Below are 57671 nucleotides of genomic sequence, written 5' to 3' on the forward strand. Positions count from 1 at the left end.
GAAATCCCGCGATCTCAATGTCTTCTTTCTGTGAAAATAAATGCGGTATTTGTACTGGATCACTATCGATGAAATCGAGGGTGTTGTATTGTGTAACCTTTTCGTCTAGAAAAGATTTAAGTTCAGAGGGATTCATTTATGTTTAGTGTTTAAAAGGTTTGCCGTTTTAAATGAACTGTAAGCCTAAAATTTCAAACATTTTTAATTACTAATCAAACCATCTACCATTACTAACTTTCGATCGGCCATATTTGCTAATTCCTCATTATGCGTCACAATTACAAAAGTCTGACCCAGTTCGTCTCGTAGTTTAAAGAATAATTTATGCAGGTTTTCAGCGGATGCCGTATCAAGATTACCCGAAGGCTCATCTGCAAAAATGATTGCTGGTTTGTTAATTAACGCTCTGGCAACTGCCACACGTTGTTGCTCTCCACCGGAAAGTTCATTTGGTTTGTGGTTTATTCGATGCGAAAGACCAAGGTAGGCCAACAATTTTTTGGCTTCAATCTCAGTTTCATTTTTGGATTTATTGGCAATAAAAGCTGGAATACAGACATTTTCTAATGCAGAAAACTCCGGTAATAATTGATGAAATTGAAAAATAAAACCTAAATTTAAATTTCTAAATTTAGAGAGATTTTTGTCGTTCATCGTTAGAATATCTTGATCATTGATTCGCAATTCAATTTCTATATTAACTTTTCCTTCTTGTTTCTTTGAACTGGGTTTGTCTAAAGTGCCAAGAATTTGCAAAAGCGTTGTTTTTCCAGCACCTGAAGCACCAACGATAGAGACAATTTCTCCTTTTTGAATATGTACATCAACTCCTTTTAGTACTTGTAGTTGATCGTAATATTTATATAAATTTTTAGCGTGAATCATTTTAAAACTATTTTTACAAAGAAACAAAGATTTTAAGGATTATGAATTGGATCGGGGTATATTTTCGTTTGACAAAGTATAAACTTTAGTTAAGATTAAAAATTCATGGCGTATTAATGAATAAATTTGATAAAAATTCATAAATATGAATAAAGTAATTGGAGTTTTTTTGGCATTATTGCCGTTTTCATTTTGTGCAAAAGAAAAGAATATTACTTTGCCTAAAAGCCTAGAAACAAAAAATATGGAAATACAAAACGGAATTGAGATAGCCACCTTTGCTGGAGGTTGTTTTTGGTGTACAGAAGCAGTTTTTTTAGAATTGGATGGCGTCACTAAAGTAGTATCGGGATACATAGGAGGAAATACTGTGAATCCTACTTACAGGGAAATCAGTAATGGGGATACCGGTCATGCTGAGGCGATCGAAATTACTTTTGATCCTAGTAGAATAAGTTTTGGTGAACTTCTTGAAATATTCTTTGCTACGCATGATCCTACTACATTAAACCGTCAGGGTAATGATATAGGGACACAATATCGAAGTGAAATTTTTTACCACAACCCATTCCAGAAACAACTAGCAGAAGATTATATTGCTTTGATGACTAGTGAGAATACTTTTGGACAACCAATTGTAACTAAAATTTCTCAAGCTACCCAATTCTACATAGCTGAGGACTACCATCAAAACTATTACAATCAAAATAAAACACAAGGATATTGCAGTTATGTTATTACTCCTAAAATTGATAAATTGAAAAAAATATACCAAGATAAACTTAAAAAATAATTGGCATTAGATTTGAGTATATTTTAGAAAACTCAAATGAGATGGAAAAACTAGTTCAGGAAAAGGGAATCAACAATAAATCCAGAGATTTTGTATTGGGAATTTTATTTGATGCTATAGGAATGCTATCCTTTTCTGTTCCTTTTATAGGTGAATTTTCGGATGTCATTTGGGCGCCTTTAGCAGGATTTTTGATGACGTGGATGTATAAAGGAACAATAGGGCGAGTGGGAGGAATAGTTACCTTTCTGGAAGAAATATTACCTTTTTCGGATTTTATTCCAACATTTACCTTAACATGGTTATATAATTATGTACTTAAAAACAAAAATGCTTCGTAATCGAGGCATTTTTATTTAATCTTTAAAAAGAAATCCAAGTCCCATTCGTTTTAGCATTTTTTTTTCAAAAGCCCAAAAGAATTTTAACTGCCCAAACAGAAATCCTATCAAGACTAAAAGCACTTGGTATATAGGAAAAATTAAAAGTAACCGAACAGGAGTAAACCAATAGCCTAAATCTTCTTTTGTAATCCCCAGCCAAAAACAAAAAGGTTTTGACAACCATGCTGAAGCCGAACCGGTTATTGCAAAAACAATTAATATAATGATAAGCTGGAAATTTGTTTCAATTCCCCATCGTTGTTTTAGTGTATTCATTTTTATTTATAATGAATACAAATATAGTGACATTATCTGATGGGGACAAAACCAAAAAGTTTTTGTTTGTACGTGTTCTGAAAATAAATCATGTAATTGTAAATCAGATAATTTACTTCGTACCCATAATCTATATTAGAGTTGTAATTGATCGTCATTTCATATAAATTGGGATCATAGCGCTGTGGTTGCAAAACCCGATTATTCCATTCACTAATATAAAGCTGATTCTTACCCTCCATAAAAGATTGTGAATGGTAGTTACGAGGTAAAGCTCTTGAATTAAGCCAAGTGCTAAAACCAGGGTCAATGATAATAACCTCATATTCCAGTTTGTCATTGGCAATTCGAACCGTATCTCCTTGAGCCGCAACTGATTTTTCAGTGCTGGGGAAGTTTGACTTTGCGGTAGTACATCCCCAAAGGGCGCAAAAAAGGAAAATTATAATGCAATAGCTATTTTTCATAATAAATAAATGAATTATAAAGTTACGAAAAACGGATGGTTGATGATAGTTGTTTTAACAAAAAAAAAGGTTGTCTTTTTAGGACAACCTCTTTTAAATAGTTATGATGAAAAATTTAATTTAAGATGCTTATAATTTGTTGTGCTAATTCAGTGCCAATTCTGTCCTGCGCTTCTCCTGTTGCAGCTCCAATATGTGGTGTTAATGATATTTTGTGATTCATTAAAATAGCCATCTCTGGAGTTGGTTCGTTTTCAAAAACATCTAACCCTGCAAACAATACTTTTCCGCTGTCTAAAGCTTTCACTAATGCCACTTCATCAATAACACCGCCACGAGCACAGTTCACAATACCTACGCCCTCTTTCATAATGGCAAGCTCTTTCTCTCCTATAATATATCCATCTTGCGCTGGAACGTGTAAGGTAATGAAATCAGATTCTTTGAACAAAGACTCTAAAGACTGAGAAACTATATTCGTTGTAATAGATTGTCCATCAAAAAATTCTACTTTAACGTCAACTTGTGGGATAAACATATCTGCAGCAATCACTTTCATACCTAAACCCAAAGCCATTTTAGCCGTAGCCTGACCAATGCGACCAATACCTACAATACCTAGAGTTTTTCCTCTTAATTCAACTCCGTTTGCATAGGCTTTTTTCAATCCTTCAAAGTTTGTGTCACCTTCAAGTGGCATATTTCTGTTCGAGTCATGTAAAAAACGTACGCCAGAAAATAAATGTGCAAAAACTAATTCTGCAACTGATTCAGAAGAAGAAGCCGGAGTATTAATGACGTGAATACCTTTACTTTTAGCATAATCGACATCAATATTATCCATTCCAACACCACCACGACCAATAATTTTTAATCCTGGGCAAGCATCAATAATGTCTTTACGAACCTTAGTAGCGCTACGCACCAAAACAACACTTACATTGTTTTCATTGACAAAATTAGCCACTTGTTCTTGTGCTACTTTTGCAGTTATAACTTCAAACCCACCTTTTTCTAAAGCTAGGATTCCACTTTCAGAAATCCCATCGTTGGCTAATACTTTCATTTGTGTTTATTTTTTAAGATTGAAAAATTAAATGACTTAAGGATTCAATCAGGATTTTTTAATTTTAAAGTGTAATTTTAATTAAAAGATTTATTAACTGAATCTTTCAATTTTTTCATCATTAAATATTTTTTTCCAATTCTTTCATTACATCAACTAACACCTGAACACTTTCTAATGGAAGTGCATTGTACATGGACGCCCTGTAACCGCCTACAGAACGGTGACCCGGTAAGCCTGAAATTCCAGCAGCTTTCCACATCACATCAAATATTGCTGCATGTGCTTCATTATTTAATAAGAAAGTAGCATTCATATTTGAACGGTCTTCAATGGCTGCAGCTCCTTTGAATAATGGGTTTCTGTCAATTTCTGCATAAAGTAATGCTGCTTTTTCATTATTTATTTTTTCAATAGCTGCAACACCACCAAGGTTTTTTAACCATTGTAAAGTTAATAAAGATGCATAAACAGGGAAAACAGGCGGTGTATTGTACATACTCTCTGCTTTGATATGTTTGCTATAATCCAGCATACTTGGTATAATTCGACCACTTTTACCTAAAATGGCTTCTTTTACAACAACTAAGGTAGTTCCTGCGGGGCCCATGTTTTTTTGTGCCCCTGCATAAATCAAATCAAATTTAGAAAAGTCTAATGCTCTTGAGAATATATCTGAACTCATATCGCATACAACAGGAATATTTACTGATGGAAATTCCTTCATTTGTGTTCCAAAAATCGTATTGTTACTGGTGCAATGAAAATAATCAGCATCTTCTGGTACACTATAGCCTTTTGGAATATGATTGTAATTTTGCTCTTTAGAAGAAGCAACAACTACGGTCTCTCCAAAAAGTACAGCTTCTTTGATAGCCGCTCCAGCCCATGTTCCCGTATCAAGATATGCTGCTTTTCCTCCTTCTTTCATCAAGTTGTACGGTGCCATAATAAATTCTAGACTCGCTCCTCCAGCAAGAAATAAGGCTTGGTATCCTTTACCTTCAAGACCCAAAAGCTCAAGAACTAGAGCCCTAGCTTCCTCCATAACCGCAACAAAATCTTTGCTTCTGTGCGAAATTTCTAAAAGAGATAGTCCTGAATCATTAAAATTTAATATTGCTTGTGCTGATTTTTCAAAAACTTCTTGCGGTAAAATACAAGGTCCTGCGCTGTAGTTGTGTTTTTTCATGGTGTAGTTTATGTCCAAAAAATTAAAGTGCAAATTTCGGCAATAGGAGTTTAAAAAGCGTTAATTAATTCGGAATAATTGAACTTTTTTTGCCTAGGTTGTTAGCAAAAATGAAATTGTATCGATGTTATCTGCATAATTCCATAATAGGGGGTTTTGCGTTTGTCCAAAAGCCACACTGTTTTCAATAGTACTGTCGGCTACAACACATTGTATTTGCTCACTTTCAGATTGTAATCTGATTTGTAATTCATTAATATCCTCGTAAAACTCATAGAACACACTTGAAATAGGAGAGGCATGACTTTGATCTTCCTTCAAGGTCAAAAAACCATTATCCAATAATTTGAAATTACTCATCAGGAAAACGGCTTTGTTATAATCATAATTGTTAGCATATTTTTCGTAATGTATAATGTCTTGGTATTCAAATATGGCTTCAAAAAAAGCAACAAAGGAATATCCTTTTGGTACAAAAAGTTTAGAAACATTACGGCAACCCAACCCAAAATAACGGAATATATCTTCGCCCAAAGCGGTTAGCTCCTCTTTGGTTTCTTTCCCAGTTAAAATAGCAACGGAGTTCCTACTTTTCCGGATTATGGATGGTTTGTCTTTGAAATAATATTCAAAGTAACGAGACGTGTTGTTGCTTCCTGTTGCAATTACAGCATCAAAATTTTCTAATTTTCCTTCGACAAAAGTGATGTTAGGACTTAATTCGGGTGTTATAGCAATTAAATACTTAGCTAAAAACGGCAATAAATGTTGGTCGTTTGAAGATGTTTTTATTAAAACAGAATTTCCAGTTATTAAAACCGACAGAAAATCATGGAACCCCACTAATGGAATATTTCCAGCAAGAATTAAGGCAATTTTTTTTGGGTCTTTTATTTCTAAATCATAGGCAGAAAGCCATTTATTTAGGTTATCTTCCGTTAATGCTTGTGCCCATGATTGGATTGAAAAATAAACGTTTTCAGGGGTATACCATCCATTGTGCGATTGCGATAATTTTATTAAATCGACAAAAGCATTAAAAAACGTTTCGTTTTGCAAAACAGCCGGATTTTTTAAAGTGTTATTCTCGGAAAACTGACTTAAAAATTTTCCTAATTCAACAAAAACACTTTTTTTTGTTTCTAATGTCATAATGTTTGCTTATGAATAGTTTTGATTGTAATTTTGCACAAAAATAAGGATAAAGTAATTAGGCATTGTTAAAAAACATAAGTTTTAAAACAAACTTTAAACCTAAAGCGGTATACTTTTAAACATATAACGATGGCAATTATTATAACAGACGAATGTATCAATTGTGGTGCTTGTGAACCCGAGTGCCCAAATACAGCAATATACGAAGGAGCAGACGATTGGAGGTATAAAGATGGTACTAAGCTGAAGGGTAAAGTTATTTTACCTGACGGTTCCGAAGTGGATTCAGAGGAGGCTCAAACGCCAATTTCTGATGAAGTGTATTATATCGTCCCCGGGAAATGTACGGAGTGTAAAGGGTTTCATGATGAGCCACAATGTGCTGCGGTATGCCCAGTAGATTGTTGTATTCCAGATGATAGCCATGTAGAAAGTGAAGAAACATTGTTAAACAGACAAGCTTTTTTACATAATGAATAGCATATAACCCTGTATTGGGTTGAAATGGGAATCCTGAGTCTAAGTCTAGTACTCGGGATTTTTTGTTTTATTTCTTTTTTGCTACAATGACATACGTATCGTAAGCATATGTTTTTCTGTCAATTGTTCGTATTATTTCAAAGTTATTTAAATACAAAAACAATTGTATTTCATTTAAGGTAAATACACGCACGGTCGAAAAATCATCTGCAAGTATTTCTCTTTGATTATTTTTCAAGGTGTAATATTGGGCTGCCCATTCTAGCATAAAATTTTCTAATGAGGTTGTTTTCCAAGTACTGCTTCTGAAATAGCTTATTCCCTTATATTCTGCTTCGTTTATTATTACTTCATTTTCTTTGATAAAAGGAATAAATCGATTGGCATCTATAAAATCAAAAATGAGAATCCCCCCTTTATTTAGGTTCTTATGAATACAACCAAAAGTACTATTTACATCGTCATTTGTAATCAAATAACTGGTGGAACGTCCGGTAATTAATGTATTATCTACAGCGGTTTTAAGTTGAAAATCACGCATGTCGCCAGGAATGAAAACACCTTTTTTGTTTCTGTTTTGGGCAATCGCAATCATACTTTGGCTGTAATCTAAACCAATATAATCGTGTTGTTTTTCTAGAAATCGTTGAGCAAGATTACCTGTTCCACAACCAATTTCCAGAATGGTTTTACAATGGTGCTCTTTAATTAAATTGTTGTAGAATTTATATTCTTCATCGTAATCAATAAAGGTTTGGTACATGGCGTCAAAAATAGAAGCCATTTTTCCGTCATAAAGAGTTGCCATAATATTTGTGTATTTAGCACTAAAGTATGGAGAATAAACGAAATAAAAAAAGGGCTATCTTTCGACAGCCCTTTTTGAGTTATTCAATAAATGAATTAGAATTTGTAGTTTAACGATAAATTAAACATCGTTCCTAATTGGCTAAAATGATATCCATCATACGTCATTTGAGAATAACGTTGGTTGAAAGTAATCAAGTTAGATTGGTTTTTTACTTGAACAGGATCGTTTAAAAGCTCAGTACCTTTAGCATTTTCAGCTACAAATTTCCACTCAGGTAACACATTCAATAAATTGTTTACATTTAATGCTAAAGTTAATTTTTCAGTAGCAGAGAAAGTAATGCCTAAATCGGTAACAACTTTAGGAATAAACTCCGTTTTTAAGTTAGCTTTTAAATAGTCGACAGAGCCAACGGGAGCATTAGGATTATTTGTAGCTAAACCATCTTGATTAAATGTGCTTTTTCCGAAATAAGTATTATTAAGAGAAAAGCCAAATTTTCCAATTTCATAATTCGCTCCTAAAATCCATTTTGTTTCTGGTCTTGAAGTAAACATTAAAGATTCAAGTATTGGTCCAAAATTACCACTTTTTACAGGTGAAATTCTTTCATTTTGAAAAGTAATGTTTCCAGATAAGTTGAATCCTAATTTCCCTGTTCCTAAATCAATATTATTATAATTAGCCACGACATCTAAACCAGTAGTTCTTGAGTCAAATGAATTCTCAAACCAAGCTACATTACCAAATTGAGTATCTTGTCTGTCTCCTAAAACAATTCTATCTTCTACTTTAATATTATAGTAATCGACTGTGAAATTAAAATTTTTCATAGGTTTTGCTCCAATTCCAATAGTGATGTTTGTTGATTTCTCAGCATCTAATGGATCAATTCCTAATTGGCGTGCTTGTGGTGATACGTTATTAATGATTCCACTAACTTGGATTCCTTGTCCAGGAACGAATGAATATTGTGATTTTTGAGTGTAAATTTGGTGTAATGTAGGTGCTCTAAAACCAGTAGAAATAGATCCTCTTAAAGTAATTTTGTCGTCCAAGAATTTATATCTAGAACTCAATTTCCATACTGTAGCATCACCAAAATCGCTATAATCTTCATAACGTACGGTTCCATTTATTAAGAAATCTTCAGTTACATCATAAGCAAGATCAAAATAAGCACCTAAATTGTAACGGTTCCATTTTGCTGAATTTTCCGGTCTGTTGCCCGCGAATGAATCGGCTCCAATACCCTCCCAAGATGCTTTGTCACCTTCCGTTACTTCAAAAGTCTCTGTTCTGATCTCAGAACCAAAACCTATACTGATTTTATCAGATAATACTTTAGATATGTCTAAATTTCCTACAATATGATTGAAAGCAGTTCCTCCTGGCTTAAAAGAGATTGGACTATTCTCTAAATAAACATTATTTCCATTACCATCCTTAATGTTAGATCTATTGAAGGAATTGTCAACGGAATAGGTTTGGGTATTTCCACCTACAGTAATACTAGCATCTGTATTCCATTCGTTTTTTGTTGATTTGTAACCTAATGTTGCGTTGTAATCATTTAAGTCTCCTGTAAATGTTGGTACGTAACCTTGATAAGAACCTGGAGTTCCATCACCAAAAAAGTCTTTAAGGAATGGGTAATCAGCTAAAGTTCTCCAGTATGGAGTTCTATAATTAGCAAAAGAATTTACTTTCTTGTATACATAAGCTGCATTATAATATAATAATGTTTCATCAGATAAACTAAATCCACCGTTTACTAGAAACTTAGCAGCAGCAGTTTCAGGTGAACCATTGATATTTCCAGCATCTGGTTTTTTAGCAAGAAAGGCTTGAACATCTGAAAGAGAAGCACCAAAATCTCCTGCTTCACCGGCAGCATCAACTGTTCCGGGTCTGTTAGCTAGGTTGACTTTAGAAAAATCAACAGTATAATTTACAAATCCTTTTTCGCCCACTGTAGAACCATTGTTCATACTTACGCCTAACATTTCACCATCACCTTCAGAAGTCATTCCACTTCTTACAGTTACTGATCCACCGTTTGTGTTCTTTTTTAAGATAATATTCATTACTCCTGCAATGGCATCTGAACCGTATTGAGCCGATGCTCCATCACGAAGTATCTCTACTCTTTCGATAGCATCAGTAGGAATTGCTGAAATGTCTGCACCAGTTTCACCACGTCCAGGAGACGTTTGAACATATAGTAAAGAACTTAAGTTTTTACGTTTCCCGTTGATAAGGATCAAGGTTCTACTTGGTCCCATATTTCTAATTTCATAAGGATCCAGTAATGATGTCGCATCATTCACTGGTGTTTGAACCGTATTAAAGGATGGAATTTTATATTGTAACGCTTTGTCAAAAGAAGCCTGACCAGTTGAAGCCAAGTCCTTTGCAGAAATTACATCTATAGGTAATGCTGATGTAGTGTTACTTCTTGGTGCCGTTCTGGTTCCTGTAACCACTACTTCATCTAAATTTTGTCCGCCCTCTTCGGATAAAACAACATCTAAAACAGATCCTGTAACTGCTTTTTCTAATTTAGAAAAACCTACATAACTAAAAACTAATGTAGCGCCTTCTTTAACTTTAATCTTATACATCCCGTCCATGTCAGTAGAGACTCCGTTTTGTGTTCCTTTCTCAATAATATTAACCCCAGGCAAAGCATTGCCGGTGTCATCTTTAACAACACCTGAAATTTCTTTTTGAGCAAAAAGAAATGAGACGTTTAATAGAAATAATAATAATGCAAATTTTTTCATAATTAAGTTGTGTTTGGTTTTTGTTTGATTTAAAATCGGTTGCAATATAATTTTTTTTTAACAAAATATTAGCAAATCGTTTAAATTTTTATAAAAAACATATGAGCTCTGTTTAAACTGCACTATTTACTTATTTAAAGATTTATAAAATCTTATATTTGCAAACTTTTAGAGCAAATGCTACATTTAATAATAGCGTATTATTTGTACAAGAAATAGCATAAATCGTATTGGAATCTATTTTAAACAGTAAGATTACAATATAGTATTCCATTAAAAATAAATATTATCTACATATGAAAGCAGGAATTGTAGGATTACCAAATGTTGGAAAATCAACGTTATTCAATTGTTTATCAAATGCAAAAGCGCAAAGTGCCAACTTTCCTTTTTGTACTATTGAACCTAATATTGGTGTTGTAAACGTACCCGATCTAAGAATTGAGAAATTAGAGGAACTAGTAAAACCAGAACGGGTTCAAATGGCTACTGTTGATATTGTTGATATAGCAGGTTTAGTTAAAGGAGCCAGTAAAGGGGAAGGCTTAGGAAATCAATTTCTTGGAAATATTAGAGAATGTAATGCCATTATTCATGTCGTACGTTGTTTTGATAACGATAACATTGTTCATGTTGATGGCAATGTGAATCCCATTCGTGATAAAGAAACGATTGATATTGAGTTGCAGTTAAAAGATTTGGAGACTGTAGATAAACGTCTTGAAAAAGTTAAGCGTGCTGCTAAAACGGGTAATAAAGAAGCCCAAGTAGAAGAAGGGTTGCTAAACAGAATCAGAGAAACATTGTTACAAGCTAAATCTGCCAGAACTGTAATTCCTCAAAATAATGACGAAGAAGTTCTGATGGAAGGATTTCAGTTGATTACTTCAAAGCCAGTATTGTATGTTTGTAATGTAGATGAGAATTCTGCAGTTACGGGAAATAAATATGTAGATCAGGTTCGTGAATTGGTAAAGGATGAAGACGCTGAAGTCATTGTACTTTCAGTAGGTGCTGAAGCAGATATTACAGAGTTAGAAAGCTATGAAGAACGTCAGGTTTTTCTTGAAGATATGGGGTTAACGGAGTCAGGTGCTTCAGTTCTTATTCGTGCAGCCTATAAATTATTAAAGCAACAAACGTATTTTACTGCAGGTGTAAAAGAAGTTCGTGCATGGACTATAAATGCAGGCTCAACTGCGCCACAAGCTGCTGGAGTTATTCACACTGATTTCGAAAAAGGATTCATTCGTGCCGAAGTCATTGCGTATGAAGATTTTGTTCATTACGGTTCTGAAGCTAAATGTAAAGAAGCAGGGAAATTTAAAGTAGAAGGTAAAGAATACATTGTAAAAGATGGAGATGTAATGCATTTTAGATTCAACGTTTAAAAAAAAGCATATTGTCAAAAATCATACAGTCGAAAGTTAGTACTAACTTTCGACTTTTTTTATAAACCTAATCCATCTTTTACTTCAAGATTTCTCCTTCAATCTTTTTTAAGACAAAAAAAGGAGCTTTTTTGGTCGCTCTTTAGTGTCAAGAAGAATAGGATTGAATTAAAAAATACTTTTCGTTTCAAACAAAGTTCACTGAACTTCAATTAAAATAAAAACCTTAGTGAAGTACTATGGGGTAAAATCGATTCAGAAAAAAATGAAGTTTGGGTTCTTATTGATTTTGCAATCTGTCAATCTGCGGTAAATTATATTGTTGCTATATTATTTTTAGTACTTTTAGTAAAAATAAATCATCATGAAAATAATCGCTTTTGGTGCAAGCCCCAGCAAAAATTCGATCAATAAAAAATTAGCAACGTATGCAGCAAGTCTTTTTGAAAATGCTGTAGTGGAGGTTTTGGATTTAAATGATTTTCAAATGCCCATCTTTACTGTTGATATCGAAAAAGAAATAGGGCAGCATGCGTTAGCAAAAGCATTTTTAGCTAAAATTGCTACCGCAGATATATTAGTAGTTTCCATGGCCGAAAATAATGGAAATTATTCTGCCGCTATCAAGAATATTTTTGATTGGTGTACCAGAATAAGTGCTAAGGTTTTTCAGGAAAAACCAATGTTACTGATGGCCACTTCACCAGGAGCAAAAGGCGGCGGGAATGTTTTGGGTATTGCAAAAAATGCTTTTCCTTTTTATGGCGGCAATATAAAAGAAACTTTTTCACTCCCAAGTTTTGAGGCTAATTTTGATGCTATTAACGGTGAAATTTCCAATCCCGAATTAGATAATCAGTTGAAAGAGATTATCAAGAATTTTTAAATTGGAATGCCAAAAATTAATATCAATTTGAAATCTGCAATCTAAACTCGTTAATACTAAATCTTCCATTGGTTGTCAATAGTATTCTTAATAACTTTGACGCATTCCTGTTTTAAATTTTATCGAATTACACTACATTAGCACCAAATCCACAAAATTTACAATGTCCGATCAAAATCAATATACCGAAGATAATATTCGGTCACTCGACTGGAAAGAACACATTCGCATGCGTCCCGGAATGTATATTGGGAAACTGGGCGACGGATCTTCCCCAGATGATGGTATTTACATTCTGTTAAAAGAAGTATTGGATAACTGCATCGATGAATTTGTCATGGGTGCCGGCAAAACTATCGAGGTGACAATCAAAGATAAAACTGTCACTGTTCGAGATTATGGTCGTGGAATTCCATTGGGTAAAGTGATTGATGTAGTTTCTAAAATGAATACGGGTGGGAAATACGATTCATTGGCATTTAAGAAATCGGTTGGTTTGAATGGAGTGGGAACAAAGGCCGTAAATGCATTGTCTAATTATTTTCGTGTAGAATCCGTTCGGGACGAAAAACAAAAAGCCGCTGAATTTTCGGCAGGAAATCTTGTTCTTGAAGAAGATATTATTGAAACGACTAAACGAAAAGGGACTAAAGTTACTTTTATACCGGATGAAGCGATTTTCAAAAATTATAAATTTCGATATGAATATATAATTAAAATGCTTAAAAACTATTGTTATTTAAACAATGGTTTGACTATTATTTTCAATGGCGAAAAATACTTTTCAGAGAATGGTTTGAAAGATTTACTGGAAGAGACCATCCACACTGATGATTTAGAATATCCAATCATTCATTTGAAAGGGGATGATATCGAAATTGCTTTAACACACAGTAAAACACAATATAGCGAAGAATACCATTCGTTTGTAAACGGACAAAATACCACACAAGGAGGAACGCATTTAGCAGCCTACCGGGAAGCGATAGTGAAAACCATCAGGGAATTTTACAATAAAAGCTTTGAAGCTTCGGATGTACGAAAATCTATTGTTACCGCTGTAAGCATCAAAGTAATGGAACCTGTTTTTGAGTCACAGACTAAAACTAAATTAGGTTCAACGGATATGGGTTCAGAGCCAGGAATGCCTTCAGTGCGCACTTTTGTTAATGATTTTGTGAAAACGAAATTAGATAATTATTTACACAAGAATCCTCCGACTGCAGAAGCATTGTTACGGAAAATTATTCAAGCCGAAAGAGAGCGCAAAGAATTGTCAGGTATTAGGAAATTAGCAACAGATCGTGCCAAGAAAGCGAATTTGCATAACAAGAAACTAAGAGATTGCCGGGCGCATCTACCAGACACTAAAAATCCTAAAAATCTGGAAAGTACCCTTTTTATTACAGAGGGAGATTCTGCATCAGGATCCATTACCAAATCTCGGGATGTAAATACGCAGGCTGTTTTCAGTTTACGTGGAAAACCTTTGAATTCCTATGGAATGAGCAAGAAAATTGTTTATGAAAATGAAGAATTTAATCTGTTGCAAGCAGCGCTGGATATTGAGGATGGTTTAGAAAAATTGAGGTATAATAATATTGTGATTGCAACTGATGCTGATGTCGATGGAATGCACATCAGATTGCTATTGATTACTTTTTTCTTACAATTTTTTCCGGAATTGATAAAAGAAGGGCATTTGTACATTTTGCAAACGCCACTTTTTAGAGTTCGAAACAAGAAGGAAACAATTTATTGTTATTCTGATGAAGAACGAAAAGCCGCAATAGAAAAACTAAAACCAAAACCAGAAATCACACGATTTAAAGGATTGGGAGAAATTTCTCCAGATGAATTCAAAAATTTTATTGGTGAAACGATACGTTTGGATCCTGTTATGATGGACAAAAATACATCGATTGAGCAATTATTGTCTTTTTATATGGGGAAAAATACACCAGACAGACAAGAATTTATCATCAAGAATTTGAAAGTAGAATTAGACGTAATTGAGAAAAATTAAATAGTTAAACTATGCCTACAAAAAAAACACTTATTTTTATTTTTTTCCTATTTGTGATTAGTTTTTTAGCTACTTTTTTTATTTTAAAAAGCAACGATCATAAAGAATGCGATTTTGTTATGAAAAAAAAGTTAGATCAAAACGGAAATAAAATTTATACGAAAGAACATGTTTGTAAAGAAAAATATTCTTTTTAGAATTTTTAGGACAAAATTATAATTGATTACTATTTAGTAGCATATACGTAATGAAAGAGGAAGACGACGATAACATATTACCAGAAGGTCAAGAAGAGGAGAATTCAATTGATGAAACTCAATCTGAAGAAAAATCTTCTGAAGGCCAGCATTTTTACGATAATAAAGAAGACGAAAACGATACGATCACCAAGGTTACGGGAATGTACAAAGATTGGTTTTTGGATTATGCGTCCTATGTAATTCTAGAGCGTGCGGTTCCTGCGATTGAGGATGGTTTCAAGCCTGTGCAACGTCGTATTATGCACTCTTTAAAGGAATTAGACGACGGTCGTTATAACAAAGTTGCCAATGTTGTTGGGCACACCATGCAGTATCATCCTCACGGAGATCAGAGTATTGGTGATGCGATGGTGCAAATTGGCCAGAAAGAACTGTTGATTGACTGTCAGGGAAACTGGGGAAATATACTAACAGGAGATGGTGCTGCGGCTTCTCGTTACATTGAAGCGCGTTTGTCTAAATTTGCTTTGGAGGTTATTTATAGTCCGAAAATTACTGATTGGGGCGTATCTTATGACGGCCGACGAGCGGAGCCCAATAATCTTCCGGTGAAATTTCCTTTATTATTGGCTTCTGGCGCTGAAGGGATTGCGGTAGGGCTTTCAACGAAAGTACTGCCCCATAATTTTAACGAGTTGATCGATTCGTCAATAAAAATTCTGAAAGGAAAACCATTTACGATTTATCCGGATTTTATGACACAAGGTATTGCCGATGTGTCTAATTATAATGATGGTTTGCGTGGCGGTCGGGTTCGGGTTCGGGCCAAAATTGCTCAGCTCGACAAAAACACCTTGGTGATTACCCAAATTCCGTTTTCAACCAATACGACTACTTTGATTGACAGTATTTTGAAGGCGAATGATAAAGGGAAAATCAAGATCAAGAAAATAGAGGATAATACTGCTGCTGAGGTCGAAATTTTAATTCACCTTTTTCCAGGTGTTTCACCAGATAAAACGATTGATGCATTGTTTGCTTTCACGGCTTGTGAAACTTCAGTAGCACCATTAGGTTGTGTGATTGAAGACAATAAACCGTTGTTTATTGGGGTTTCTGCGATGTTGAAAATCTCAACCAACAGAACTGTACAATTACTAAAAAGTGAACTCGAAATTCAATTGAGCGAATTGGAGGAACAATGGCATTTTCTTTCTTTGGAACGTATTTTTATCGAGAATAAAATCTATCGTGACATTGAAGAAGAAACTACTAGAGAAGGCGTAATCAAATCGGTTGATGATGGTTTGAAACCACACACGCAACACTTAAAACGAGCAGTTACCGAAGACGATATTCTGCGTTTGCTGGATATTCGAATCATGCGTATTTCTAAATTTGACAGCAATAAAGCACAAGATAAAATTGAGTCGCTAGAAGGAGATATAGAGCAAGTTAAACACGATTTAGAACATTTGATTGATTTTGCAATTGCCTATTTTACCAAGTTAAAAGAAAAATACGGAAAAGGGAGGGAACGTCAAACGGAACTTCGCATATTTGATGATATCGAGGCAACCAAAGTAGTGTTGAGAAACACCAAATTATACGTCAATAAAGAAGAGGGATTCGTAGGAACGAGCTTGAAAAAAGACGAATACGTAACCGACTGCTCTGATATTGATGATGTAATTGTTTTTCTGCGTGACGGGAAAATGATGATTACCAAAGTGGACGCCAAAACTTTTGTGGGTAAGGATATTATTCACATTGCTATTTTTGACAAAAGCGATAAGCGCACGATTTATAATATGATTTATCGTGACGGAAAATCGGGTCCTTCCTATATAAAACGTTTTAATGTTTCGGGAGTAACTCGAGATAAAGCCTATGATTTAACCAATGAAACTGCAGGTTCTCAAGTAGTATATTTCTCTTGTAATCCAAATGGCGAAGCTGAAGTTATCACGATATTATTGCGTCAGGTAGGAAGTGTTAAAAAACTTAAATTTGATATTGATTTTGCCAGTTTAGCCATAAAGGGACGTGCCTCCAAAGGAAATTTAGTTACTAAATATCCGATTAAAAAAATAGAATTGAAAGAGAAAGGAATTTCTACCTTACTGCCAAGAAAAGTTTGGTTTGATGATACCGTTCAACGATTAAATGTGGATGCAAGAGGTGAATTATTAGGGGAGTTTAGACCTAATGATAAAATTTTGGTCATAACGCAATCTGGAAAAATTAAAGTAATTACACCAGAATTGTCTACACATTTTGATGAAGATATGGTAATTTTGGAAAAATGGGTTCCTAAAAAACCAATTTCAGCTATTTATTTTGATGGTGAGAAAGAGCGCTACTACATCAAGCGTTTCTTAGTGGAAACTGAGAATAAAGAAGAAAGTTTTATTACAGAACATCCTAACTCAAATCTTGAAATTGTATCAACGGACTATCGGCCTGTTGCCGAAATAGTGTTTACTAAAGTAAAAGGAGTTCAAAAAGAGAATATTACCGTGGATATCGAATCTTTCATAGCTTTAAAAGGATTTAAAGCTTTAGGGAATCAATTGACAACCGATAAATTAAAACAAGTGAACCTATTAGAATCTTTGCCATACGAAATTCCACTAGAAGTAATCCCGGAAGAATTTGAAGTTGCTGGAGAAACTCAAATAGAAAGTGGTGAGGGAACTACTCAACTCAATGATGATGGTCAGATCGGTTTGAGTTTTTCGTAAGTTGAAAGCATAGTAATGTACAGCAAGTATTGTATGATTTATTCCGTTTAGATCTAGTAAAACGGTATGAATTAATTATTTCTTGGTACTCTTTTTTTTTCTTAGGTACTACTGTCTATAAATGAACAATTATTGAACGCTCATTAGTTGTTTTTTTAAGTCAAGAATTATAGATCTAAATTGTATAATATTCTAGTTAATTTGCCCAATTTTATTACAAAAATAATAACTACAAGATCAGTCATATCCTTATTAGACATAAACTTTAAGGATTATGAGCCAAAAGCAAGTTTTTTTGCTCGTTTTTTTTATAAAACACAATAGTAATACCCATATTGCTTCCATATAGATAATTTTATATTTTGTTTACTATTTAAGAAAAATAATTAAACAAAAGTAGTAGTCTTTCGAAATTTAGAACTAAATTTACTTTTATAATGGTGGAGCTTTAATAAATAACTGTCTTCTTATTGTGAAATTAATTTAAATCTAAAAAAATGTTTACAAAATTTAAAAAATCAGAGCTATTTATTTTAGTGGTCGTGATCGTATTAATATTCATCTCAGAATATATTTATTTAGTAGAAGAAGATTTTCAAAGAGCTGTATTTATTGGTCTATGGCCTCCAACTATTGTTGGACTATTAATATTTTTTAATCTTAAATTGAAGAAGTAGATGAAAAATTTAGACATATTAATACTTACTAGTGTTGTAATATCGTGTTTTATAGCTTTTTTTATCTCTACTTTCAGAACTTTCGAAAACATACAGAAAGAAGGCGTGGATAAATATCAAAAAAGAGGCATCATCAGTAGATTGTTGGGGTATTTTGAAAGTATACTATAAGATTATTGATAAATAAATTTCTGAAGGATAGATAAAATATCGGAATATTATTAGGGTTAATTATCATTAGTAAACACACTTAATTTAATAAAGTTATGGTATTTACATTGAGTAAGTTTAAATAATTAATGGTATTAACAGGTTCTTGTTTTGTGTTATGATATTATTCAGTAATTAATAAATTGATAAAATTCGATAACGGTAACTCTATAAAAAAGCTTCCACATCTTTAGAAGCTTTTTTATTGTTTATATTTTACTCTTTTTCTTAGTACTTTTCATATTCAAAACTTCAACGAATAGAGAAAAAGAGATCGCAAAATAGAGGTATCCTTTTGGTACTGGTGTTACGTGATTGCCAAAGATCAATGCATTAGATAGATGTGCACTTTCAGTAAGCAGCATAAAGCCTATTAGGATTAAAAACGATAAACCCAAGATCTGAATAGAAGGATGTTTGTTTACAAAATTTCCAACAGGAACTGCAAATTGCATCATTATTAATACAGATATCACTACTGCAGTTATCATAATGTAAATAGCACCCTCTACACCATTTGTCATTCCTACCGCTGTAAGAATACTATCAAAGGAGAAAACTAAATCAATCATAATAATTTGAAATAGTACGTTTTGAAATGATTTTGTAGCTGCTTTGCCTAACTCTTTTTCTTCATGTCCTTTTTCATCAACCTTTTCTCGAATTTCATTCGTGCTTTTGTAAATTAAGAATAGTCCGCCTCCTAATAAAATGAGACTTTGACCTGTAATTCCAGCCGAAAACCAACTGAAATCAATATGAAACCAAGGTTCTTTCATTTGAATTAATAAATTGATACCAAACAAGAGCGCAATTCTCATAAACATAGCAAGAAACATTCCCACTTTGGTAGCTTTTTTTCTCTGTTCGAGCGGTAATTTTCCGGTGGCAATAGAAATGAAAATGATATTGTCTATCCCTAATACAATTTCTAAGAATGTTAATGTTAACAACGCCACCCAAGCATCCGGATTTAAAAATACTTCCATATTTATTTAATTATAATTTATATTACTTAATCAGCAATTTTAGTGACGGATCCTTTTTGTTTTGCATCGGATCCAACCATTCCAAATTCAAATGTATAGGAATTTTTTGAGGTTGTCAAAATTTTCATTCCAATAGCCTTTTCTTCCGCCATGTTTTTTGGGTGAATTTTTTGTAATACATACTCGCAATCATTTACCCATCGAATCGATGCAGTATCCGTCTTGCCTTCAAAAGTTTCAATTTCTATACTATCGTTGCGCGTAAAGAGCGTAGTTTTTTTTACACCATTAACATTGTATTCAAATTTAAACGTTCCTGTTTTGAAATCGGAACAATTGCGTTCTGCATCATAACATGATAGGAATAATACTATAGGGATGAGAAGTATAATTTTTTTCATTTTAGTGTAATTTTAATTTTTTGTACTAAGAATAAATCGAGCGAAACGCATTACTATTGAATTTTAATATCATATTTATCTAAAAGCCCCACAATTCCTTGTGTTGAAAACTTTGCTTTTTTCATGGGATTAACTTCAGGGTCAATTTTAAAGTTTATTGCTGTTATAAAATCGGCTCCAGCTAATTGGGTATTGTTAAAAATTGCACCTTCCAAATTACTGTTTTCAAAAATGGAATTTACAAGATTAGCTCCTATAAAAGTAACCTCTTTCAAAGAACAGGTATTAAATTTTGTTTTTGGCATTTTTTTATTGGCAAACGAAGAATAATCTAACATGCATTCCTGAAAACTCACATTAAATAAAAAATCATCACATTCTTCAAATTGTATACCGAGCATTTTGCAGTTCTTGAATTGTATGCCTTTTAAGCTAGTTCCTGATATTTTAATTAGGGCTAAGTTACAGTCAATAAATTCACAATCCATAAAAGTACTATAAGAGAAATCATTGTTGGAGAAATCACAGTTTTTAAAAATGCAATCTTCAAATTCTCTGTTGTTTACTTTTTTATCGATGTAAATAACTTTTTCAAAAGTTTTTTGAACATGAATTAGGTTTTCCATTAGTCGTTAAATAAGCTTTTCATAATTATTTTTAATCCCCAGTACATCAAAAACATTGCTGCTAAACAAGCAATTATTCCTATTGCTAAAACTAAATAGTGCCAAATATTATGCTCGTTCATAAATGCATTATAAATTACTACAGGGCCTAAAAACAAAAGGGGCAAGGCACCTGCTAAATATTTGATTCCTTTGGATAATAGTTCTTTATTAGTTGCCATTTCTTTAATTTGAGGTTTAGTGTTTTATTATGCTGAAAAAAAGTTCGTTTGTATTTCTTTATTGGCCATTGTAAGTATCGACCGCTTTTCTCACACTTCCATGTTTTTTCAATAATTCTGCGGCTTCATCATAGGAAGTCGGAGTTTCTTCCATAATCATTTTTACGCCGCGATCTACTAGTTTGCTATTGCTCAGTTGCATATCGACCATTTTATTTCCTTTTACTTTTCCGAGTTGAATCATGGTAGCGGTTGTAATCATGTTGAGTACTAATTTTTGGGCTGTTCCAGCTTTCATACGGGAGCTTCCGGTTACAAATTCAGGTCCTACAATTATTTCGATTGGAAATTTTGCTTTTTGCGAAAGTGGACTTCCGGCGTTACAAGAAATACTTCCAGTAGTAACATTCTTTTCATTGCAGGCTTGCAATCCTCCAATGACATAAGGTGTCGTGCCTGAGGCAGCGATCCCAATAACGACATCATTTTCATTGACATCGAAAGCTTTTAAATCAACCCAAGCTTGAGTTGCGTTGTCTTCGGCATTTTCTACCGCTTTACGAATTGCAGTGTCGCCACCTGCGATTATCCCAATTACTAAATCGAAAGGAACACCAAAGGTTGGCGGACATTCTGAAGCATCAAGAATTCCCAGCCGACCTGAAGTTCCTGCGCCGATATAAAATAATCGTCCGCCCAGTTTCATTTTGGCTACGATTTCTGTCACTAAATTTTCAATCTGTGGCAAGGCTTTTTCTACGGCAAGCGGAACTGTTTTGTCTTCCTGATTGATATTAGACAACAACTCCTGAACGGACATTTTTTCTAAATGGTCGTATTTTGAGGATTGTTCGGTGGTTTTTGTAAATTCCATAGTTATGTTTTTTGAAGGGAGAACTCGAGAGTTATCCGTGCAATATTTTTTTTGCGTGAGGGATAGTAGCGAAAATCCTTTTTATCATGTAGCGTAAGCGTAATGAAAAAAGATTATAGCGAATAGCCCGACCCTTGTGGTCACGCCCAAATTGTAAAATTATATAAAATACGCCAAAGCAATTCCTATTACAATCATCGAAACTTTTGCAATGTTAAACTTATGTCCTTCGCTACTCTCGAAAATAATAGTTGAGGAAATATGAAATAATATTCCAATAACAATAGCTGTAATTTCGGTATAATATACATTTAATAGGGGCATATAATTTGAGAAGAGCGTTCCTAAAGGTGTCATGACTGCAAAGGTGATCATAAAGAAAAATATTGCTTTTTTATTCAGACTTGCATTGATAAAAAAGGTAGTCAGAATAATGGCAATTGGTAAATGATGGATTGCAATTCCTACGGCTAAATCAGGGTGATGGTTTACAGGAAAACCTTCCAGAAAGGCATGGATACAAAGACTGATGAACAGCAACCAAGGAATTTGAGTCATCAACGGGTGTCCATGTACGTGTCCGTGTTCGGCACCTTTAGAAAAAAATTCCAAAATGATTTGAAATAAGATTCCCAACATAATAAAAAGCCCAATATTAGGATGGCTACTTTCGTAAATTTCCGGTAATAAATGCATTACGGTTAGCGAAAGCAAGAAAGAACCACTAAAAGCTAATAGTAATTTAAGGTTCGTTTTATTTTTTGGTTTTATAATCAAAGCGATGATATAACCTATGAGTACGGAAAGTAAGGGTAAAAGGTAATTCATATTTGTTGCTTAACCGTTTATTCTATTTTTATATGTTAATCACATATTGGATTAATTAATTCACTATTTGAAAATCATGATGAGGCGTTCGCTATCTGTTTTGTGGAATTTTTTCAGTTTATAATCCCCAAAAATATCCAATAAATAAATTCCGGCTTCTTCCATTAATTCCTCAAAATCCTTGAGTGTAAGAGCTTTCACTTTTTCAGTAAAATGAAATTTTTGACCTTTATCTTCAAAGTCAATTTCTTTGTAAATATGCCCGTCTTTTAAATAACGTTTGATATAAAAATCAATTCCTTCGACCGTTTTTGTTTCTTCAGGAACCAGTGTTTCAATAACATGAGCCACATTCATAAAGTCAATCACCGCAAACCCATATTCCGAGAGACTTTCTTTGATGGCTTTGAGCGTAGTTAGATTGTCTTCATCATTTTCAAAATAACCAAAACTGGTAAATAAGTTGAAAATAGCATCATATTTCTCTTCAAAAGGTTCACGCATGTCGTGCACTTTGAAATGCAGGGTGTCGTTCGTATTTTTACTGGCTTCTGCAATACTGTTTTCAGACAAATCTGCCCCAAGAACATCAAATCCCAATTGGTTCAAATAAATCGAATGGCGTCCTTTGCCACACGCTAAATCCATTACTTTTGCTTTTTCCGGAAGATTAAGGTAATGGGTTAGATTATCCATAAAAATCTGAGCTTCTCTGTAATTTCGGTCTTTGTAAAGTATATGGTAATAAGGCGTGTCAAACCACGATGTATACCAGTTTGCAGGTGTTTGTGGTTGATTATCGGTAGTCGGTTTGCTAGATTCAGACATTTATTATTTTTCAATTAATTCGATTGATGCAAATTTAGTGTATTTTTGCACCGAATACTTGATTTTACAATGGAAAATAATTATAAAATGGTTGCCAAAACCTTTTTTGGTTTTGAGGAGATATTAGCAAAAGAGCTGCAAATGCTAGGCGCACAAAACGTGGAGCAAGGCGTACGAATGGTGAGTTTTAAAGGAGATAAAGGGTTTATGTACAAAGCGAATTTAGCGTTGCGTACCGCATTGAAAATCCTCAAACCTATTTATTTTTTCAAAGCCAATAATGAACAAGCTTTGTATAAAGGTATTTCAGGAGTAAATTGGTCTAAATTAATTAATGCCAACCAAACTTTTGTGATTGATGCCACCGTGCACTCGGAATATTTTAATCACTCTGAATTTGTTTCTCAAAAATGTAAAGATGCAATTGTGGATCAGTTCCGAGAAAGAACTGGACAACGACCTAGCATTGATAAAGTACATCCTGATTTGAGAATCAATATTCATATCGATAAAGACCAAGTTTCAGTAGCACTGGATACTTCTGGAAATTCGTTGCATCAGCGTGGGTATAGAACAGCCACTAATATTGCTCCTATAAACGAGGTCCTAGCAGCAGGAATTCTATTGCTTTCGGGTTGGGACGGTCAGGGCGATTTCTTGGATCCTATGTGTGGTTCCGGAACATTTCTTGCCGAAGCCGCTATGATTGCCTGTAACATTCCAGCAAACATTAACCGTAAAGAATTTGCTTTCGAAAAATGGAATGACTGGGACAATGATTTGTTTGACAGTATATCAGATAGTTTGTTGAAACGAGTTCGAGAGTTTCATTATACGATAAAAGGCTACGATAAAGCACCAAGTGCCGTTCAAAAAGCCAAAGACAACATCAAAAATGCCAATCTTGACGAGTATATTTCGATTGAGGAAAAGAACTTTTTTGATACCGAAAAAACATCTCAAGGTAAATTGCACATGGTCTTTAATCCACCTTATGATGAGCGTTTGGATATTCACATGGAAGAATTCTACAAAAGTATTGGAGATACTCTAAAGAAGAATTATCCAGGGACAAATGCTTGGTTTATTACTGCAAATCTGGAAGCATTGAAATATGTAGGATTGAAACCTTCTAGAAAGATTAAACTTTTTAACGCAAGTTTGGAAGCACGTTTGGTAAAATACGAAATGTATGAAGGTAGTAAGAGAACAAAATTTCAAGTTCAGGATTCGGAAAATACCGATACAGCTTCAGAGAATAGTCAGTGATAATTAGATAGTTTAACTTTAAATTTTTTAACATTCATACAGAAAATGACCAAATTACAAATACGAGCATTTATATACCAATTAGGATGTTTTGCAATATTATTTATTTCGGCTAGATATATAGTAGCGCATTACACTAATTTAATAGGTTTTTGGATTCCGTTAACCGCATTTGTGATAGGAACACTTTTATCACCAAAATTCCAAGCAGTAAAAACCAAGGACGGGGAAAAATTATTCATGAAATGGATTTTCATGAAAGGAATTAAGGAAGTAGGATAGTTTTATAATATTCTACAAAAAAATATCGCAAAGAAAACTTATTTCGTTGCGATATTTTTTTTATCTGCTATTCGTAATTATTTATTTTTTCTTTTCAATTTTTTTGGGAACCACTGCAGGTTTTACTTTCTTCTTGTAAATGGGAACAAAGTAAGTAACAGTATAGTTGAAACCTACTCCAAAACTCCCGTCATAGGTTCTGTTGAATCCGGGAATATATAAATTAGAAAAATTGTCAGGTTCTTTGTTGGTTACCAATCGGTTCAAGCGAAGACTGAAACCCACAAACACATTATTAAATACTTTGGCTTTTACTCCAGCCACAACTTCAATCCAACTTGCGGATAAACCATCAAACTTTTTACCAGAAGGAATTACAGGTACTTCTCCAAAATAGGGGTTGGAATTGTAAATTCTATAACTGTTTAATTGCTGATTAAAAGTACTAAAACCATAGCGCATTCCTATAGAAATAATATTTTCCATATCAAGCCAATTTTCGTAAGCATTATAATCAAAACCCGCCTTTATATAGGACCCTTTCGTGGTGAAATTAACGCGGTCATCATCCGTAGTTTTATTTTCGTTACCAATTTCAGCAGCCAAAAAATATTTTTTTGTCAATCGATAATCTCCTACAAATTCAATTCCTTTATAATCCTTGTCATATAATGCTCGGGTCACTTTGTATAAATCCACACCGATGCGTACTCCATAGCGATCAGTTTTTACGGGAATCGTATCGTTCTTTTTTTCTTCGGAGCTAATATCTACCAATGATAAAGGAGCTTCAGGAATGATCTGGTCCGTTTTGCTATTTGTTGGGGTATTTTTTACGGGATTAGTTTGCTTTACCGGTTCACTTTTTGGGCTCGGTTCCTGAGCATGTGTTATTGTCAAAGACAATAGGATACAGAAACTAAAAAAAGATCTTAATGTGTGTTTCATTTTCGTTTTCGATGTTACTTTTTTCAACCGATATAAATTTCATCCATTTTTGATTAGCAGCTGTTGCATCAGTATGTGTATATGGATTTGTTGGGTTTAGTGTAAAAATTGTTTTGTAACCGCATGCTCTCGATACAAAAAGTTCCTGAGTGGTGTAATCAAATTTTATAATGTCTTCATCAACCAATGCAGGGTTTGTATTTCCTGAATTTAATATGAAACTATAAGTTGTGGTCGTTCCAACAGTTTTTAAAGGAATAGATATGGTGTTTCCGCTAGTTGTCTGGCTGCCGTTAAAAAGAATTCCATCGGTCATTCCTTCGCCCACAACCTTTAGATTTGATACGTTTTTTAAAACCAAAGGATTCGAAAAATCATAAAAGCCAATCACCAAACGTGGTGTTGTAGGAGTATTTGCATCGCAAATATCATCTTTCTCACAACTGGATAATAAGAACGCAACAGTAAAAACGAATAAAATTATTTTTTTCATGTTTTTTATTGAAAATTTTTTGATTGCAGTTTATGTAAATCTGCAATCAAAAAAGGTTAATTGTATCTCTACAATCGTTATCTTCTTTCCAAAAGTACAACATTTTCTACATGATGCGTTTGTGGAAACATATCCACAGGGCGCACCCGAGTTACTTTGTACTTCTCGTCCATCAAAGCTAAATCGCGTGCTTGAGTAGCTGAATTACAACTTACATAGACCACTTTTTCAGGCGCAATTTTCATGATTTGTTCAATTACATCCTTGTGCATTCCGTCTCTTGGAGGGTCCGTTATAATTACATCTGGATGCCCGTGTTGAGCAATGAAACTATCGTTAAAAACGACTTTCATGTCTCCTACATAGAATTCGCAATTGGTTATTTCATTCCGTTCGGCATTCAATTTAGCATCTTTAATAGCTTCCGGGACACTTTCTACTCCAATAACTTTTTTTGCTTCTTTTGAAACAAATTGTGCAATAGTTCCTGTGCCAGTGTATAGATCATAAACGATTTCATTTCCGGTAAGTCCAGCAAAGTCGCGCGTTATTTTATATAATTCATACGCTTGATCGGAGTTGGTTTGATAAAAAGATTTCGCATTAATGCTGAATTTCAGCCCTTCCATTTCTTCTAGAATGTAATCTCTTCCTTTGTATAATTTAATGTCAGTATCATATAAAGTATCGTTGGCTTTGTTGTTGATAACGTATTGCAACGAAGTGATTTGAGGGAATTTCTCGTAAAGATGATCCAAAAGTAATTCTCTGTTGGCTTTATCGTTTTCAAAAAACTGAATTAAAACCATGATTTCACCAGTCGAAGCCGTACGCAACATCAAAGTTCTAAGCAATCCCTCGTGGTTTCTTGGGTTGAAGAAAGTCAAGCCATGCGCATTGGCAAAATCTCTCACTTCATTTCTAATCGCATTTGATGGATCTTCCTGAAGATGACATTTGTTGATGTCCAGGATTTTGTCCCACATTTTCGGAATATGAAAACCAAGGGCGTTTCTATTTCCTAAATCTTCCGTGCTGTCAATTTCCTTTTCGGTTAACCAACGGCTGTTCGAAAATGAAAATTCCATTTTGTTCCTGTAAAAAAACTGTTTTTCCGAACCAAGGATCGGTTCAAATTCTGGAAGTTCTATTTTTCCAATGCGTTGCAAATGGTTTTTTACTTCATTTTGCTTGTAGAATAACTGTTGGCTGTATTTCATATTTTGCCATTTGCAACCACCACAAACACCAAAGTGTTCACAAACAGGTGTTACGCGATGCTCTGAATATTCATGAAAATGAACTGCTTTCCCTTCGTAATACGCTTTGCGTTTCTTGAAAGTCTGTACATCCACTACGTCACCAGGAACCACATTGGGAATAAAAACTACTTTTCCGTCGGGAGCTTTTGCTACCGAAACGCCTTTTGCTCCAGCATCAAGGACTTTTATTTGATGAAAGACAACTTTGTCTGTATTTTTCTTTGCCATAGCGCAAAAATAAGCGTTTGGATGGTTTTACAAATTCAAATCGCAAAATATTTTCGATAAGAAGTGTTTTTTTGTTCGGAGTTAAGTTTTCTTTCGGATAGTATCTATGTCAAGGTCATTAAATTTAAGAAATGGGTTTAGTTATTAACGTGAAGCGCTTTATAATAAAAGGAATTTATTAAATAAGAAAAGTTGTATAAAAATAATTTAAACATATCTAAGTTAAAGACTTATTGATTCATTGTTTTTTTGGATATAAATGAAAAAGTATCAAATCTCTTTGTATTTAAATAGGCGGATAGAATTAAGGGTGTGATTTTATACTGTCAATTTTAACGTATATTTGCCGCTTTAATAAATACCATCTTAAATGGAATTGTACCGTAGTTTATCAAAAATAAGTTTTCTCAAAAACAGTTATGCATATAAATTTCTATTTGTTACCTTCATAGGGATTCATATTCCATTGATTGGATTGCTGTTTTTTATTGTTTATGTCAAACAGTCAGCTTCGCCTGATTCGATTGTAGTTTTTACATTGATAATGACATTAATAGCGACAGGTATAACATTATGGGTACTTAGAAAATTAATCAAACCCATAGAAGTAGCCTCTAAAGCCTTAGATAATTATAGAAATAATAGAGTTATTTCGAAGTTACCAACAGAATTTACTGATGAAGCAGGTTTGTTAATGTCAAATATTCAGGAATCGATTATGATAAATGAAAAATACATCAGTGACAAACAGGATCTGATTTATTTGCTTTCACATGATTTTAGATCTTTTGCAGGAAATTCTCAAGGATTAGCACAACTTATCCTAGAAGAAAATCCAACGGCAACAGTTCAGGAATACGCGGAGTTGATCAAGCAATCCACAAATCAGCAGTATATCTTTATAGAAACGTTTATTAAGTTGATAAAAGATGAAGAAGAAATTTCGAAGAAAATTCTACAGACAAATAAAATTCAGTTGCAAGAAATTATGATTTTGGTGACCAATCAAGTGGCTCAAAAATTAGCTTCTAAAAAAATTAAATTAAATACGGTTATTGAACTTAATCAAGCCTCTTTAAAAATTGAAGAAGATTTATTAGTACGCGTTTTAGTAAACTTAATTGATAATGCGATTAAATTTTCATTTGCTGAGAGTGAAATTCAAGTTCGGATGTGTGTTATTGATAATAAAATAGCCTTTTTGGTTTCAGATTCGGGAATAGGTTTTGATCCTAAATACAAAGAAGAACTGTTTGAAAAATTCACTAATAGAAGTCGATTGGGAACTGCCAATGAGGCTTCTACAGGGATTGGATTGTATCTTTGTAAAAAAATAGTTGAAAAATACCACGGAAGGCTTTTGGTGGATAGTGAAGGAGTAAACAAAGGTGCAGTATTTTCTGTTTTTTTTGATTATATAAAGTAAACACCATAAAAATAGGATCCTATAAGGAGTAATCATTATAGATTCCTTCTTATTATTGTAATAATTTAATATAAGTTATCGGATTTCAATTTATTCTTGTTGAGGAAACAGAATCATGATATATTCTACATAGATTTTTTGTTTGATTAAGGAAAGTCCATATTCATTCTTTAACTGATTTTTTAAATTTTCAAAATTTTTGATTTGAAGCGTAAAGTTATAATTAGTTTTTAGGTCTATTTTATCCAAAATAATTTTATTGGTTTCTTTGATTAAAGCATTAACTAGTGTTTTGATTTTAGATTTTTTTATCACAATTTTCTCTGTGCTTATGCGTATTATGTTTTCGGGATAGTTATTTGTGGTTTTGTATTTCGCTAATATTTCTGGATTAACAACCCTTAAATTCCAGATCTCAGTTAGTATTGAGCGTTTATGAATTTTAAAATTATAACTTTTAGCTAATTGATCTAAAACTATTTTTTTTGTTAAGGAACTGTCTTTCGATTTGTTTTTAAAGTTTAGGTTAATTGTTTTGTTTAATACTTCTTTTTTATTCGTTTTTAGCGCGATTTCATTTATATCCAATAAATAAGACAATGTTGTTTTCAGGCTTACGCTTTTATAGGCCATGCTGTCAGGGTAATTTTGTTGCGAGCTAGAGCCGTAAAGATTATTAGTTTCCTCTATGTCGATTGTATAAATGCTGTTTTTAATATTGATTTTTTCCGGAGTACTTAACATAAAAATTAATGGAATCCCTATAAAAAAAGCATTATGAAGGGCGTGCATCAGAAAACCTAGAACAAATCCATGTCGAACTCTCAGGAAACCAATGAAAAGTCCTGAAATTATTTGTGGCGCCACTAATATTGGTGATAAAAGTAAGATGGTATAGGATAACTCATAATTAGTAATGTGAACAATCCCGAAAAGAGCAGCAGAGGAAAAAAAGATAAATTTGTATCTTTTTTTCCAAAGAGCTGTGAAGTAAGCGTCTACTTTTTGTTTATTCCTAACGCCAGAAAGCGAAACTAATGAAGTGATAAAATGCACTGCATAATTATTTTTATATCGCAGATGCATCCTGAAAATTAGTTCTTCAAAAAAAGGTCCAATTAAAACTGTTAAGACTAACAACAATATAACAGGAGTAGTTTTAATCATCTCCAGAATCTTATGGTTGTCCGGATCAAGAAGTCCCAACGATTCTAAACTGCTTATTAAAAGGATTAAAATCCCCATTATGGGTATTTCAATTATTAATATTGAGAAGAGTTTTTTTAGTTGTTCAACTCTATTGAGTTGATTAGCAGCTTGATCTTTGGGATTTCTTAAGAAAGTGATAAAATCAGCATACGTTTCTTTTATTGTTTCCTGCATAGAGATGGTCTAAGTCTTTGATTTTTTAATCTATTTACAATGGGGGAAGTTTTTTTACTAGAATCGGACCAAAATTTTGCGAATAGTATTTCTATTACAAACAAACATAGTCAAATAAATACGAAAAGGATTATATTTATTTAATTATAAATGATATTGATAGTTCTTTACTGGGAAAATTCTTTGGGATACTTTTATTATTTAATAAGAAGTGCGGAACAGCAGTTTTTGTAGTAAAACGAACTTTAAAATTTTGTTAAATTTTTCTATAGCTGAAAGTGTTTTTTTTACAAATGAACTAAATTTGAGAAACACAAATTCTATAATTATGAAAAGAAATGCAACTGCAGTATGGAACGGTTCACTAAAAGAAGGAGCTGGGAAACTAACTACACAAAGTACAACACTAAACGAAACTCAATATTCGTTTAAATCCCGATTTGAGGAGGGTGTGGGAACAAATCCGGAGGAACTTGTTGCGGCAGCTCATGCAGGCTGTTTTACCATGCAACTTTCAGCATTTATAGGAGAAGCTGGATTTGAAATTGAAAGTATTGAAACCAAATGTGCCATTGATTTAGTAGATGGAACAATACTTACATCTCACTTAACAGTACAAGCAAAAATTAGCGAAATAACCGAAGATGTTTTTCAAGAATTAGTTACCAAAGCTGAAAAAAACTGTCCGATTTCTAAAGTGTTGAATGCAGCAATTTCCTCGAGTGCTACATTGATTTAAAAACACACATGTATAAAATAGGCTCGACTCAATTATAAGTCAAGCCTATTTAATTTGTGGATGTTTAACCTAGTTATTCCTTTTACAATTATTGGGTTGATAATACTTGTAGGATTGCTTTTTCAGCAAGTGGAGCCATAACCTGATATCCAGTTTTATTAGGATGCACACCATCCGCAGAGTAGGCTTTTTTTAATCCTTTCCTTTCGTCTACCATAGTTGAATAATAATCCAGATACAGAATTTGATTTGCGGCTGCATACCGTTTTAATTGAGTGTTTAATGCTGCGACCTTTGTAATTGGATCTTGATTGGGTTTCCAAGGGAAATCATTAGCTGGTAAAACAGAACAAAGAATTACTTTAATCTTATTAGCTTTTGCTAATTCAGCCATTGAATAAATATTATTTGTAATCATATCCAGAGTTGAAGGACCTGTATTACCCGCGATATCATTAATTCCTGCCAAAATTACCACAACAGTTGGTTTTAAGGCAATCACATCCGCTCTAAAACGAAGTAACATTTGAGGAGTAGTCTGACCACTAATGCCACGGTTTACATATTGTTTTTCTGTAAAATAGTCAGCATTTATTGTACTCCAAAATTCGGTTATGGAATCTCCCATAAATACAACTCTTTTTTGCCCAGGTGGTACTGGTTTCAGATTTACATTTTGATCTTGGTATTTATTTAAATTTGGCCAGTCTTGGGCCAGTACTTTTCCTCCCATAACAATTGATATAAATAGAATGCAGTAAACTAATTGTGTTTTTTTCATTGCTAACCAGATTAGAAATTAAAAAAAGTTTCTTTCCATTAAAATAAAATAGGTTTTTAGACAAAAGATGAACAACCTTTTTTGTGTAAGCTAAAGATACCAAAAAGGAAGATTGCTTTATTAGTTAAAAGTAATTCAATCAAACAAATCAGAGGACAAATACCGATCACCACGGTCACAAATAATAGCGACTATTACACCAGACTCTATTGTATTTGCAATTTTTATTGCTGCAGCTACTGAGCCACCACTACTCATTCCTGCAAAAACTCCTTCTTCCAGAGCCAAACGTTTGGTTGTCTCACGTGCTTCTTGTTCTGAAACTTCAATTATTGTATCTACTTTTGAGGCATCAAAAATTTTAGGTAAATATTCCTGAGGCCACTTACGGATTCCCGGAATTTGAGACCCGTCGCTGGGTTGGGCGCCTATAATTTGAATCTCCGGATTCATTTCTTTCAAGTAGGTTGAAGTTCCCATAATGGTACCTGTAGTTCCCATAGCTGAAACAAAATGAGTAACAGTACCGTCTGTATCTTTCCATATTTCAGGGCCAGTAGTTTTGTAATGTGCTTTCCAGTTGTCTTCATTGGCAAACTGGTTGAGCATGATATAACCACCTTCTGCTACTTTTTTATCCGCATAGTCTCTGGAACCTATAATTCCCGTTTCAGCGGATGTTAAAATTACAGTAGCTCCGTAAGCCCGCATGGTTTGGGTGCGTTCTTTAGTGGAATCCTCTGGAAGTACCAACTCGATTTCTATATTGAATAGTTGAGCAATCATCGCCAAAGCGATACCGGTGTTGCCACTTGTTGCTTCAATAAGTTTGTCTCCTCTTTTAATCTCTCCTCTTTCCAGTGCAGATTTGATCATATTATACGCAGCTCGATCTTTGACACTCCCGCCCGGATTATTTCCTTCGAGTTTTAGTAAAAGTTTTACGTTTTTATTTTTTATCAGATTTGTAGATTCTACCAATGGAGTGTTTCCTATGAGATCTACTAATTTTTGTGGTTTCATGCAGTTTAGTGTCTAAATTTTATCATTGTAATAATCTTATTTTAGATAAAATTACAATTGGGATCCATTTGTAAAAACTATTTTAAAGCGAGTATTTTAAAACAGCAACAAGAGTAGTGTAAAGGAATGTTTTTGTGATTCAGTGCCATTTTTATCAATTTTAAAACAGGCAACAAAGATATTGAACTATTTTGAATTAATTCTTTCATAAATACAAAGCTAGCTAGTTTATTTAGACACTTTGTTAAATAAATTGTTATAAAATGAAATGGTTATTGTCATTTATCTTTTTAAGATAAAAAAGGTACTCCATAACTATTTTATTTTCAATGTATAGGGGTCTATAATTAGTTTTGATGAAAGTGTTTTTTTAAATTAGCGCACAAAGAACAAACTATGAAGTCCAAAACTACTTTTATAAGTGATATTTCTAAAAAAGAATTCCCCATTGCGGATAAAATATCGGCTAAATCAATTAGAAATCCTCTTTTGGCACTCATGCAAAATGACGTTCCTGATTTTGATGAGTCTAAGTTTTTAGCGATTGGGGAATTGAACCTGTATCGTGAAAAATACATATCTAATTATTTATTAGTCGAAATAGGAGAATTGTCAAATTTGGAAACAAAAGTAATTGGATCTTTAACCAAAGATAAGTCGTTAGTTAGTGATGTAGAAGATGAAATTGGTACTCGAACCGTAGGTCAGAAAGTAGCGGATAACGTTGCTGCTTTTGGCGGAAGCTGGAAATTTATAATTCTCTTTGGAGTATTTATTTTGTTGTGGATTTTAGCTAATATTTATATTCTGATGGATAAAGGTTTTGATCCTTATCCGTTTATTTTATTGAATTTAATACTGTCTTGTCTTGCTGCTCTTCAAGCGCCGGTAATTATGATGAGTCAAAATCGCCAAGAAGAAAAAGATAGGGAAAGAGCCAAAAAGGATTATATGATCAATCTTAAATCCGAACTTGAGATTAGAATGCTACATGAAAAACTAGATCATCTCATAATGCATCAACAAGAAGAATTAATAGAAATTCAGAAAGTTCAAATTGAGATGATGGGCGATATTCTATCAAGAATTAAATAATATTTTAGTTTTATAACTGTAAACGGACTGTTTAGTAATGTTTGAAAAAATAACCTGCGATCATAAAAACACCATTAATGATAGCGGAACTAAGAAGGATTTTTTTATAATTCCTACTTGAATCTAAGAAATTCAAACCTAGTATTCCAAGAAAAATTAATGTGGTAAATATAGCCGGATACATTTTAAAAGCTCCAGAAAAATCACCTTGTAAAAGTAGTAAAAGACCTCTTTGAAAACCACAGCCCAAACACTCTAATCCGAAGAGCGTCTTGCTTAGACAAGGGAGCATGTATTTTTTTAAATCCAATGGTTTTTCTTTTTACAATTTTACGAAAAAATAACAAACAGTTTTATAATAAATTAGAGCAATTTTAAATTCATTACTTTTGTCCTCTGATATTTTAAAAGATGAAAAAGTTTATTATTCCCATAATGATTGTTGCTATCACTGTTGCTTTGTATGAGCAGGTGAGTGCGAAAAAAAACGTGTATATAATGATTGTTGCAATTGTAGTTTTTATGATTGGAATGATGCAGTTGAGTGCTAAGATACCAAGTAAAAATCAAGATAAAGAAGAAGAAAATGTTTAACAAAGGAGATAAGGTTTCTGTACTTGACGAAGCTATGAATGGGATAGTGTTATCAGTCAAGGATAAACAAATTACGATAGAAACGGAGGATGGTTTTATGATGACATTTTTAGTCAACGAGTTGGTTAAGATTAACGATTCCAGTAATTTAATGGATTCTATTAGAAGAATTAATGTAGATGAAATCTCAAAGGAGAAAGAGATGCCAAAACCCAGAAGTTTTGTCAAAGAACGCAAGGATAAACACGAAATTGCGGCTCCAGAGTTTGATTTGCACATCGAAAAATTGGTACCGAATAAACGCGGCATGTCAAATTATGATATCCTGACTTTACAAACCGAGACGGCAAAACGGCACATTGAATTTGCCATTCGCAATCGCATTCCTAAAATTGTTTTTATTCACGGTGTGGGGGAAGGAATCCTAAAAGCGGAGCTTGATTTTTTATTAGGCAGGTACGATAACATCGCTTTTCAAGAAGGTAATTATCAAAAATATGGTCAAGGGGCGACAGAAGTATTTATCAAGCAAAGTGCCATGTAAGTCCTTTATTAATGTTTTAAAATTCTCTAAAAAGGTTTAATTTTAAATAATTTTTATTTAAAATTAGACCTTTTTTAGATTAAAAAAATATTTATTTATCTCAAATTTTATATCTTTTTTTGGTGTTAATTTGTGGTTAATAAGTCCCCATAAATGTAATTATCGCCTAAGTTAAAATCGCTGTTTCCTTTCCTCATTTTTACTTTTTTGAGTACTACGGTATGTTTAAAACCGTTTCCAAAAGCAGTAGTTGTAACTTCAATTAGGCCACTACTATTTGCTACGCCAGCCACTCCAATCCATTCTTCAGTTATTACTGGTGTCGTTGGAAAAGTAGTATTGCAAAAATAAGCATCAGTTAGTAAACCAGAAAATAATCGATACGTAAGCTTGTTTTTTGTATCACTTATCAATCCTGTTCGAGGAGTATTTAATGGTGTTGCTTGATTCACTATCAGCGTTGCATCAACATCCAGAATGAGTGCTTCGCTACTGTTATAATCATACAATTGTTTAGAACCACTGCATTGTTCCAGCGTTTTGTTAAAAGAAAATGGTAATGGCGTAGCTGGGATTAAATAGTCTCCAAAAGGGAATGTCTCATACACTTGAGTCCCATTTCCTTTATCAAATGTTATATTTTTAAAGGTTATGTTATGATTATAGCCCGTAATTTTGGTACTGTTGTCCGTTTCATTTGTAGTTTTTACTGCGGTTGTATTTATTATGATTTTTCCACCTGTAGCACTCCATTGTCCAGTAACAATAGGTGCAGCCGGAGGGATGGATTCACAAATAGTAGCGGTAGTTACAGGACCATTGTAAAAGCGATAAATAACACGATTTGAACTGCTTATGTTGATTTCTTGCGCAATTGTTTCTGTTGGTAAAACGACTCCATTTGCTTCAAAAATAAGTGCTTCACTATCTTTCAATTTATAGATGATATTGTTTGTATTGCAATTTTGGGTACTAACATTTTCAAAATTGATGTCTTCCTGAATTAAATCTCCATCATCACAACCATTTAGGAACAAAGCAAAAAACAACAGGCCTAAGATTTTTTTCATTTTATAAGATTTATAACAAAAATAGAATTTTTAATTTGTTCCAAATACATTACCGTTTAAAAATAGATTATTTAACAAGATATTGTTTTTTTGAATTTCGTTAAAACATCAAAAAAATAATGAAGATACTTTGAAATCAAGGTATTTTAAAGCAAATAGAAATCTGTATATTTGTATCAATTTAATACTGTTCATGAGACTTAACAAATATTATTCAGCTGCTTTTCTAGCTTTCTTTGTCTGGGGTTTTTTTAGTTTTGCTTTAAAACCGTTGCATAATTATCCTTCGTTAGATATTTTATTTTACCGTGTGTTTTTTAGTGTAATTACAATGGTATTGATCAATGTTATTTTTCGAAGAAAAGTGATGCGACAAAATTGGAATCATTTTAAAAAGAGCTCTCCTAAGCAGCAAAAAAATGTTGCTTTACTGACACTTGGAGGTGGTGTGTTTCTTTCCTCAAATTGGTTTGTTTACATTTATGTGATGAATCATGTTAGTGTAAATGCAGCTTCGTTGGCCTACTTAATTTGTCCAATTGTCACTACTGTTTTTGCCTTTTTCATGTTAAAAGAAACACTGAGCAAATGGCAATGGATTGCTGTTGCAATCAGTATTTTTAGTTGTATTTTGTTGTCATTAAATCATTTTCAAGATATTTTTTATAGTCTTATTACGGCAGCAACTTATGCGTTGTATTTAGTAAGTCAACGAAAAAACAATGAATTAGATAAATTTCTGAGCCTTACGATTCAATTAATTTTTACAGCAGTTGTACTGCTCCCTTTTTATCCAAAATACAGCGGAGTAATGCCCGTGGAGCCTCTTTTTTATAGCTGTATGTTTATGATTGTTGTCTTTTTTACCATTATACCATTGTTTTTAAATCTCTATGCGCTTAAAGGAATCAATTCTTCAGCGGTAGGAATTATGATTTACATTAACCCTATTATTAATTTTGTACTTGCCATATTTTATTACAATGAGCAAGTAAGTTCCCTTCAATTGCTTTCTTATTTCCTAATTTTGGTTTCAATAGTCGTTTTTAACGAAAAAATAGTCTTTCCCAGAAAATCAAAAGTTGCCACAGCAGAAATAGAAGGGTTATGATAATTTTATAATTTAAAAACAATGAAAAAAGTATATCTAGATAACGCTTCTACAACTACGCTTCGAGCCGAAGTGATTCAAGAAATGACCAAAGTATTGACTGAAGATTATGGAAATCCGTCGTCTACCCACAGTTTAGGCCGTGGTGCTAAAAATATTTTGGAGCTTTCCAGAAAATCAATTGCAAAACATTTGAATACAACTGCACAGGAAATTATTTTTACTTCTTGTGGTACCGAAGCTAATAATTGGATTCTTCGGTCTGCTGTAAAAGACTTGCAAGTAAAACGGATTATAACCAGTAAAATTGAGCATCATGCGGTTTTACACACCGTTTTAGTATTAGAAAAAGAGTACGGTATTCAGGTTGATTATGTGGCAGTAAAATCTAATGGTGAAATTGATATCACTGATTTAGTGGAATTACTTTCGCAGGAAAAGAAAACATTAGTTAGCTTGATGCATGTAAATAATGAGATAGGTACCATTTTAGATTTGCAACGAATTGCGCGTATTTGTGAAGAACACAATGTTTTATTCCATTCAGATACGGTACAGTCTATTGGTAAAACAGCCATCGATTTGCAGCATTTAACAGTTGATTTTATAGTTGCCAGTGCTCATAAATTTCACGGACCAAAAGGAGTTGGGTTTGCATTTATTCGAAAGAATTCAGGATTACAACCTTTATTCTTTGGTGGAGAACAAGAAAAGGGATTGCGTGCAGGAACCGAGGCATTGCATCAAATAGCAGGTATGGCAAAAGCACTGGAACTTTCGTACAGCAATTTAGAAACGGAGCGCAGCCATATTTCCAACTTGCGCAGCTATTTAATTACGCAACTAGAAATTGAATTTCCAGGTTTTGAAATTAATGGGAGTAGCGATGGATTCTACACCGTATTAAATGTTTTATTGCCTTTTTCAGAAGATAAAACGGCTATGATTCTATTTCATTTAGATATGAAAGGAATTGCAGTTTCCCGAGGAAGCGCTTGTCAATCTGGGAGTATAAAGCCTTCGCATGTTTTAGCCGAAATGCTTTCGAATGAAGATTTAAAGAAGCCCAGTTTACGCATTTCTTTTAGTCACTATAATACAAAAGAAGAAATTGACGTACTTATTGATGCCTTGAAAGCAATATAAAAAAATCTGCTGTAAGGCAGATTTTTTGTGGTATTTAAATTCTCATTCATTTTGTTTTGGACGTTTTATTGAATTTTTTTAGGCATATTTTTCCATAATTAAGCGTGCTTTAAAAAAACACAAGGTAGATTCCGCCCCTTGATTGATGTTAATGTGTTTGTCTTCTAATCCATCGTAAGAAGCTCCGTTTTCAGGATTATACATGATTTGTTTCAAGTGGTTGTTACCTAAAAACCATATAAAAGCCAGCTTCAATTGGTCTTTATATTTTTGATTTAATGTTAATTCATAAAATAGATCCAATGCTATTATGGTTGTTGCTACTTCAATAGGTTGTTCCCCATAAAATACTCTTTCATTTTGTTTCTTGAACCAACCTCGGTTCGAAATTACTTTCAATTGCCCTTTCATAAAATAATGGGAAAGCAGAAAATCAAATGTAATGAGCGCAATTTTTTTATATTTCGGGTTTTTTGTTACTAAATAACTATACATCATAGCTTCTGGCAAGACATTATTGGCATACGTCATATAATCTTCATACCAACACCAATTCTCGGCTGAATTGATTTTATAGTGACGTAAAAGTTCGTCAGCAAGTTTTTCAATATGACTTTTTGCCACTACATCTTTGTAGGTTTCATGATATAGGTAAAGCCCTTTTAAAGCATAGGCTATTGCTCTTGGAGATTTAAAATTATCAATTTTTTGTATTGCTTTATCCCAGCATTTTACAGCTTTATGGATCATGTCTAACGGTAAATTTTGTCTATGAGAAATAACAGTTCCTAAACTCCATAATGCTCTTCCATTGGCATCTTCAAGATTTACTTCACCATTTTGTTTGGTTAGTTGATTGTCAAAATCTTTATAATTGTCAAACCAGCCATCTTGTTGTTGTATTCCTTCAACAAAACTCAGGTAGGTATTGGCTAATTTTAAGGTCTCTTTATCTGGAAAGGCTTTGTTATACATAACCATATTGATTAATGCTCTTGCATTATCGTCTAGAGTATATCCAGATTCAGGGTCTGGCTGACTGAATTTTGAAAACTGTAAAATACCAAAATTTGTGGTCATTTTTTTAATATGATCTAACTTTATGGGCGGAAAATTAAATCTCAAATCATCTTCTCTATTAGTTAATTGATCAAATAGTAGACGGTATTGTATGGCAATATTCTCCCAGTTTGTGGCACGAGCCATAGAAAAAGCATTTTTGCCCATCGCTATTCGTTGTTCTTTATTTTCAATAAGGTAAAGAATCGCTTTTTCAAATTCTTTTGGATTATCGAAACTTTTTAACAGAATTCCATTACCATCTATCAGTGATTCTACTGCATGAGGAATAGGTGTAGAAATTACTGTACAACCACTACTCATAGCATATGCGAAGGTTCCGCTGACTGCTTGATTAGGGTCTTTGGATGAGAATAAATAAATTTCGGAAAGTGTCAAAAATTCTAATAATTGGACTAAGTGCAGATACTCATTAATAAAAACAACATTGTTTTCGAGATGGAGTTCTTTGACAATAGAGGTAAGGGTATTACGGTATTTTTCTCCCTCATTTTTTATAACTTCAGGATGTGTTTTGCCAATAACCAGATAAAGTACTTCGGGGTATTGTGCTACAATGTTTGGTAGTGCGCGCAATACGGTTTCTATACCTTTGTTTTCGCTGATCAGTCCAAAAGTTGAAAGCACTATTTTATTTTTAAATCCATATCTGTGTTTTAATACTTTTTTTTGCTCCCAGAGCACCGTATGATTCCCATGAGGAATAACCATGGTTTTAGCCTCAACACATTTATAATGGTCTGTCAAAATTTCTTTTGATTTTTTAGTCAACACAACAACTTTATCGGATAAATCAGCAATGGCAAAAACAACTTTTTTTCTTTTATCATCGGGATTAGGCAACACGGTATGAAAAACAGTTACAATGGGTTTGTTCAGAGCTAATATAAACGAGAGTATGTAATCACCATATTCTCCTCTAAAAAGTCCGAATTCATGCTGAATACAAACCAATCCAATATCGTTTCTTTCATTTATTTTTTCGGCAACCAACCTGTAATGTACTAAAGAGTCTACAGGTAAAATATAGCTGACTTCTTCATTATATTTGAATTCTTGATTCTTGTTTTGCAAAGCGCATACTTCAACAGGAAGTGTGTCGCCAAATACAACAGCTATTGCATTGACAATATCATTAGTAAAAGTTGCTATTCCACATTCTCTGGGCGGATAGGAGCTTACAATTAGCATTTTTATTCCTTTCTCGAATTTCATATCGTTACTTTTTTAAGGTTGTTTTCTTAATTCAAGAAGTAATTCATTGAGATCTACTTTTGCAACAGCAATTTGCTTATCAGCCACACCGTAATAAATGTAAAGGTCATTCCCAAATAATGCATGACCAGTTGGGAAAACAATAGTACTTACTTCACCTTCTATTTCCCATTGTTTTGTGGGAGAAAATAATGGAACGGGTAATCGTGTAATTTCAATTTTCGGATTATCCAATTGCAACAAAGCAGCTTTAGCATGATATACTTTTCCTTTTATTGTTTCTTGTACTCCATGATAAATGAGCAGCCATCCATATTCAGTTTCTATAGGCGGTCCACCAGCGCCAATATATTTTACTTCAAAAATATCCTTCGGATCTAGTACAATATGATCCACCAAATTAGTGAGATATTCTTTCCAAAAGGATTCTGTTAAATCACTCCAATTCTCAAATTCTACAATTTGAATTCCGGGCCAAATTCGATGCAGCATCACAAATTTCCCATTTATCTTTCTTGGGAATAGAACTACATCTTTGTCTCTGAGCAATCTGAATTCATCAGCTACTAAACCTATTTGAGCAAAAAGATTGTAATATTGATGGTATTTTGGATTTAGTTTATTCCTGTCACAACAGTTTACAAAATTTTCATATTCTTGGTAATTAACTTGAGGAGTAATAATACCATGCTTTTCAAAATGAATTAAATCCTTTGATGTTGCTAGAGCACCCATTGCATTAACTCCATCATAGGCAGTGTAGGTTATATAATAGGTATCTTCAATTTTTACAATACGTGCATCTTCCACTCCATGTTTCTCATAGTCAAAATCTCTGGTGATCAAGGGTTTTTCGTTGCGTTCAATAACCGTCATTGGACCTTCAGTTTTAGCATAACCTATCGTGGAGAAATTACCCTGTTCTACCGCGCGGTATAAAATATGAATGGTATCTCCTTCTTGATAAATTCCGGGATTAAATACACCATTATTTTCAAATTGCTTGTCAGTAGGACCCATTAATACTCCTAATTTTTCAATTGAAATCATTGTTTTAATGTCTTTTAGGTGATTATATATGCACGTTTATTGCTGAAACCTATTTTTTTCGTTCTTCTTTTTGTTGTTCTTTTAATTCTTCTTTTTTTTGTTTTTTAAAGTAGCCCCTGAATAAAAAATTGTGTTTCAAAGCTTCTAAATTTTCATTCAATCTAAAACTTGCTTGGTTAATATTAATTATTGTCGAATCTATTTTTCGAACCAATTTTGGATCATTCGACAGGTAATTGATAGCCCCTTTTCCTTCTTTGATGTTTACAATTGTTGAGTTGAGATTTCGGACTACTTTATCTATTTCGAAACTAGTTTTATCTAAGTTTTTGATTAATGTTCTAATATTATTGGCTACACTTGTATCTTTCAAAATACCAATTACATTATCTTTATTTTCTAAGGAAGAAATAATTCTATTTAATTTAATTACTGATTCAGAACTCCCTTTTCCAGTAATTTTTAAATACTGAATAGTTTGTTTCAAATCCTTGGCCAAAGAAGAATCTTTAATTAATAAACCCACGGTCCCTTTGCCTTGTGTTATTTCATTTGTTATTTTTAGTAAATCCTCTGTCAGTAGTGCTGCATTTTTATTGGTCTTGCCCAGTGTATTCAGCATATCATCAGTACGAATGCGGTTCAATGACTCGATTTCGTCTCCCTCCATTACTGATGGAGCCACTTCTTTTCCAGGAATAATATTGATAATCATATTTCCTACCAGACCATCGGAACCTATAGTGGCAATTGCATTTTTTCGGATGTGAGGAAAAATAGTGTTGTCAATCAGCATATCTACTTTAATAGCAGTATCATTAACCATTTCTATAGCTCGTACTGTTCCAACATTTATTCCCGAATAGCGCACATTATTACCAAGTTGTAAACCGCTCACATTATTAAAAACCGCTGATAAATGACTTGTTTTCCCAAACATTTGTTGCTTATCTCCAATAAAATATACTGCTAGCACAAATAGCGTTAACCCGATTATGACAAAAAGTCCGAGACGTAATTTTTGTGATGTCGTTTTTTCCATTTTTTATTTTCATTTAAAGAAAGCTTGTACTTTTGGATCGGTTGAGACATACAACTCTTCAAAAGTGCCTTCGATATAATTGAAGCCATCAACTAATAGAATCATTCGGTTCGATATCATTCTTGCGCAGTCCACATCATGGGTGATAATTATGGCTGAGGTATTATATTTTTGCTGAATAGACATCATTAACAACAAGATTTCTTTTGCAGTAATGGGGTCTAGCCCAGTGGTAGGTTCGTCATAAAGAATTATTTTTGGTTGCAGTATTAATGTTCTTGCTAAAGCAATTCGCCTTTTCATTCCACCGGACAATTCTTCGGGCATTAAATTAATGGTATGTGCCAGTCCTACGTTTTCTAATGCTTCCATCACCAGTGGTGTGGTATCTTTAATAACTCCAAACTTTTTTTTGTGACGCCGCAATGGAAATTCCAGATTTTCTCGGACCGTCATCGAATCATAAAGGGCGCTTCCCTGAAAAAGAAATCCAACTTCAGTCCGTAAATCGTCAAGTTCTTCTCTATCCAGTTCCCTTATGTCTTTTCCCATTACAAGGATAGAGCCGCTGTCTGGTTGTTCCAACCCAATCAAGCATTTTATCATCACTGATTTTCCAGAACCGGATTTGCCCATAATAACCAGATTTTCTCCTTCGTTCAGCACCATATTAAAACCATCTAAAACAGAAGTGTCACCATAGCTTTTTCGTAAGTCTCTGATTTCAATAATTCGGTTTTCATATGGTGTAGTGGTACTCATAAGCCTTATAGATCATAAAATATATCGGTAACAAAAACAGCAACAAAGTCAATAATAAAAAGTAGCATTGAGGTAAAAACAACTGCTGAATTAGCCGCTAAACCCACACCTGCAGTCCCTTTTTTGCAATAATATCCTTTGTAACAACCCACAATCCCGATGGCAAAACCAAAAAAGAATGTTTTAATTGTAGCAGGTATCAAATCACCAAATTCCAGTGCTTCAAAAACTTGATTGTAATACAGTAAAAAGGATACCCTTCCTTTAACATTTTCTACTAGAAAAGAACCAAAAATTGCAATTGCATCTCCAAAAAAAACCAAAATAGGCAACATAAAAGTAGTAGCCAGTACACGTGTTACCACTAAATATTTAAAAGGATTAGTACCAGAAACTTCCATTGCATCAATTTGTTCCGTAACCCGCATTGACCCTAATTCAGCACCAATTCCGGAACCAATACGTCCCGCACAAATTAAAGCAGTAATAATAGGTCCAATTTCTCGAATCAGTGAAATACTTACCATAGATGGCATCCAAGAAACAGCACCAAATTCTTGCAACGTAGGACGCGATTGAAGCGTAAACACTAATCCAATTATAAATCCAGTTACTGCAACAAGAAGCAAAGAACGATTTCCCATATTAAAACATTGTCTTAAAAACTCTTTGAACTCTGTAGGATGTTTAAAAGTTTCTTTAAAAAAACGACCCGTAAAATAGGAAAGTTCACCAATTTCAAGCAAAAAAACCTTGAATAATGTAGTTATTTTAGAAATTGTATTCATAAAAAAATGAATTAGATTTAACAGAAAATAGCCACTCAAATATACATAATTATTTGTCTGATTGTCAGTAGTTAAAGCTGTTGTTTGGCTATTTTTTTTATAGTTTTGTCGATAAAAAATCGATTTAGAAAAACAGAACTGCTTTTTGAATCGTTTTTTAGTTTCATCATACAAGAGCTTACTATTTTTAATATCTTTTTTTGTTAGAATAGATAATAAAATTAAAGTGATGATATTAAGTTTTTTTTAAATGTGTTTCATCCTATTCTTTCTTTTTTGATCCATTTTTCTATTTCTCCTGCCCAGAATACAATACTCGATACCGCTAACGTTAACAGCAGTTCATATAAAGTTAGGGGCTGTGTTTTGAAAATCTCATTGAAGAAAGGGATGTAAATAATCATAAACTGCAGCGAAACAGTGATTACTAAAGCTCCAACCATGGGTTTGTTGGAGAAAAAGCCAATTTTAAAAATAGAATCGCGTCTGGAACGAATTACCATTACATGCCCCAACTGACTAAAACAAAGCACTGTAAAAGCCATAGTTTGCCAATGGGTGTTTGTTAAATGTATGGCATAAGCCTGCATTCCAATGGTGACAACACCCATTAAAAACCCGACCCACAGAATATGCAGCCCCATACCATTGGAAAAAATATTCTCTGATGGATTTCGGGGTTTTCTTTTCATTATATTCTCTTCAGACGGTTCCGATGCTAGTGCTAGTCCCGGTAAACCATCAGTGACTAAATTGATCCATAGAATGTGAATGGCTAATAAAGGAATGGGTAATCCAAAGAGAGGGGCTAAGAATATCGCCCATATTTCGCCTGAATTTCCTGTCATGATGTACTTTATGAATTTTAGGATATTATCAAATATTTTCCTGCCATGTTTGACTGCAATTATAATAGTAGCAAAATTATCATCAAGTAAAATCATGTGTGAGGCTTCTTTAGAAACTTCTGTACCATTAATTCCCATTGCAATACCGATATCAGCATTTTTAAGCGCAGGCGCATCATTTACGCCATCCCCTGTCATGGCGACAAAATGATTTTTAGATTGTAAGGCATTAATAATTCTTAATTTTTGTTCTGGGTTAACGCGGGCATAGACCCGAACTTTCTCTACTATTTCTATAAATTCAATTTGAGTTAATTCTGATAATTCAGAACCCGTCAGGACTAGATCTTCCTCGGAAGAAATAATTCCCAGTTTTTGGGCAATAGCCTTTGCAGTAAGTTTATGATCGCCCGTGATCATCACCGGAATGATACCCGCTTCTTTACATTCCGAAACTGCATGTCTTGCTTCCTCACGAGGTGGGTCAATCATTCCAACGAAACCTACAAGGGTTAAATTTGTTTCTATTTCGTTTGAATCCAAATTTTCCGGTAAGGAGGAAAGCGTTTTCATGGCATATCCCAAAACCCGATAGCCTTTCTCTGCCATTTCATTGGCTTTACGTTCAAATTCAGGAATAAGTGATTTTTGATCGGCATTCAGTTTACCAAGCAGTACTTCTACAGCTCCTTTTGTGATTACCAAAATTTGATTATCAGAATTTTGGATCTGATGCATTGTAGTCATGCACTTTCTCTTGGAATCAAAGGGGAGTTCTGCTATTCGTGGAAAGGTAATTTCTAAATCAGGACGGTTTAAATTTTTATCGGAAGCATATTGTACCAAGGCAACTTCGGTAGAATCGCCAAGCCATTTTCCGTTATCTCCTTTTGAGACATCATTATTTAAAGCTATTAGAAGCAGCAGTCTGTTATTTTTTTCAAAAACAGCGTTGTATTTTATCTCTGACGCTTCAAAAATTTCTTGGACAGCCATTTTATTTACCGTCAGTGTGCCTGTTTTGTCAGAACAAATGTAGGTAACGGAGCCAAGTGTTTCCACTGCTGGTAATTTACGAATAAGTGCCTTGTTTTTTGCTAATTTCTTAGCGCCAAAGGCTAAGGCGATAGTTACTAATGCTGGTAAAGCTTCTGGGATGGCAGCAACTGCAAGCGAAATAGAAGTAATCAGCATCGTTAGGATTGATTCTCCCCGCAGCCATCCGATACAGAAAATGACAGTGCAGATAATAAGTATGATTACTGACAATCGTTTGCCGAAGGCGGCTAATCTTTTTTGTAAAGGCGTCGTGTTTTCATCAATTTGGATCATTTTAGCAATATGGCCCAATTCTGTTTTCATTCCTGTTGCCACGACATAACCAAGGCCACGGCCATTAGTAATTGAAGTTCCTTTGAATCCCATATTCACCTGGTCACCAAGTACGTATTTCCCTTTAGGGAGTTCTTCCGTACATTTCTCTACATTGTTTGATTCACCCGTTAGGGCTGATTCATCTACTTTTATTTGATGAGTTTCAAAAAAACGAATATCTGCCGGTATAACATTGCCTGCTTCGATTACCACAACATCACCAGGTACAATATCCGAAGCGGGAATGCGTATCGTTTTTCCTTCCCGTAAAATATAAGTGTGGTTTGCTACCATATTTTTCAGGGCTTCCATTGCTTTTTCTGCTCGATATTCTTGAAAGAATCCCACCGCAGCATTAATTATAATGATAGCAAGAATAATGATAGTATCAGTAATGTCGCCTATTATGCCCGAAATAATTGCTGCTGCAATGAGAATAAGAATCATAAAATCAGATAATTGGCATAAAATCATCTGAAAAACACTCTTTTTTTTTGTATCGTCAATTTGATTTTTCCCATGTTCACGCATACGTTTTGATGCCGTTTCCTCATCAAGACCACTTGGTGTTGTATTTAACAACTGGATTATTTCGGATAGCGGGAGTAAATGCCAGTTCATGGTTCTTACTTTTAAAATACAATAAAAATATTTGGGGTATCAAATCTCAACTTTCATACAACCGCAATCTATTTTTTAAAGCGGTTAATTCATTCTGCAACGACTCTATTTTTTGTAACAGATTAAAGACAACATCAATTCCTTCGATATTAAGGTCTAATTCTTGGTGCATGCGTATTATTTTTTCAATTTCATATATCGAATTAAATTCGATATACTGATTGGCTTCGATTGTTTTTATTTGGAGTAAACCCATTTCGCTGAGATTTGCAAAAAAAGACATTTCCACTTGATAATGGGTACATAATAATGGTATTGGGATTAAGTTTTCCATGTTCATAAGGTTCTTAGCTTAGCAAGTTCTTTAAATAATTCTGTTTCTTTATCAGAAAGATTTGTTGGAATTTGTATTTGATAAGTTAGGTATAAATCACCAAATTCTCCTTCCTTTTTATATACAGGAAATCCTTTTCCTTTGAGCTTGACTTTAGTCCCGTTTTGAGTCCCCGGCTTTATCGTAAGTTTTACCTTTCCGTCAAAGGTGTCTGCTGTAATCTCGCCACCCAACAGTGCAGTATATAAATCTAGATTCACAGTTGCATAAAGGTTGTGTTTGTCAAGTTTAAAATTTGTATGATTTTCTACGGTGAAAGTAATGTATAGATCGCCTTTTTGACCACTACTGGAACCTTCGCCACCCATACCGCTAATTTTTATTTGTTGGCCATTTTCTACTCCGGCAGGAATGGTAATACGAATATTTTTGCCATTAATAGTTAGTGTACGTTTGTGAGTGCTGTATACCTCTTTTAGGTCAAGATGTAATTCAGCATTAAAATCCTGTCCTTTGAACTGTGTACTCCTGCGACCACCACTTGAGGCGGCTCCACCAAACATTGATTCGAAAAAATCAGAGAAATCCCCTCCGCCACTGAATCCGCCACTATCAGATCCTCTAAAACCGCTTCGTTGTCCATTTTCTTGGTAATGTCGCTGTTGTTTAGATTTTTCAAATTCATCCGCATGTTGCCAGTTTTCGCCATAGTCATCGTATTTTTTGCGATTCTCAGCATGGCTCAATACTTCATTCGCTTCATTGATTTCCTTGAATTTTTTTTCAGCTTCTTTATCGTTTGGGTTTAAGTCTGGATGGTATTTACGGGCGAGTTTGCGATACGCCTTTTTAATTTCGGTTTCGGTTGCTTTTTTGTCCACCTCAAGAATCTTGTAATAGTCTATAAATGCCATTGCTATTATTTTTAGGTTACGTATGCTCGGATAGGCTTGTACCATCTAGAAATCCGTTCTTCAAATACAATTTTTTTAATTTAAGATTCAATCCATTTTTGATATTTCTCAAATTTAGTAGCAATTTTTTCAGTTAGTTACGAATAGGAATTGTTTGAAAACAGAATTTGTCTAGTATTTTTTTCAATATTTTTATGGATTAGATAATTTACAAGATTTTAAAATTCGTTTTCTATAGATGATTATTGCTTTATAAACTCAGTGTCTGCCTTAATTTTTACTGCATCACTAATCATTGGTGAAGGAAATTTAGCTCCGATATTAAAATCGGAACGTTTTATGACACCACTAAATTTGAAACCTGCTGTTGGTATTTTAGATTCTGGATTGTTAATGGTTCCTCTATACCACATAATTATAATGACTTGTTTTGTTATCCCGTGTAACGTTAGTTGGCCTGATAGTCTGTATTTGTTTTTTTTCTATTTTTTGTATTGAAGTACTTTTGAAGGTCATTTTTGGATATTTTTCCACGTCAAAGAATTCATTACTTCGTAAATGTCTATCACGCATTTCTACTTCGGTATTGATAGATGCAACTTCTGTTGAAAGTTCAAAAACAGCATCACTAAAATCAGTTTTGGTAGTAATGGTGTTAATTTCAAATGTTTTAAATAACCCTGTAATATCGGAAATTCCATTATGGACCGTGCTAAAAGTTAATTTTGAATGCATCGGATCGGCTTTCCATGTTGTTTGTGCAAACAAAAAAGCAGAAAGAAATAATGTTATAATAATGGTTGTTACTTTTTTCATGGCTCATTGTTTTTAATTAAATATACGATGAAGAGGTGGAGAAGCTTGAAATCAAATTATTTCTTACTATTGATACTATATTAAGTAGTTGTAAATCTCATTTCACAAAATTAGATCTATCAAATTTAATCAATTTTTAGATCTTAAAATAGGAATAAAATGTTTTATTAGAGTTAGTTACAAATTTTAAAAAGCTCCAGACGGAGCTTTTTAAAATTTATTTTACAGAACAAAATTTCTGTACGTAATACAAGGATTTTCTTAATACATGCATTCAAACAAAATTACTTGCGGTTTCTTATGAACCAGAAACCAGTACTTGTTTAGCGGATATTTGACGGTATCAGTTCAGTTTTCTTTTATGGATTAGATGGTTAAGTATTGCATCTGTTTCGATTATTTTCTGCAGGAATTAAGTTGGATCATAATTACCTAAAAATAATCATAACGGATGTTTAACACGGCTGTTTTAAATGTTTTAGGAGGAAATTAATTTTTAAATAAAGGATTAAAGGCTTCAATTTCGGGTGTTAAATATCTTTTTTACAAATAATTTTACTGGTATATTGTGAGTTTTTTTAAAAGGAGCGATTGATAATAAATACGGTATAGTTCTAATTTTCCTTACCATTTTGCGGCTTTAAAATTTAATGATTTTTATCTTTGTTTTGGACTAAATTAATTTTGTTCAATTAATTATAAAATCGTTTGTAAGGGGTATAGGTCACTAACACTTCAATTATTCTGGTGAGACCATACGAAACCAGATTAATGAGTTTGGTAATTATATTGGTTTTGGTTTTTAATGATTCTGGGGTTATGCTTTGACATTGTGCAATGATTCCGTTGAGGTGCTCTTGAAACATTGCAGAAAAGGAATCAGAATGTATTTCAATATTCATTTCTAAGCTTCCGTAGGAACTCAAATTATTGAGGTTAAAAGAACCGATTGTAGCCCAATTGCCATCAATAACAGCTGCTTTTCCATGTAAAACAGAATTTTCCCATTCGTACAATTCAATTTTATAATGGAGGAGTTTATCGTATAGATAGCAAGTCGCCCGTCTAGTTAAAGGAAGATCTGATTTTCCCGAGAGAATTAATTTAATGACCACTTTGTTTTTAGATGCTTTTTTCAATGCTCGAATAATTCGAATACCCGGAAGAAAATAACTACCCACAATAATGATCTCTTTTTTTGCATGTCTTATTGATTGGATGTAGGCATCACAAATTTCATTTTTTCCTTTCAACCAGTCATTCTGAAGGATACGGACGGAAATATCTTCCTGAATTTGAAATACGGATTTTATTTTTTTATTTCGTAGGCGTCTCTTCTTGAAGTAAATATCATGACAAAGTTGTTGTAGGGGTTTTGCAATTTCTCCGTTTAACTGAATTGCATAATCTAACCAGGGTTTTTCAGTTGCTGATCCGTGGTATTTATCAGCTATATTTATGCCGCCTACAAGTGCAATTCTTGCATCAGCGACAATAACTTTTCGGTGCAGTCTTCTGCCAAGATAAAAGGTATAGGTTGAAAATAATGGAGCAAAAAAGCGAATATTAATACCACTATATTTCAGTTCTTTTAGCACTTCAGAAGCAAAGGATAAAGAACCTAAGCCATCCAGTAGTATGTAAATGTCTACTTTTCTAGATGCTGCTTCTTTTAATGCAGTTACGATTCTTCTGCCAGTAGTGTCATTTTCAAAAAGATACATTTGCATGTGGATTTGAAATTGTGCTCCTAGGATAATCGCTTCTAAACGAGAAAAATAATCGGCACCACTATGGACCAGTTCTAGATTTTTAGTAGTAATAGAGCTAGTGTTACTTTCTATCATGCGCCTTATTTAATTTAATTTCATTAATCAAAATCAATTCCATAAGATTTTCGAGGTCTAATGTTCCTGACACTTTATTGTTTTCCATAACGAGCATTAACCTTGATTTATTGAGTTGGATCAATTCAAAAACGTTTTCTAAGAGAGAATTACCGTCGAGAAAAATTAAATTTCGGTCCATAATATTATAAATAAATTCATCTTCCCCTTTTTTAGATAATGCCAATATAATTTGGTCTCGGTTCAGCGTTCCTACGGGAACCCCTTTTTCAGTAATTAAAAAATTCTTATTTTGACTATCCAAAACTAATGCAACGGCAGTTTTTACAGTTTCATCGAACTCTATTTTTGGGAATTGTTTCATCACAACATCATGAACTTTTAGTCCTTTCAAGATAAATTTCGACTCCGTATAATCAGCTTCGACTTGCGCGCCAATAATTACAAAAATACCAATAAAAATTAAAAACGGAGAGCTGAAAAAGCCAAAAATAATAAATCCCATAGCTATAAATTGGCCTACTCGTGCCGAAATACGGGTAGCTATATGTCGGTGCAATTTAAAGGATAGTATAGCGCGTAAAATTCGGCCGCCATCCATTGGGAAAGCAGGAATCAAATTAAATATGGCTAGCCACAAATTGATTAAAAAAAAATTCAGTAAGAAATTATTTTTATTTATGCCATCAGCTAATTCGACCATTAATTGTTCTGAAGTAGCAGGAATAGTAATGAAAAAGCCAGTGATAAAACTCAATGTAATATTTACCATAGGCCCTGCAAAAGCCACAATTAATTCTTGAATTGGTTTTTCAGGAATTTTTTCGAGTCTTGCTAAACCACCTATAGGTAAAAGGGTGATGTCTTTGGTTACGATATGATATCGTTTTGCTGCCAAGGCATGGCCTAGTTCATGTAATACAACTGTAATAAAAACACTCAAAATAAATATAACAGACCAAATTATTTGAGTAGCATTGTGACCTGACCGGTAATTGATAAAAATGATAAATAGGATTAATAAAGAGAATGTCCAATGAATGAAAATTCCGATACCAGCAATTTTTCCGATTTTAAAGGAACCTTTCATTTTTTAATTTTTTATTACCTTCAATAAGAGCGTGATTTGTGAATCAGCCAAGTACTGATTGCAAGTATTCTAATGCTCACTTTCATAATAAACATTAGTTTTTATCCATTTATTTCATTTTCAGAAATACCATTGTATGCCCAAGCATTTAAATTAGCAATCGTTGTATTTGCAACATCCTCCAAGGTTTCATTTGTCATAATTCCCTGATGTCCAGTAATCATGACATTGGGATAGGAGCGAAGTTTTAGAAACAAACTGTCTGTAATAGGGGATTTTTTATGATCCTTAAAAAAAACCGAATGTCCATTTTCATATACGTCTAAACCAACAGCACCAAGGGTTTTATTAGCTATTGCTTCTATTAAATCCTCGGTATTTATAAATCCTTCGTGTGCTGTATTAATGAAAATCATTCCTTTTTTGAACATAGAAAAAGTAGTTTTATTAAACATATGTTTGGATAATTTATTCCAAACGGAATGAACAGATAAGACCTCTGAGTTGGCACATACGTCCTCTAAAGACCTGTAAGAAATATTAATTTCACTCATCAGCTCTTTATTCTCTTCGGTGTCAAAAGCTAAAATTTGACAACCAAACGCATGCATAATCCTAGCAAAGGTAGCGCCTGTTTTTCCGGTTCCTATAACGCCAATTGTTTTTCCATGTAAATCAAAACCGATCAAATGATCCATACGATAATCTCCCAGATCCATCAGGGATTGCCCCAAAACGAGTTTTCTGTTTAATGCTAATATTAATGCTACAGCTTGTTCTGCAACGGAATAAGGAGAACTCATTGGGACATTTGCCACTTTAATCGCTAAGGACTTAGCTCTTGTAATATCAATAAGGTCTGATCTTACAGCCCGGAGCGCAATATATTTAACACCACAGGCATAGAGTTTTTGTAATACGGGTTCAGTGGCATCATCACAAATGAAAATTGAAATCGCATCAAATCCTTGGGCTAAATAGGCCGTATTTAGATTCAAATGCTGCTCTGTAAAAATCAATTCGTGATTGCTATGGGCCGCTTTTTCCATAAAAGGCTTATCAAAACCAAATATACTATAGACCAATACTTTCATTTTTTTGCTTTTTAATGTAAGTTGTCGTGCTTCAATCTAATTTTTGTATTAACTATTTAGAGTAATTTAGGTTTGTATTTGACTAAATGCTTTTCTATTGTTCTTTTATCCATTTATGTGTAGATAATAATGGCGGAATTTGTCATTAAGATTCACCTTTTTGTGTTTTTTGAGTTCTTCTTTTTAAATTGCTATTACCGTCCGTTCCTGAATTTTTGTCCAATTCCAAATTAGTAATTGTACAATAGTTGAATAGGAAAAATTCAATTTTATTAATTCATTTTGTGCTTTCATCAAAATAGAATTAATTCAGTAATATAGCGATCCTATAGTTTTCTATTAAGCAAATAGTACGCTCCTAAATTATGTTTAGAATTTTTTATTTATAAAATAATTTTTTTTAATGTAATGTTTCGCATTTTTTTAAAGCTTAGCCATACATCAACGTTATTTTACAATCAATTTTTTTCATAATTGGAAGAAGAGGTGATATATTCTTTGTTATTCCAACGTTTTAGTGCCGGTAAAATATTCAAGGCTTTTTGAACCATGTAACTAGGGAGCTTTTTGTTTTCCATGTGTATTTTTACGGTATTTTTCATTTCCTCCAAGTTCATATCGGGTTTTTTAAAATGACTGTCTTCATAGCAGTACCTGCAATAATCATTAGTTCTTTGGCCGTTATTTTCTGTTCCTTTGGCTTCTTCTGTAGTCAGTGGCATTCCGCAACTTTGACAAAAATTGATGTTCTCCATGTAATTAGATTTAAATAGTTAGCTTTCTTTTTTTATGTTGTTCATTTGATTGGTTTTCTATGGCTATAATTTTCCTGTTATTTTATTTTCGACCGTCAGAATATTCTCAATTCCTTTTATTAAAGCATCGGGACTAAATGAGATACTGTCAATGCCTTCATTTACTAAAAAACTTGTGAATTCAGGGATGTCACTGGGCGCTTGTCCGCATAGCCCTACCTTTATTTCATTGCGTTTCGCTGCTCGTATGGTTTCTTTTATCAGCGCTTTAACTGCTGGATTTTCCTCGTTGAACAAGTAACTAATCAATGTTGAATCGCGATCCAGTCCCAGCGTAAGTTGAGTTAAATCATTAGAACCAATAGAAAAACCATCAAAAAGTTTTGCAAAATCATCGGCCATTAATACATTACTTGGTATTTCAATCATCACATATACCTGCAATCCGTTCATGCCTTGTACTAAACCATTTTTTGCCATTTCAGCAAGAACTTTTTCTCCTTCTTCACATGTTCTGCAAAACGGAATCATCAATTTTACATTGTGAAGTCCCATCACGCTGCGAACTTTTTTAATTGCTTCGCACTCTAAGGCAAAACCTTTCCGATAAAAATCGCTATAATAACGGGAAGCACCACGAAAGCCAATCATTGGGTTTTCCTCATGAGGCTCATAATATTTTCCACCAATAAGGTTGCAGTATTCATTACTTTTAAAATCACTCATGCGCACAATCACTTCTTTAGGATAAAATGCCGCTGCCACGATAGCTACTGCTTCGGCGAGTTTATCGATAAAATAATTTTTAGGATCCGCATAGCCTTTCGTTAATAAAGCTATCTCAGATTTAATTTTCGTATCGGTTATTTTTTCAGGTTCACACAATGCCAGAGGATGGATTTTGATGGTGTTTGAAATCGCAAATTCTATCCGCATCAAACCCACACCCTTATTAGGATAATGACTTAGCTCAAAGGCTCTTTCTGGATCAGCTAGAATAAGCATGGGATCTGTTTTTGGCATGTCAAGTGTACTGAAATCCTGTTCTATTATGTCCCATTTCAGCTTTCCATCATAAATATATCCTTCTTTCCCCTGGGCACAGGAGACTGTGATTTTCTGTCCGTTTTGTATGGTAACAGTTGCATCTCCACAGCCAACAACTGCCACAGTACCAAGTTCACGGGCTACAATAGCAGCATGACTGGTGCGTCCTCCTTTATTGGTAATGATTGCAGCCGCTCTTTTCATGATGGGATCCCAATCTGGATTGGTTAAATCAGTGACTATAATTTCTCCGTTTTGCAATACATCCCCTTCTTGCGGACTGTTTATAATTCGGGCTCTCCCGGAAGCAATTTTATAGCCAAGAGCAATGCCTTTGGTCAAAACCGTACTTTTTTGTTTCAGTTTGTAGCTTTTATGTAGTTGTTTGTTCTCCTTTCTGTGAATGGTTTCCGGACGTGCCTGAACAATAAATAATTGGTTGTTCTGTCCATCTTTTGCCCACTCAATATCCATTGCTTTCTGATAATGTTTTTCAATTTTATAACACCATTGGGACAGTTGAATAACTTCTTCATCGGTTAAGGAGAATATATTTTGTTTTTCCAAAGTTGTATCAGTATTTACAATTGTATTGGCTGGAGATGAACTGGCTGATTTTTTTGCATAAATCATCGTAAACTCTTTTCTTCCGCATTGTTTTTTTAGAATGGGATATAGATCCGAATTTTCTAAGGTAGGTTTGAATACCATCCACTCATCTGGGGTTACAGTTCCCTGAACAATATTTTCGCCCAATCCCCAACAGCCATTAATAATAATAGTGTTCTCGAAACCGCTGTCCGGATCAATGGTAAAGGCCACTCCAGAGGATGCTTTATCACTTCGGACCATTTGTTGTATCCCAACGGATATTGCAATATCTAATTTAGCAAAACCCATATCGTGTCGATACTTAATGGCTCGATCTGTAAATAAGGAAACAAAACACAGGTGTATGGCATCCAATAACTGGTTTACACCTGTAATATTCAAATAAGATTGCATCTGGCCCGCAAAACTTGCAGTTGGTAAATCTTCCGAGGTAGCACTACTGCGTACTGCTACATTGAGATTATTTATCCCACTTTGTTCACTTAGCAATTGGTAGGCTACTTTTATTTCGTTGCGTATTTCCTGTGGAATATGTGCTGATAAAATCTGGTTTCTAGCTTTCTCTCCAATAGCAGAAAGATTCGAATATTCTTTAGTATCCAACGAAACTAATAAGTCCTGAAGCGGTTGCTCCAAATTATTTTTTGATCGAAAGAGTCTATATGCTTCAGCAGTCACAGCGAATCCGTTGGGAATAGAAATTTCTATTGGCGTAAGCTGATTGTACATTTCGCCAAGGGAGGCATTTTTACCTCCAACTTTGGCAATGGTTTCAATACCAATTTGATTAAAAAATAGTATGTAATTGAACTTTGCCATTTCGTATCTTTTTAAATAGAAACAGACTATTTTTTAATCTGTTAAATCAATAATACTAGAAAAAATATAGAGGGGGCTTTTGAACTAATCCGATTGTTAACTTTAAATTTTAATTGTAGGTTTTAAATTTGCGTGTTGCTTTTTTAGTTTCAAAAGAGATAGAAGTAAAACTTCGTGCTAGATTAAAGCTATAGTGTAAATTTAATATTTTTTTTTTCAAATTTTAAAAAATAAATGAAATTTAGTTTTGCATTTTGCTGTTTGTCAGTGTAATATGTATTTAGTCGAATGTTTTTTATAATTTCATATTTTTGTCTAAAAAAGAGGAGTTCTTGAAGGTTAACAAGTAATAATTTAAATATTTAAGGGATAGTTTTTATTTATTTAAAGCGAATTATTACTCAAATCGGCAAACTGTAAGTGGTATAATAGAAAAATTAATTAACAATAAATTATTGTATTATATTTTAGGTCGAAGGTTTTATTTATTTAGAACTCAAAACGCTATAATTGTTGCTTTTATATAAGTTACAAAGTTTGTAGAAAAAGCTACAGCCATTTTTTTATTTTTTTAAAGTAAAAGCATTAAAAACGAGTATAATCATTGGAGGTTCATGAAATTTTAAGTTGTGAAATTTCCGTTTAATTCAAAATTAATTTTATTTTTGTAAAGAAACATTTTTGTATTTTTAATAGCAGTTGTACAAGTTTAATATAAAATTTTAATTAATAATTGAGTAACCACCATAAATTATTTTAATTCTTTACTAATTCAAGTGAAGAAAATTCCTCATGTTGATGAAAACACATCCGAAACCGGAGAATGAAATAGAAAGAGTCAAGGCCTTAAAAGAATATTCGATATTAGATTCCTTACCAGAAAAAGAATATGATTCTATAACACAGCTTGCTTCTTATATTTGTGGAACTCCTATTGCTTTAGTAAGTTTAATTGATGATCACAGACAATGGCT

The 57671-nt window shown here is 33.5% G+C and carries 57 protein-coding genes (2 of these 57 cut by a window edge); 18 read left to right on the plus strand and 39 right to left on the minus strand.

All coding sequences use genetic code 11. From position 1 onward, the window contains the following. Both AC0608_RS11240 and AC0608_RS11245 read right to left on the minus strand, forming a co-directional pair. Positions 1–136 carry the beginning of a TIGR02757 family protein gene (locus AC0608_RS11240; protein WP_478289118.1) on the minus strand. Its footprint begins 629 nt before the window's first position, so the window shows 136 of its 765 coding nt (coding positions 1–136); the start codon lies at positions 134–136; its stop codon lies beyond the left edge, outside the window. A 65-nt stretch (positions 137–201) separates the two neighbouring features. Continuing rightward, the gene (locus tag AC0608_RS11245; RefSeq protein WP_417960471.1) at positions 202–885 is read right to left on the minus strand and encodes an ABC transporter ATP-binding protein; all 684 of its coding nucleotides are present in this window, start codon (positions 883–885) and stop codon (positions 202–204) included. Between the two features lie 244 nt (positions 886–1129). On the opposite strand from AC0608_RS11245, the gene msrA reads away from it, so the two are divergent. Together msrA and AC0608_RS11255 are read left to right on the plus strand one after the other, a co-directional pair. Further along, the gene (gene msrA, locus AC0608_RS11250) at positions 1130–1678 is read left to right on the plus strand and encodes a peptide-methionine (S)-S-oxide reductase MsrA (RefSeq protein ID WP_478289198.1); all 549 of its coding nucleotides are present in this window, start codon (positions 1130–1132) and stop codon (positions 1676–1678) included. A gap of 41 nt (positions 1679–1719) precedes the next feature. Then, entirely contained in the window at positions 1720–2019 is a 300-nt protein-coding gene (locus AC0608_RS11255) for a hypothetical protein (RefSeq protein WP_417960469.1), read from the plus strand. Positions 2020–2034: 15 nt separating this feature from the next. On the opposite strand, the gene AC0608_RS11260 is transcribed toward AC0608_RS11255, so the two are convergent. The 5 genes from AC0608_RS11260 to AC0608_RS11280 all read right to left on the minus strand — a co-directional run bounded on the left by AC0608_RS11260 (position 2035) and on the right by AC0608_RS11280 (position 6214). Beyond that, positions 2035–2337, minus strand: coding sequence for a DUF6787 family protein (locus AC0608_RS11260; RefSeq protein WP_417960363.1), 303 nt, complete (start codon positions 2335–2337; stop codon positions 2035–2037). Between the two features lie 32 nt (positions 2338–2369). Then, positions 2370–2804, minus strand: coding sequence for a DUF6146 family protein (locus AC0608_RS11265; RefSeq protein ID WP_478289119.1), 435 nt, complete (start codon positions 2802–2804; stop codon positions 2370–2372). Positions 2805–2919: 115 nt separating this feature from the next. Beyond that, positions 2920–3870 carry a D-2-hydroxyacid dehydrogenase gene (locus AC0608_RS11270; RefSeq protein WP_478289120.1) on the minus strand — a complete coding sequence of 317 codons (951 nt, stop codon included), beginning with the start codon at positions 3868–3870 and terminating at the stop codon, positions 2920–2922. A gap of 121 nt (positions 3871–3991) precedes the next feature. After that, positions 3992–5062, minus strand: a complete 1071-nt coding sequence (serC, locus tag AC0608_RS11275) for a 3-phosphoserine/phosphohydroxythreonine transaminase (RefSeq protein ID WP_478289121.1) — start codon at positions 5060–5062, stop codon at positions 3992–3994. Positions 5063–5155: 93 nt separating this feature from the next. Beyond that, positions 5156–6214, minus strand: a complete 1059-nt coding sequence (locus AC0608_RS11280; RefSeq protein WP_478289122.1) for an acyl-CoA reductase — start codon at positions 6212–6214, stop codon at positions 5156–5158. A gap of 132 nt (positions 6215–6346) precedes the next feature. Between AC0608_RS11280 and AC0608_RS11285 the strand changes: the two genes are divergently transcribed. Then, a complete protein-coding gene (locus AC0608_RS11285) occupies positions 6347–6697 on the plus strand; it encodes a 4Fe-4S dicluster domain-containing protein (protein WP_478289123.1) in 351 nt (116 codons plus the stop codon). 67 nt (positions 6698–6764) lie between these two features. Here the strand turns inward: AC0608_RS11285 and AC0608_RS11290 are convergent, their stop codons facing one another. Then, entirely contained in the window at positions 6765–7505 is a 741-nt protein-coding gene (locus AC0608_RS11290; RefSeq protein WP_478289124.1) for a class I SAM-dependent DNA methyltransferase, read from the minus strand. 95 nt (positions 7506–7600) lie between these two features. After that, on the minus strand, positions 7601–10294 hold the full coding sequence (locus AC0608_RS11295) for a TonB-dependent receptor (RefSeq protein ID WP_417990422.1): 2694 nt from the start codon (positions 10292–10294) through the stop codon (positions 7601–7603). Between the two features lie 296 nt (positions 10295–10590). Between AC0608_RS11295 and ychF the strand changes: the two genes are divergently transcribed. From ychF to AC0608_RS11320, 5 genes are all read left to right on the plus strand, one after another. Continuing rightward, positions 10591–11685: a redox-regulated ATPase YchF gene (gene ychF / locus AC0608_RS11300; protein ID WP_417961469.1), complete on the plus strand. Its 1095-nt coding sequence runs from the start codon at positions 10591–10593 to the stop codon at positions 11683–11685. A 364-nt stretch (positions 11686–12049) separates the two neighbouring features. After that, entirely contained in the window at positions 12050–12571 is a 522-nt protein-coding gene (locus AC0608_RS11305; RefSeq protein ID WP_478289125.1) for an NADPH-dependent FMN reductase, read from the plus strand. 163 nt (positions 12572–12734) lie between these two features. Continuing rightward, entirely contained in the window at positions 12735–14597 is a 1863-nt protein-coding gene (locus AC0608_RS11310; RefSeq protein ID WP_417990419.1) for a DNA topoisomerase IV subunit B, read from the plus strand. Between the two features lie 247 nt (positions 14598–14844). Continuing rightward, positions 14845–17541: a DNA gyrase/topoisomerase IV subunit A gene (locus tag AC0608_RS11315; protein WP_478289126.1), complete on the plus strand. Its 2697-nt coding sequence runs from the start codon at positions 14845–14847 to the stop codon at positions 17539–17541. Positions 17542–18218: 677 nt separating this feature from the next. Continuing rightward, a complete protein-coding gene (locus AC0608_RS11320; RefSeq protein WP_417961461.1) occupies positions 18219–18389 on the plus strand; it encodes a hypothetical protein in 171 nt (56 codons plus the stop codon). Between the two features lie 248 nt (positions 18390–18637). Here AC0608_RS11320 and AC0608_RS11325 read toward each other — a convergent pair whose 3' ends face one another. The 7 genes from AC0608_RS11325 to AC0608_RS11355 form a co-directional block, all read right to left on the minus strand. Further along, positions 18638–19417: a TerC family protein gene (locus AC0608_RS11325; protein WP_417961459.1), complete on the minus strand. Its 780-nt coding sequence runs from the start codon at positions 19415–19417 to the stop codon at positions 18638–18640. 26 nt (positions 19418–19443) lie between these two features. After that, positions 19444–19818: a DNA topoisomerase IV gene (locus AC0608_RS11330; protein ID WP_478289127.1), complete on the minus strand. Its 375-nt coding sequence runs from the start codon at positions 19816–19818 to the stop codon at positions 19444–19446. Positions 19819–19871: 53 nt separating this feature from the next. Beyond that, positions 19872–20444 (minus strand): pentapeptide repeat-containing protein, encoded by a 573-nt coding sequence (locus AC0608_RS11335; protein WP_417961455.1) that lies wholly within the window; start codon positions 20442–20444, stop codon positions 19872–19874. Next, a complete protein-coding gene (locus AC0608_RS11340; RefSeq protein ID WP_417961453.1) occupies positions 20444–20665 on the minus strand; it encodes a DUF6095 family protein in 222 nt (73 codons plus the stop codon). Before AC0608_RS11340 ends, AC0608_RS11335 begins: the two co-directional genes overlap by 1 nt. A 58-nt stretch (positions 20666–20723) precedes the next feature. Continuing rightward, a complete protein-coding gene (gene murQ, locus AC0608_RS11345; protein WP_478289128.1) occupies positions 20724–21539 on the minus strand; it encodes an N-acetylmuramic acid 6-phosphate etherase in 816 nt (271 codons plus the stop codon). A gap of 159 nt (positions 21540–21698) precedes the next feature. Then, positions 21699–22367 (minus strand): ZIP family metal transporter, encoded by a 669-nt coding sequence (locus tag AC0608_RS11350; protein ID WP_478289129.1) that lies wholly within the window; start codon positions 22365–22367, stop codon positions 21699–21701. 63 nt (positions 22368–22430) lie between these two features. Further along, complete coding sequence (locus AC0608_RS11355; RefSeq protein WP_417961447.1) at positions 22431–23195, minus strand: class I SAM-dependent DNA methyltransferase; 765 nt, start codon at positions 23193–23195, stop codon at positions 22431–22433. A 69-nt stretch (positions 23196–23264) separates the two neighbouring features. Here AC0608_RS11355 and AC0608_RS11360 point away from each other — a divergent pair, with 69 nt between their 5' ends. Both AC0608_RS11360 and AC0608_RS11365 read left to right on the plus strand, forming a co-directional pair. Continuing rightward, positions 23265–24464 (plus strand): THUMP domain-containing class I SAM-dependent RNA methyltransferase, encoded by a 1200-nt coding sequence (locus AC0608_RS11360; protein ID WP_478289130.1) that lies wholly within the window; start codon positions 23265–23267, stop codon positions 24462–24464. 45 nt (positions 24465–24509) lie between these two features. After that, on the plus strand, positions 24510–24746 hold the full coding sequence (locus tag AC0608_RS11365) for a hypothetical protein (protein WP_417961443.1): 237 nt from the start codon (positions 24510–24512) through the stop codon (positions 24744–24746). Positions 24747–24827: 81 nt separating this feature from the next. Here AC0608_RS11365 and AC0608_RS11370 read toward each other — a convergent pair whose 3' ends face one another. From AC0608_RS11370 to rlmD, 3 genes are all read right to left on the minus strand, one after another. Next, entirely contained in the window at positions 24828–25694 is an 867-nt protein-coding gene (locus tag AC0608_RS11370) for a DUF6048 family protein (RefSeq protein WP_478289131.1), read from the minus strand. Beyond that, a complete protein-coding gene (locus AC0608_RS11375) occupies positions 25666–26187 on the minus strand; it encodes a DUF6452 family protein (protein WP_417961439.1) in 522 nt (173 codons plus the stop codon). The genes AC0608_RS11370 and AC0608_RS11375 overlap by 29 nt, the downstream gene beginning before the upstream one ends. Before the next feature lie 77 nt (positions 26188–26264). Continuing rightward, the gene (gene rlmD / locus AC0608_RS11380; protein WP_478289132.1) at positions 26265–27677 is read right to left on the minus strand and encodes a 23S rRNA (uracil(1939)-C(5))-methyltransferase RlmD; all 1413 of its coding nucleotides are present in this window, start codon (positions 27675–27677) and stop codon (positions 26265–26267) included. Positions 27678–28047: 370 nt separating this feature from the next. Between rlmD and AC0608_RS11385 the strand changes: the two genes are divergently transcribed. Next, entirely contained in the window at positions 28048–29103 is a 1056-nt protein-coding gene (locus AC0608_RS11385; protein WP_478289133.1) for a sensor histidine kinase, read from the plus strand. A gap of 90 nt (positions 29104–29193) precedes the next feature. On the opposite strand, the gene AC0608_RS11390 is transcribed toward AC0608_RS11385, so the two are convergent. After that, entirely contained in the window at positions 29194–30486 is a 1293-nt protein-coding gene (locus tag AC0608_RS11390) for a CPBP family intramembrane glutamic endopeptidase (protein WP_478289134.1), read from the minus strand. A gap of 328 nt (positions 30487–30814) precedes the next feature. On the opposite strand from AC0608_RS11390, the gene AC0608_RS11395 reads away from it, so the two are divergent. Further along, a complete protein-coding gene (locus tag AC0608_RS11395; protein WP_417961429.1) occupies positions 30815–31225 on the plus strand; it encodes an OsmC family peroxiredoxin in 411 nt (136 codons plus the stop codon). Between the two features lie 88 nt (positions 31226–31313). On the opposite strand, the gene AC0608_RS11400 is transcribed toward AC0608_RS11395, so the two are convergent. Continuing rightward, positions 31314–32006 carry an SGNH/GDSL hydrolase family protein gene (locus AC0608_RS11400; RefSeq protein ID WP_478289135.1) on the minus strand — a complete coding sequence of 231 codons (693 nt, stop codon included), beginning with the start codon at positions 32004–32006 and terminating at the stop codon, positions 31314–31316. Between the two features lie 135 nt (positions 32007–32141). Beyond that, the gene (gene cysM / locus AC0608_RS11405; protein ID WP_478289136.1) at positions 32142–33029 is read right to left on the minus strand and encodes a cysteine synthase CysM; all 888 of its coding nucleotides are present in this window, start codon (positions 33027–33029) and stop codon (positions 32142–32144) included. Positions 33030–33425: 396 nt separating this feature from the next. On the opposite strand from cysM, the gene AC0608_RS11410 reads away from it, so the two are divergent. Next, entirely contained in the window at positions 33426–34124 is a 699-nt protein-coding gene (locus AC0608_RS11410; protein ID WP_417961423.1) for a DUF1003 domain-containing protein, read from the plus strand. Between the two features lie 31 nt (positions 34125–34155). On the opposite strand, the gene AC0608_RS11415 is transcribed toward AC0608_RS11410, so the two are convergent. Beyond that, positions 34156–34416 carry a DUF2752 domain-containing protein gene (locus tag AC0608_RS11415; protein ID WP_478289199.1) on the minus strand — a complete coding sequence of 87 codons (261 nt, stop codon included), beginning with the start codon at positions 34414–34416 and terminating at the stop codon, positions 34156–34158. 119 nt (positions 34417–34535) lie between these two features. Between AC0608_RS11415 and AC0608_RS11420 the strand changes: the two genes are divergently transcribed. Next, the gene (locus tag AC0608_RS11420) at positions 34536–34718 is read left to right on the plus strand and encodes a hypothetical protein (RefSeq protein ID WP_417961419.1); all 183 of its coding nucleotides are present in this window, start codon (positions 34536–34538) and stop codon (positions 34716–34718) included. Then, the gene (locus tag AC0608_RS11425; protein WP_417961417.1) at positions 34711–35262 is read left to right on the plus strand and encodes a DUF8465 domain-containing protein; all 552 of its coding nucleotides are present in this window, start codon (positions 34711–34713) and stop codon (positions 35260–35262) included. Before AC0608_RS11420 ends, AC0608_RS11425 begins: the two co-directional genes overlap by 8 nt. A 125-nt stretch (positions 35263–35387) precedes the next feature. Here the strand turns inward: AC0608_RS11425 and AC0608_RS11430 are convergent, their stop codons facing one another. After that, positions 35388–36332: a hypothetical protein gene (locus AC0608_RS11430; RefSeq protein WP_478289137.1), complete on the minus strand. Its 945-nt coding sequence runs from the start codon at positions 36330–36332 to the stop codon at positions 35388–35390. A gap of 193 nt (positions 36333–36525) precedes the next feature. On the opposite strand from AC0608_RS11430, the gene AC0608_RS11435 reads away from it, so the two are divergent. Next, on the plus strand, positions 36526–37443 hold the full coding sequence (locus AC0608_RS11435) for an EamA family transporter (RefSeq protein WP_478289138.1): 918 nt from the start codon (positions 36526–36528) through the stop codon (positions 37441–37443). Between the two features lie 21 nt (positions 37444–37464). Continuing rightward, positions 37465–38589 (plus strand): cysteine desulfurase family protein, encoded by a 1125-nt coding sequence (locus tag AC0608_RS11440; protein ID WP_478289139.1) that lies wholly within the window; start codon positions 37465–37467, stop codon positions 38587–38589. Positions 38590–38667: 78 nt separating this feature from the next. On the opposite strand, the gene AC0608_RS11445 is transcribed toward AC0608_RS11440, so the two are convergent. The 15 genes from AC0608_RS11445 to ppsA all read right to left on the minus strand — a co-directional run bounded on the left by AC0608_RS11445 (position 38668) and on the right by ppsA (position 56697). Next, positions 38668–40884, minus strand: a complete 2217-nt coding sequence (locus tag AC0608_RS11445) for a glycosyltransferase (protein ID WP_478289140.1) — start codon at positions 40882–40884, stop codon at positions 38668–38670. 12 nt (positions 40885–40896) lie between these two features. Beyond that, a complete protein-coding gene (locus tag AC0608_RS11450) occupies positions 40897–41934 on the minus strand; it encodes a glycoside hydrolase family 130 protein (RefSeq protein WP_478289141.1) in 1038 nt (345 codons plus the stop codon). 49 nt (positions 41935–41983) lie between these two features. Continuing rightward, positions 41984–42976 carry an MlaD family protein gene (locus AC0608_RS11455; protein ID WP_478289142.1) on the minus strand — a complete coding sequence of 331 codons (993 nt, stop codon included), beginning with the start codon at positions 42974–42976 and terminating at the stop codon, positions 41984–41986. A 9-nt stretch (positions 42977–42985) separates the two neighbouring features. Continuing rightward, positions 42986–43738: an ABC transporter ATP-binding protein gene (locus tag AC0608_RS11460; RefSeq protein ID WP_417961404.1), complete on the minus strand. Its 753-nt coding sequence runs from the start codon at positions 43736–43738 to the stop codon at positions 42986–42988. Positions 43739–43743: 5 nt separating this feature from the next. Beyond that, the gene (locus tag AC0608_RS11465; protein WP_417961401.1) at positions 43744–44526 is read right to left on the minus strand and encodes an MlaE family ABC transporter permease; all 783 of its coding nucleotides are present in this window, start codon (positions 44524–44526) and stop codon (positions 43744–43746) included. Between the two features lie 257 nt (positions 44527–44783). Further along, complete coding sequence (locus AC0608_RS11470) at positions 44784–47369, minus strand: cation-translocating P-type ATPase (protein WP_478289143.1); 2586 nt, start codon at positions 47367–47369, stop codon at positions 44784–44786. A 46-nt stretch (positions 47370–47415) separates the two neighbouring features. Next, positions 47416–47703 carry a chaperone modulator CbpM gene (locus AC0608_RS11475; protein ID WP_417961397.1) on the minus strand — a complete coding sequence of 96 codons (288 nt, stop codon included), beginning with the start codon at positions 47701–47703 and terminating at the stop codon, positions 47416–47418. Between the two features lie 2 nt (positions 47704–47705). Further along, complete coding sequence (locus tag AC0608_RS11480) at positions 47706–48617, minus strand: DnaJ C-terminal domain-containing protein (protein WP_417961395.1); 912 nt, start codon at positions 48615–48617, stop codon at positions 47706–47708. A 242-nt stretch (positions 48618–48859) separates the two neighbouring features. Beyond that, on the minus strand, positions 48860–49030 hold the full coding sequence (locus tag AC0608_RS11485) for a YceI family protein (protein WP_478289144.1): 171 nt from the start codon (positions 49028–49030) through the stop codon (positions 48860–48862). Next, complete coding sequence (locus tag AC0608_RS11490) at positions 49020–49433, minus strand: YceI family protein (RefSeq protein ID WP_478289145.1); 414 nt, start codon at positions 49431–49433, stop codon at positions 49020–49022. Before AC0608_RS11490 ends, AC0608_RS11485 begins: the two co-directional genes overlap by 11 nt. A gap of 692 nt (positions 49434–50125) precedes the next feature. Then, positions 50126–51280 carry a phospholipase D-like domain-containing protein gene (locus AC0608_RS11495; RefSeq protein WP_478289146.1) on the minus strand — a complete coding sequence of 385 codons (1155 nt, stop codon included), beginning with the start codon at positions 51278–51280 and terminating at the stop codon, positions 50126–50128. After that, complete coding sequence (locus AC0608_RS11500) at positions 51267–52370, minus strand: site-2 protease family protein (RefSeq protein WP_417990399.1); 1104 nt, start codon at positions 52368–52370, stop codon at positions 51267–51269. The genes AC0608_RS11495 and AC0608_RS11500 overlap by 14 nt, the downstream gene beginning before the upstream one ends. 101 nt (positions 52371–52471) lie before the next feature. Then, positions 52472–53464 carry an NAD(P)-dependent oxidoreductase gene (locus AC0608_RS11505; protein ID WP_478289147.1) on the minus strand — a complete coding sequence of 331 codons (993 nt, stop codon included), beginning with the start codon at positions 53462–53464 and terminating at the stop codon, positions 52472–52474. A gap of 458 nt (positions 53465–53922) precedes the next feature. Then, on the minus strand, positions 53923–54219 hold the full coding sequence (locus tag AC0608_RS11510) for a zinc ribbon domain-containing protein (protein ID WP_417961385.1): 297 nt from the start codon (positions 54217–54219) through the stop codon (positions 53923–53925). A gap of 63 nt (positions 54220–54282) precedes the next feature. Further along, positions 54283–56697 (minus strand): phosphoenolpyruvate synthase, encoded by a 2415-nt coding sequence (gene ppsA, locus AC0608_RS11515; RefSeq protein WP_478289148.1) that lies wholly within the window; start codon positions 56695–56697, stop codon positions 54283–54285. Positions 56698–57495: 798 nt separating this feature from the next. On the opposite strand from ppsA, the gene AC0608_RS11520 reads away from it, so the two are divergent. Next, positions 57496–57671: the 5' end (the start) of a PAS domain-containing protein gene (locus AC0608_RS11520; RefSeq protein ID WP_478289149.1), read on the plus strand. 2143 nt of this gene lie beyond the right edge of the window; only the first 176 of its 2319 coding nucleotides appear in the window; its start codon is at positions 57496–57498; its stop codon lies off the right edge, out of view.

The sequence above is a fragment of the Flavobacterium sp. GNP008 genome, assembly GCF_056428965.1.

Coding starts and splice junctions, on each gene's coding strand:
- AC0608_RS11425 (WP_417961417.1), top strand. CDS start 34,711: ATGTTTAACAAAGGAGATAAGGTTTCTGTACTTGACGAAGCTATGAAT.
- AC0608_RS11320 (WP_417961461.1), top strand. CDS start 18,219: ATGAAAAATTTAGACATATTAATACTTACTAGTGTTGTAATATCGTGT.
- AC0608_RS11280 (WP_478289122.1), bottom strand. CDS start 6,214: ATGACATTAGAAACAAAAAAAAGTGTTTTTGTTGAATTAGGAAAATTT.
- AC0608_RS11315 (WP_478289126.1), top strand. CDS start 14,845: ATGAAAGAGGAAGACGACGATAACATATTACCAGAAGGTCAAGAAGAG.
- AC0608_RS11305 (WP_478289125.1), top strand. CDS start 12,050: ATGAAAATAATCGCTTTTGGTGCAAGCCCCAGCAAAAATTCGATCAAT.
- AC0608_RS11410 (WP_417961423.1), top strand. CDS start 33,426: ATGAAGTCCAAAACTACTTTTATAAGTGATATTTCTAAAAAAGAATTC.
- AC0608_RS11510 (WP_417961385.1), bottom strand. CDS start 54,219: ATGGAGAACATCAATTTTTGTCAAAGTTGCGGAATGCCACTGACTACA.
- AC0608_RS11325 (WP_417961459.1), bottom strand. CDS start 19,417: ATGGAAGTATTTTTAAATCCGGATGCTTGGGTGGCGTTGTTAACATTA.
- AC0608_RS11430 (WP_478289137.1), bottom strand. CDS start 36,332: ATGAAAAAAATCTTAGGCCTGTTGTTTTTTGCTTTGTTCCTAAATGGT.
- AC0608_RS11485 (WP_478289144.1), bottom strand. CDS start 49,030: ATGTGGTATAGAGGAACCATTAACAATCCAGAATCTAAAATACCAACA.
- AC0608_RS11450 (WP_478289141.1), bottom strand. CDS start 41,934: ATGATTTCAATTGAAAAATTAGGAGTATTAATGGGTCCTACTGACAAG.
- AC0608_RS11495 (WP_478289146.1), bottom strand. CDS start 51,280: ATGATAGAAAGTAACACTAGCTCTATTACTACTAAAAATCTAGAACTG.
- AC0608_RS11475 (WP_417961397.1), bottom strand. CDS start 47,703: ATGGAAAACTTAATCCCAATACCATTATTATGTACCCATTATCAAGTG.
- AC0608_RS11330 (WP_478289127.1), bottom strand. CDS start 19,818: ATGAAAAAAATTATACTTCTCATCCCTATAGTATTATTCCTATCATGT.
- AC0608_RS11265 (WP_478289119.1), bottom strand. CDS start 2,804: ATGAAAAATAGCTATTGCATTATAATTTTCCTTTTTTGCGCCCTTTGG.
- AC0608_RS11245 (WP_417960471.1), bottom strand. CDS start 885: ATGATTCACGCTAAAAATTTATATAAATATTACGATCAACTACAAGTA.
- AC0608_RS11440 (WP_478289139.1), top strand. CDS start 37,465: ATGAAAAAAGTATATCTAGATAACGCTTCTACAACTACGCTTCGAGCC.
- AC0608_RS11480 (WP_417961395.1), bottom strand. CDS start 48,617: ATGGCATTTATAGACTATTACAAGATTCTTGAGGTGGACAAAAAAGCA.
- rlmD (WP_478289132.1), bottom strand. CDS start 27,677: ATGGCAAAGAAAAATACAGACAAAGTTGTCTTTCATCAAATAAAAGTC.
- AC0608_RS11400 (WP_478289135.1), bottom strand. CDS start 32,006: ATGAAAAAAACACAATTAGTTTACTGCATTCTATTTATATCAATTGTT.
- AC0608_RS11355 (WP_417961447.1), bottom strand. CDS start 23,195: ATGTCTGAATCTAGCAAACCGACTACCGATAATCAACCACAAACACCT.
- murQ (WP_478289128.1), bottom strand. CDS start 21,539: ATGGAATTTACAAAAACCACCGAACAATCCTCAAAATACGACCATTTA.
- serC (WP_478289121.1), bottom strand. CDS start 5,062: ATGAAAAAACACAACTACAGCGCAGGACCTTGTATTTTACCGCAAGAA.
- AC0608_RS11385 (WP_478289133.1), top strand. CDS start 28,048: ATGGAATTGTACCGTAGTTTATCAAAAATAAGTTTTCTCAAAAACAGT.
- AC0608_RS11375 (WP_417961439.1), bottom strand. CDS start 26,187: ATGAAAAAAATAATTTTATTCGTTTTTACTGTTGCGTTCTTATTATCC.
- AC0608_RS11445 (WP_478289140.1), bottom strand. CDS start 40,884: ATGAAATTCGAGAAAGGAATAAAAATGCTAATTGTAAGCTCCTATCCG.
- cysM (WP_478289136.1), bottom strand. CDS start 33,029: ATGAAACCACAAAAATTAGTAGATCTCATAGGAAACACTCCATTGGTA.
- AC0608_RS11370 (WP_478289131.1), bottom strand. CDS start 25,694: ATGAAACACACATTAAGATCTTTTTTTAGTTTCTGTATCCTATTGTCT.
- ychF (WP_417961469.1), top strand. CDS start 10,591: ATGAAAGCAGGAATTGTAGGATTACCAAATGTTGGAAAATCAACGTTA.
- AC0608_RS11360 (WP_478289130.1), top strand. CDS start 23,265: ATGGAAAATAATTATAAAATGGTTGCCAAAACCTTTTTTGGTTTTGAG.
- AC0608_RS11435 (WP_478289138.1), top strand. CDS start 36,526: ATGAGACTTAACAAATATTATTCAGCTGCTTTTCTAGCTTTCTTTGTC.
- AC0608_RS11390 (WP_478289134.1), bottom strand. CDS start 30,486: ATGCAGGAAACAATAAAAGAAACGTATGCTGATTTTATCACTTTCTTA.
- msrA (WP_478289198.1), top strand. CDS start 1,130: ATGGAAATACAAAACGGAATTGAGATAGCCACCTTTGCTGGAGGTTGT.
- AC0608_RS11395 (WP_417961429.1), top strand. CDS start 30,815: ATGAAAAGAAATGCAACTGCAGTATGGAACGGTTCACTAAAAGAAGGA.
- AC0608_RS11415 (WP_478289199.1), bottom strand. CDS start 34,416: ATGCTCCCTTGTCTAAGCAAGACGCTCTTCGGATTAGAGTGTTTGGGC.
- ppsA (WP_478289148.1), bottom strand. CDS start 56,697: ATGGCAAAGTTCAATTACATACTATTTTTTAATCAAATTGGTATTGAA.
- AC0608_RS11455 (WP_478289142.1), bottom strand. CDS start 42,976: ATGGAAAAAACGACATCACAAAAATTACGTCTCGGACTTTTTGTCATA.
- AC0608_RS11465 (WP_417961401.1), bottom strand. CDS start 44,526: ATGAATACAATTTCTAAAATAACTACATTATTCAAGGTTTTTTTGCTT.
- AC0608_RS11365 (WP_417961443.1), top strand. CDS start 24,510: ATGACCAAATTACAAATACGAGCATTTATATACCAATTAGGATGTTTT.
- AC0608_RS11460 (WP_417961404.1), bottom strand. CDS start 43,738: ATGAGTACCACTACACCATATGAAAACCGAATTATTGAAATCAGAGAC.
- AC0608_RS11340 (WP_417961453.1), bottom strand. CDS start 20,665: ATGGCAACTAATAAAGAACTATTATCCAAAGGAATCAAATATTTAGCA.
- AC0608_RS11295 (WP_417990422.1), bottom strand. CDS start 10,294: ATGAAAAAATTTGCATTATTATTATTTCTATTAAACGTCTCATTTCTT.
- AC0608_RS11285 (WP_478289123.1), top strand. CDS start 6,347: ATGGCAATTATTATAACAGACGAATGTATCAATTGTGGTGCTTGTGAA.
- AC0608_RS11490 (WP_478289145.1), bottom strand. CDS start 49,433: ATGAAAAAAGTAACAACCATTATTATAACATTATTTCTTTCTGCTTTT.
- AC0608_RS11290 (WP_478289124.1), bottom strand. CDS start 7,505: ATGGCAACTCTTTATGACGGAAAAATGGCTTCTATTTTTGACGCCATG.
- AC0608_RS11500 (WP_417990399.1), bottom strand. CDS start 52,370: ATGAAAGGTTCCTTTAAAATCGGAAAAATTGCTGGTATCGGAATTTTC.
- AC0608_RS11270 (WP_478289120.1), bottom strand. CDS start 3,870: ATGAAAGTATTAGCCAACGATGGGATTTCTGAAAGTGGAATCCTAGCT.
- AC0608_RS11310 (WP_417990419.1), top strand. CDS start 12,735: ATGTCCGATCAAAATCAATATACCGAAGATAATATTCGGTCACTCGAC.
- AC0608_RS11470 (WP_478289143.1), bottom strand. CDS start 47,369: ATGAACTGGCATTTACTCCCGCTATCCGAAATAATCCAGTTGTTAAAT.
- AC0608_RS11420 (WP_417961419.1), top strand. CDS start 34,536: ATGAAAAAGTTTATTATTCCCATAATGATTGTTGCTATCACTGTTGCT.
- AC0608_RS11350 (WP_478289129.1), bottom strand. CDS start 22,367: ATGAATTACCTTTTACCCTTACTTTCCGTACTCATAGGTTATATCATC.
- AC0608_RS11505 (WP_478289147.1), bottom strand. CDS start 53,464: ATGAAAGTATTGGTCTATAGTATATTTGGTTTTGATAAGCCTTTTATG.
- AC0608_RS11335 (WP_417961455.1), bottom strand. CDS start 20,444: ATGGAAAACCTAATTCATGTTCAAAAAACTTTTGAAAAAGTTATTTAC.
- AC0608_RS11255 (WP_417960469.1), top strand. CDS start 1,720: ATGGAAAAACTAGTTCAGGAAAAGGGAATCAACAATAAATCCAGAGAT.
- AC0608_RS11260 (WP_417960363.1), bottom strand. CDS start 2,337: ATGAATACACTAAAACAACGATGGGGAATTGAAACAAATTTCCAGCTT.